The organism is Aquabacterium soli (assembly GCF_003933735.1).
Classification (GTDB): Bacteria; Pseudomonadota; Gammaproteobacteria; order Burkholderiales; family Burkholderiaceae_C; genus Aquabacterium; species Aquabacterium soli.
In genome coordinates this window covers 1-57671 of record NZ_RSED01000014.1, presented here as the reverse complement: position 1 = coordinate 57671, position 57671 = coordinate 1, and the positions used below count along the sequence as shown (strand labels likewise).

Below are 57671 nucleotides of genomic sequence, written 5' to 3'. Positions count from 1 at the left end.
GGGCACGGTGGTCATCATCGCGCTGGCGATATCGGCCGTGGGCATGGGGCTGGAGCGGGTGACGTGGGTGGCCAGCGCCCTGTCGGTGGGCATCGGTTTCGGCCTCCAGGCCATCGTGCAGAACTTCGTGTCGGGCCTGATCCTGCTGGCCGAGCGCCCCGTCAAGGTGGGCGACTGGGTGTCTGTCTCCGGTGTCGAAGGAGACATCCGAAAGATCAACGTTCGGGCCACCGAGATCCAGATGGGCGACCGCTCCACGCTCATCATCCCGAACTCCGAATTCATCACCAAGATCGTCCGCAACGTCACCTACAGCGACAACATCGGTCTGGTGCAGGTCAAGCTGCCCATGCCCTTGAGCACGGACACCAAAGCGGCCCGGGAGGTGCTCATCGAGGCCTTCAGGAGCCACCGCGGGGTGCTGTCCACGCCCGCCCCCACGGTCCAGCTCGAGGGCGTCACCGATGGGCGCCTGGTGTTCGTCGCCACCGGCTTCGTCAACTCGCCCAGGGCCGCAGGCAACGTCAAGAGCGAACTCCTCTTCGACATCTTCGAGAAGCTGAGGGCCGCTCACATCACCCTGGAACAGCCCGCGGCGATCGTCATGAAGCCGAGCCCGTAGACGCGGTCAGTCGTGGCGGAAACCGGCCAGCGGCAGGCGTGTACGGCACAAGGCGAAGAACTCGATCAGGCCCCACAGCACGGCACAGCCCAGTGCGGCGGCCCGCAACATCGGGCGAGAACGTCGAGAGGGCTGGGTCATGGTGGACATGGCGGGTGGACTTGTGCGCAGGCTAGGCAGGCCGCATGACAACACCATGACAGTCCACACGCCATTTGGCCTATGCACCCCTGTCGCGACACTGTCACGCAGCGACACTAAGGTCGGTCGATCAAGACCCTCCCGTGCCGCGTGACCCGCGTATCGCCCTCATCCCTGCCCGACATCGACGAACTGCGCCGCCTGGTCGACGAAGGAGGTGCCCACCTGGACACCCAGGTGGTCTGCGAGGTCGAGGTGCGCGGCCAGCGGATGGAGGTGCATGCCATCACCATGGGCCGCGGCGGGCCGGATGCGCCGGCGGTCGGCTTCTTCGGCGGCGTGCATGGCCTGGAGCGCATCGGTGCCGAGGTGGTCATGGCCTACCTGGGCAACCTGGTGCACCGGCTGGCCTGGGACGGGCTGCTGCACGAACAACTGGCGAACCTGCGCCTGGTCTTCATGCCGCTGGTGAACCCTGGTGGTCTGTGGCTGGGCACGCGCGCCAACCCGCAGGGTGTGGACCTGATGCGCAACGCGCCGGTGGACGCCATCGAGCCCGTGCCCTGGCTGATCGGTGGCCAGCGGCTCAGCGCCACACTGCCCTGGTACCGCGGGCAGCCCTACATGCCGATGCAGCCCGAAAGCGCCGCCCTGTGCGCCGTGGTCGAGCGGGAGCTGTTGCCACGACCGTTCAGCATCGCCGTGGACTGCCATTCCGGCTTTGGCGTGCACGACCGCATCTGGTTCCCGTATGCACACACCAGCCTGCCCATCGAGCACCTGGCGGAGCTGCATGCCCTGCGTGAGATCTTCGACCAGGCCCACTGCTACCACCGCTATGTGTTCGAGCCGCAGAGCCAGCAGTACCTGACCCACGGCGACCTGTGGGATCACCTGTACCTGCGCTCACGCCTGCACCACGAGCAGAACGTGTTCCTGCCGCTGACACTGGAGATGGGCTCGTGGCTGTGGGTCAAGAAGAACCCCCGGCAGCTGTTCAGTCGGCATGGCATCTTCAACCCGCTGATCCGCCACCGCCAGGAGCGCGTACTGCGCCGGCACATGGGCCTGCTCGACTTCATGGCGCGGGCCGCCTGCAGCCACACGCGCTGGAGCCCGGAGGGGGGTGAGCGTGTCCGCCACCGTGAGGCGGGCCTGGCCCACTGGTATCCCGCCGATCATCCCGCGCGCATGAAAGGCTACACGGCATGAGCGGCACCTGGGTGCTGTTGCGTGGCCTGACGCGCGAGCAAGGCCACTGGGGCGGTTTCATCCCCGCCCTGGCACAAGCCTTGCCGCCGGGCTGCACCTTGCTGAGCCCCGACCTGCCCGGCAATGGCACGCTGCATGCGCAGGCCAGCCCCGACAGCGTGCAAGGCATGGTGCTGGCCGTGCGGGGCGCGCTGGCATCGCAGGGCCATGCACCGCCCTACCACCTGCTGGCCATGTCGCTGGGCGCGATGGTGGCCATCGAGTGGGCTCACCTGCACCCCGAGGAGGTCGGGGCGTGCGTGCTGATCAACACCAGCGTGCGGCCTTTCAGCCGTTTTTGGGAACGTCTGCGGCCCGTCAACTACCTGCGCATCCTGAGGCTGGCCTTGGCCCGCCCCGACCCGCTCATCCTGGAACGCGCGGTGATGCGCATGACCACGCGCCACCCGCCCGCACCAGACGCCACGCTGGCGCACTGGGTGGCATTGCGCCAACGGCACCCGGTGACGCTGCCCAATGCCTGGCGCCAGTTGCGCGCAGCCATCCGCTACCGGGCGCCGGACCAGGCGCCTGCCGTACCCCTGCTGGTGCTCTACAGCGGCGCCGATGGCCTGGTCAACCCGCGCTGTTCCGAGGCCCTGATCCGCCGATGGGGCGCGCCATCGCAGCGCCACCCCACGGCCGGCCACGACCTGCCCCTGGACGATGCGGCCTGGGTGACTCAACAGGTGCTGACGTGGTTGATCTGCCAAAAACTGGACGGCCCCTCATGAGGGCCGGGGCACCCCGCTTGGCAAGGGTGCGCCAAAGGCCTATGCTCGACGGACCACCCGCGATCTGCTGCAGACCTCAGGAGACACCACGATGAGCCTGCCCACCCACCCCTGGCACCAGTTGTGGACCCGCAGCCTGGACGCCACCACCGGCGTCGCCGGCTCCGCCGAATCCCTGCCCGGCCTGACGGCGCAGTGGTGGGAGCATTCGATGCAGGCCTCTCAGCAGTGGTGGAGTTGGTGGTTCGCTGCGTTCATGCCCCCGGGCGGCTGGGGCGCGCAGGACAAGGCCGGTGAGGTAGCGGCGCCACCGGCCGCCGAAGCCGTGCGTCGCGAGCCTGCCCGCCGCACCCCAACCCCGACCGCATCGGCGGCGCCAGATGCGCCGACCCGCCGCCCGAAAGCGGCCGCCAAGCACGCGCGCAAAGGCTGACCGCCCGCCGGTTCACGCCAGGCTCAATCCAGCGAGACACCGTCCACGAAAGCCAGCAGCTCGCCAGGCTTGAAAGCCTGCCAGTCCTCGTTGTCTGTCAGTGGCTGGGTGGCCACCAGCGCCACCCGATCCTGAGGACCCGTCACCTGGGCAAAATCCACCGTCACATCGTCATCCTGCAGCCGCGCCTGCGCGAAGGGATGCTGGCGGACCAGGTGGTGCAGCTTGGTGGAGCAATGCGCCCACAGGGCCTGGCCGTTGCTCATGATGAAGTTGAAGGTGCCGAAGCGGGCCACCTGGGGCACCAGCTCGCGCAAGGTGCGTGTCAGCTCTTCAGGGGTGGGCACGCTGGCGTGGCTCTTGGCCATCTCCTGCAGCAGCCAGCAGAAGGCGCGCTCGCTGTCCGTGTCGCCTACCGGGCGGAAGGCGGCGTGCAGCAGCGGGTCATAGCCTTTCAGATCCCCGTTGTGCGCGAACACCCAGTAGCGGCCCCACAGCTCGCGCGTGAAGGGGTGGCAGTTCTCCAGCGCCACGTGGCCCACGGTCGCCTTGCGGATGTGCGCGATCACATGGGTGCTTCGGATGGGGTACTGGCGGATCAGGTCGGCCACCGGCGACTGGTCTGCCGCCTGGGCGTCCACGAAGCAGCGCACGCCCCGGTTCTCGAAGAAGGCGATGCCGAAACCGTCCGCGTGTTCGCTGGCACGCTTGGAGAAGCCAGAGAAACTGAAGACGATGTCGGTCGGGACGTTGCAGTTCATCCCCAGCAACTCACACATGGATCAGGGCTCCGAAGAAAGTTCGACCAGCGCGTCGGCCAGGCCGCTGTGGCGACGCGTGCGCCGCCCGATGGCGGCCATGAAAACGTCGGCACGCGCGGCCACCAGGCTGAAGGCCTGGCGAGCGCGCGTGATGCCGGTATACACCAGCTCACGCGTGATGGTGCCACGGGCATCGTCGGACAGGGCCAGCACGGCGTGGCCGAACTCCGAGCCCTGGGATTTGTGCACGGTCATGGCGAAGGAGGTTTCGACGTCGGCCAGGCGCCCCGCGGGCACAGAGCGCAGCTGATGGCCGTCCTTGAAGAACACCCGCAGCGAGGAGGGCCGTCCGGGCGTGCTGGCGGGCCAGCGCAACACCACGCCCACATCGCCGTTGTAGACCCCCAGGGCCGCGTCGTTGCGCATGATCATGACGGGCCGGCCCTCGTACCACTCACTGCCCTTGCGCAGCAGCCCTGTGCGGACCAGGGCCTCTTCGATGGCCTGGTTGAGGCCCTTGACGCCCCAGGGGCCTTCCCGCACAGCGCACAGCACGCGGAACTGGTCGAAGGCATCGAGCACACCGGCGGCCCACCTGTGCAAGGCATCAAGGTCATCTCCTGGCGGGCGCGTGGCGAGCTGGCGCAGATAGCCACGGTAGCCGTCGGCCGCGCCAGGGCCCCCTGGTGGCGCGGGGCTTGTTGGAACCGCCAGGGCCACGACATCGGCAGGGTCTGCGGGCATGCGGTGCAGCAACGGCACGACGCCATCGTCGCCTGGCCTTGCAGCCTTCAATATGGCCAAGGCCTGGGCGGTGTCGCCGACATTCACCGCCAGCGCCAACTGCCCGATGGGGCCGCCGAAGCGCCGGCTCTGGCGCAGCATCACGGTCTGGCGGGCCAGCGCCAGAGGTGCGGCGGTGAACGGCGGCTGAGGGCCCGTGGGCTGGGGGGCAGACTCCTGCGCTGGATCATCCATGGAGCTATCGAACAGGTCGCCCTGCGCCAGCGATGACCGCGCAGGTGAAGCCTTCTTGCGGGCGGGCGCGGCCGGCGCGGTCGTGGGTGTGCTGGATCCCGCAGGCAGCGGCGCAGCGTCTTGCTCGGCCCCGCGCATGAACGCGGCGGGCAGGCGCTGCCCCGTCAGCCGCTCGACATAGGCGGCCGTGCCCTCGTCATAACCGCCCTGCTCGGCCCCGCGACACAAATCGCCCAGCACAGCCCCGGCTTCCACCGAGGCCAGTTGGTCCTTGTCGCCCAGCAGGACCAGGCGGGTGCCCGCCGGCAAGGCATCAAGCAAGGCAGCCATCATCTCCAGGTGCACCATGGAGGCCTCGTCCACGATCAGCACGTCCACCTCGAGCGGGTACGCCGCGCTGTGCCGCAAGCGCCGTGTGCCCGCCTGCACACCCAGCAGGGCATGCAGGGTGCGGGCCGGGCCGATGTGCTCGGCCAGGTCGGGGCCGAGGGTGGCCAGCGCCTGCTCGATGGACTGGCGCAGCCGTGCAGCGGCCTTGCCCGTGGGGGCTGCCAGCGTGATGTGGAGCGGCTGCCCCGCCGGGGCCAGGCGCAGCAGCAGGGCCAGCAGACGGGCCACGGTGTAGGTCTTGCCGGTGCCAGGCCCCCCGGTGATGATGGACAGCCCTGCACGCAGGGCGATCGCGCAGGCGACGCGCTGCCAATCGGGGCCACCGGCCGCCGCCGCGCCATTCGCTGGACCGAACAGCTCGGCCAGGATCTGGCTCGCAGCGGGCTCGTCCACCGGCATGGTGTTCGCCACGCGGGCCGAGACCTGGGCGGCCACGGCCTGCTCCTGGCGCCAGTAACGCCGCAGGTACAGGCGGTGGCCATGCAGCACCAGGGGCTGGTGGCCCTCGGCCGAGCCCAGGGCGTCCACCACCGGGCTGGCGCGCAAGGCCGCCTGCCAAGCCGCCAGACGCGTGGCGGAGGGCGCACCACTCAGCGCCGTCCAGGCCTGCAGGGCATCGGCCGGCCAGGCCAGAAGCGCAGCGGGGCGCTCGGCCAGTTCGTCCAGCGCCAGGCACGTGTGCCCCCGCCCTTCCAGATGCGACAGCAAGGCGGCCAGCAGGGTCACCGTGGCATCCGCCGCGCCGCTGGCCGAGGTGCTGCCTGCGTGCAGAAGGGCCGCATCGCCCTGCCCTGCATGGCCGCCCGGCGCATCCGCGGCCAGGGTGCCGATGAAGCGTGCGAAGGCCACGTCCAGCGGCCGGACCCAGTCCTGTTCGCGCCAGGCCATCAGTTCACGCACGACATCGTCCCAGGCCAAGGCACTCATCGCGGCACCTCCTGAACTTCGGGCGCATCGCCCTGCAAGGCCTGCTCCAGCCCGGTCAGCAACTCCGGCAAGGCCGGCAGCACGCAGCAGCCGCGCTCGGGGCCCGCCACACCGCGCAGGAACAGGAAGACAGCGCCGCCCAGGTGCCGGGCCGGATCGTAGGCCGCGCCCAGGCGACTGAGCAGCAGGCGGTGCAAGGCCAGCTGGTAGAGCGCACCTTGCACGTCGTAGCGATGGCGCAGCATGGCGGCGCTCAAGGCCTCGGCGTGGTAATCGGCGTCTCGCGTGCCCAGGGTGGTCGATTTGTAGTCCATCACCCAGTAGCGGCCCTCATGCTCGAACACCAGGTCGGCAAAACCCATCAGCATGCCCTGCAGGATGCGCTCAGGCAAAGGCGGCCTGGGCTGGCCTGGCCACAGATGGGCCTGGCACAGGGCATCCACATGGGCCACGGACAGCCTCTGGCTGGGCAGCCAGAACTCCATCTCGGGCACCGTGCCCCGCAGGCCCTGCAAGGCCACGCCCAGGGGCGGCAGCGCCACGGTGGACACGGTCTGCAGCCAGTGCTGCACATCGTCGGCCAGGTGGGCCCACCCCTGGCGTTCGCAGCGGCGCTGGAGGGCCTGGTCCAGCCCGTTGGCCGCGCCCAGGGCGAAGCCCTCGCCCGCCAGCCACTCCATCTGCTCGTGCAGGAAATTGCCCGGCAAGGCGCCGCGCGGGAAGCGGTGCCAGGGCTGATCGGCCAAGGCCGGTGCGCCCTCCTGCGGCAGATCGTCATGCCCGTCGGTGGCGAGCACGGCATCCTGCCGCGCAGACACCACCAGCCAGGCGGGGCCGTGTGCCGCAGCCGGCATGTCGCGCACCATGCTGGAAAAGCTGCCGATGGCCCAGTCGCGCTCGAACACCGCGTTGTAGGCTGGGGCGGGCGGCAGCTCAGCCGCCACAGGCCCGCCGGGCAAGCGTGTGAGGGCTGCGTCACCATCCAGGGTGTCCAGCCGCACGCTGCCATCGTCGGCCAGCCACGATGACAGCAAGGGGGCCAGTGCGTCGGCAGAGAGCTGCTGCGGTGCGCCGAGCAGGTAACCCAGCGCGCTGTGCGGCAGCACCAGGGTCTTGGCGTTGCCCTGCCGCACCGCGCTCACACCCAGCCACAGCGCATGGCGTGGCCGCGTCAGGGCCACGTACATCAGGCGCAGATCCTCACGCAGACGCTCCAGGTCGGCGGCCGCGATGTCGTCGTCCGAGGCGCTCAGGGCGATGCGGCGCTGCCCCGCATCATCCACCAGGTCGAACACCGCGCTCTTGCGGTCCACCGGGCGTGCGCTGCCCGCAAAGGGCATGAGCACCACCGGGTACTCCAGCCCCTTGGACTTGTGCACCGTGACCACCTGCACCAGGTCTGCATCGCTTTCAAGACGCACGATGCGCTCATCGCCTTCGCCGTGGTCACCCACGCGCTGCGCCAGCCAGCGGATCAAGCCCTGCTCGCCTTGCGCCTGCGTGCTGGCGGCCTGTAGCAACTCGGCCAGGTGCAGCACATTGGTGATGCGGCGCTCGCCCTCTGGCTGAGCGAGCCAGCGTGAGGCCAGGCCCAGCAGGTGGATGGTCTGCCGCAGCATGGCCAGCACACCCTGGCGCTGCCAGGTCAGTTGCAGGCGTCGGAGTTCGATCAGCCGTTCGTCCCACAGCTCGTCGTCGTGCGATTGGGCCAGCAACTCGGCCAGGTCCATGCCCAGGGTGCCGCTGGCGTAGGCGCTGCGCGCCAGGCGCAGATCGCGCGGCGCGGCGACCGCGCGCAGCCAGGCCAGCAGGTCGCGTGCTTCGGGGCTGTCGAACACCGAGTCCTTGTCCGACAGGTAGACCGAGGCCACGCCACGGCGGCTCAGCGCACGTCGAACGGTGTCGGCCTCGGTGCCGCTGCGCACCAGCACGGCGATGTCGGCTGGGCGCACACGGCGCAGCAAGGTGCCGGCTTCTTCAGGGCCGTAGAGCCCTGCCTGCGCATCGGACAGCAAGTGCACGATGAACTCAGCCGCATGGCCTGCCATGCGCGTGTGGGCCGCGTCCTTGGACGAGGGCTCTGCATCGAGCACCAGCCTGAGCGCGGGCAGCATGCCCTCGCCGGTTCGAAGCACCTCGGCGCGACCCTGCGCGGCCACGGGCTCGAAAGGCAGCAAGGAATGACCGCCTGGCTGGCCGAAGGCGAAGGCGCCCTGCGGGCGCTGTGCCTGGGCCTGCTCGAACACGCGGTTGACGGCGGCCACCAGCGGCCGGGTCGAGCGGTGGTTGGTACCGAGCACCGCGTGCCGCCCGGCCGTGGCCCGGCGGGCCTGCAGGTAGCTGTAGATGTCGGCGCCGCGGAACCGGTAGATCGACTGCTTGGGGTCGCCGATCAGGAACAGCGCGCGCGATGGGTCGTTGTCGGCCACGCGGTACAGCAGGTCGAACAGGCGGTACTGCAGGGGCGAGGTGTCCTGGAACTCGTCGATCAATGCGGCGGGGTACTGGTCGATGATGCGCTGGCGCAGGCGCTCGCCATGCGGGCCCTGCAGTGCCGCGGTCAGGCGCTGCAGCATGTCGGCAAAGCCGTAGACACCGGCCTGGCGCTTGAGTTCGTGCAGGCGGGCATGCACCCAGCGGGCCGCATGCCAGCGCAGGGGAGTGGCCGGATCGGGCAGGCGGCCCAGGGCGGTGAGCAGTTCGGCAAAGCGCTCGAAATGGTCGGGCCAGGCGTCGATCTCGGCCTTGCCGCTGAGAGCCTCTTCCAGGCCCGCTTGCGTCAGGCGCCAGCGCGCGCTGTCGGGCAGCGACAAGGCCGACGCGGCCTCGTCGTTGGCCCAAGCCGCCAATTGGTCAAGCCATGGCAGGTAGTAGCCCGGACGCAAGCGCGTGCCATTGAACGGGCTGGGCTTGCGGGCGCAGTGCTCGTCCAGCCATTGGCGCATTGCGGTCACGCGTTCACCCCAACCGGTCTTGAGCTCGGCCAGCGCAGCGCGCAGCGCGGCGTGGGTCTGGCCGATGAGCTCGCCCAGGGCGGCCTCATCGTCAGGGGCTGGCACGGCGTCCAGGCGGGGCAGCAAGGCCTTCACATCCTGGTCCAGCGCCGCCACATTGGGCCACACCTGCAAGGCCAGCGACAAGGTGCCCGCGTCCAGCGGGTACAGGGCTTCGCGCCAGTAATCGCGCACGGCCTGCTCGCGCAAGGCCTGCTCGTCGGGCAGCAGCGTCTCATCGAAGAGCTGGCCGCTGTCGAAGGCGTGTTCGCGCAGCATGCGCTGGCACCAGGCATCGATGGTGTGGATGGAGGCCTCGTCCATCGCGTCGGCGGCCTGGGCCAGGCGCCAGGCCGCACGCGACCGCACCGGGCCTTCTTCGTGGCTGTCGAGCAGGCCGGCCAGCAGCGCATCGCCTGCAGGCACCGGTACCTCGCCACGGAAGCAGCGCGCGGCCTGCATCAGGCGCTGGCGGATGCGGTCGGACAGCTCGCGCGTGGCGGCCCGCGTGAAGGTCATCACCAGCACCTCGGCCGGCAGCAAGGGACGCGGGGGCGCGGTGGCCTCATCGCCATGGCCGAGCACCAGCCGCAGGTAGAGGGCGGCGATGGTCCAGGTCTTGCCCGTGCCGGCGCTGGCCTCGATCAGGCGGCTACCGCGCAACGGCAAGCGCAGCGGGTCGAGTGCTTCGCTCATGGCGCGGCCTCCGCGCCGATGCTGACACGATCGGCACCGGCATCCCGGTCCAGAGGCACGGCGGTGACACTGCTTTCCAGCCACAGCTTCAGCGGGCCGTAGAGCCGCTCGGCGAGGTCGGGCATCCGGCCATCGGCCGTCAGGGCTGCGAAATCGGGGTACAGGCGCGCCAGGTAGACGTCTTCACCTTCGCCGTACCCTCGCTCGGAAGGGTTGTAGCGGCCGGGCGCGCTCTCAGGCTTGTCCAGCCAGGCCAGTGCGGTCAGGCAGGCCACGGGCAGCGGGGCTTGCAGGGCCTCATCCCAGGCCTGGAGCAGGTCGGCCAGCACCGCGCGGGCATGCTCCGGATCTACCGCGCGCGCCTGCACGACCAGGTCACGCCCGAGCACCAGGGTGTCGACCGGGTGTCCGCAGGCAGAGGCCAGCAGCGACCACACCCAGGCGTCCAGCAGCTTGTCGGGCCGCAGGGCGGCCTTGGGGCCGCTGGCCAGGCGGGACAGCGGCAGGCTGACACGCCAGGGGCATGTGCTCCCCGTCCGCCGCTCCACGCTGGAGGGTTCGCGCAGCCCGTCCAGCCAATCGTGCACAGCCAGGCCGTTGTGCTCGAAGCGCAGGACATGCCGCTGGTCCAGCGGCGGGTGCGCGTCCTGCCAGGGTTGCCAGTGGTCGAGCACGGGCAGGCTATCGGCCTCCAGGGCCTCGCGGTGCATCTCGCCCAGTGCGCCCAGGGGCAGCAGGCCGGCCCGCTGCAGTCGCTGGGAGGCATGCCGCGCGGCCTGTGCCGCATCGGCGCCCGCCGCCCCGGCATCCATTGCCTCGGCCAGGCAGTCGCTCAAGGCCTGGTGCCAGTCCAGGCCGGACATCGCCATGGGTTCGTCGTCCTCCAGGGCTTCCGGCTGGTCGCGCGGATCGTCCAGCACCACCTGCAGACGGCGCTGGAAGAACACCTTCACCGGGTTGCGCAGCAAGGCCACCAGGTCGCGGGCCCGCAGCACCTTGGCGGCGGCCATGTCCTGCTCGGTGTCGTCAGCCTGGGCAGGTGGCGGCAGGCTGGCGTCCCGGCTCTCGTGGGCGGCCTGCCACTCCCGGGCATAAGTGAAGAGCGCGGGAATGCCTTCGAAGTAGCGACGGCTGAAAGGCTGCAGAGGGTGCTCGGTGGTGCGCTGGCCGAGCACCTGATCGCCCCAGCCCGCCGCCAGGTAATCACGCAGCTGGGACACCAGCACGGAGGGCGGCTGCTCGCTGTTGTCGCGCACGCTGCGGCCGGTCCAGCTGATGTAGAGCACGCGCCGAGCCGACAGCACGGCCTCGAGCATGAGGTAGCGGTCGTCGTCGCGGCGGGCGCGGTCGCCGGGCCGGCGCTGGCCGGGCTGGGCCATGAGGTCGAAATCGTTGCGGGCCGACTGGCGTGGGTAGTCGCCCTCGTTCATGCCGAGCAGGCAGACCACCTCGAAGGGCACGGCACGCATCGGCATCAGGGTGCAGAAGGTCACGCCCCCGGCCATGAAGCGCTTGTTGAGCGCGGTCTCGTCCACGCCCGACAACCAGGCCTCGCGGGCGGCGGCCAGAGGCAGCTCGCCCTCGAAGCCGGCATCGCCGCTGGCCTCCAGCCATTGGCCCAGGGCATCGTCCAACTCGGCCAGGCTCAGGCGGTCATGCTCATCGGCGGCCTCGAACAGGTCGGCGAGCAGCGCGCGGATGTGCGCAGCCCAATCGGCCGTCGTGGCAGGCCGGCCCAGCACGGCGGACCAGTGCGACAGGCGATCCACCAGTTCGGCCAGGCGGCCGGCCAGCGCGGCCTCCAGGCCGGCCACCTCGCCATAGGGCTCGATGCCCGCGAAATCGGCGCCGTCACCACTGGCGTAACCCAGCAACATGCGGCGCAGGCCGAACAGCCAGGTGTTCTGCTCGCCGCAGGTCTCCAGGCCCAGGCCGGCACGCTGGCCGGCGCTCAGGCCCCAACGCACGTTGGCGCCGGCCAGCCACTCGGTCAGGCGCGGCAGATCGTCTTCGGCCAGGCCCAGGCGGCGGCGCACGGCAGGCACGTCCAGCAGGTCACGCACCTCGGCCAGCGTGCAGCGCTGCTGGGGCAGGCGCATCAGCCAGTCCACGGCCACCAGCAGGGGGTTGTGCTCACGCTGGCGCTGGTCGGCGATCTCGAAGGGGATGTGGCGCGCATCGTGGCGCGGGTACTGGCCGAACACGGCCTGGATGGCCGAGGCCATGGTGTCGACCTCGGGCACCATCACGACCACATCACGCGGGCTGAGGGGCGTGCCCCCGGGCGGATGGGCAAACAGGGCCAGCAACTGGTCGTGCAGCACCTCGAGCTCGCGCTGCGCGCTGTGCGCCACCTGGAAGACGATGGATCGGTCATCGGCCCAGGCTTCGGGGCTTGATTCACCCAACGCCCGCGGATGCTCGCCCAGCGGGCTCATGTCACGGATGCGGGCCTGCACCTGGTCCAGCAGCGGCGTCCCCTCGGATTCATCGAACAGGTCGATGCGGGGGATGGCAAAGCGCTCCTGGGCCAGCCGGGCATCGTCGAACATGTCGAGCTGGCGGATGAAATCGCGCCCCTGCCTGCCCCAGGCGGCCAGCAGCGGGTGGGCATGGCCGTGCAGTTCGTCCAGCGGCAGAAGATCGAGCGCACGCCCCTCGCGCAGAGGTTGCCGGCGCCGCTGGGTGAACAGCAGCTCGCGGCCATCCATGATGTCGGCCCAGTGGAAGCGGCAGGGGTTGGGCACGGCCAGGATCACCTGGGCATGGGCGGACAGGGCCACCAGGGCCTCCAGCGTCTGCGATGGCAGGTGCGCCATGCCGAAGACCACCACGCGGCGGGGCACGGTGCCGGCCAGTTGCCCTGGCGCGGCGGATTCCAGGGCCCGCACGAAACGGCGGTGGATGCGGTCGCGGGACAGGTCCTGCTCGTCATCGCGCAACTGGGCGAGCACATAGCGCCACAGCGCGGGCTGCCAGCGCTGGTCGCCGGGCACAGGCGCCGCGGGCGTCGATGTCAATGCGGTGGGGCGGGCCAGTTGATCCTGCCCTTGGGCCCAGGCTTCCAGCCAGTCGGAGCGGTAGACCTGGTACTGGTCGTACAGATCGGCCAGGCGCTGGGCCAGTTGCCACCGACGCGCCACGTCATCGCCGTTCAGGAACTCGGCCAGAGGCTCGAAGCCCGGTTCGTCCAGGCGCTCGGGCAGCTCCCGCATCAGGCGCCAGGCCAGCGTGTCCTTGTCCAGAGGCGAGCGCCGCGGCACCGTGACGCGCCCCAGCACCTGGCGGTACACACGCCACAGAAAGCGTGAGGGCAGCTCCACGCGCGTGACCGCGCACACACCCCGCGTCGAGGCCAGGGCCATCTTCAGCCACTCGGCCACGCCGTTGCTCTGCACCAGCACGATCTCTTCTTCCAGCGGGTGCAGCGGCTGCCGTGCCGCCCAGTCGAACACCGCATCGCGCAGCAGTTCGAGCCGGTTGCCGTGCAGCACCAGCAGCCCGGGGACGATGTCGTGCTCCATGGCGCTCAGTCCCAACGCAGCCACCACAGCAGATCGACCGCGTTGTCGTCACCGGACTGCGCCCGCACGGTGAAGCGCTGCCCCAGCCGGTAGATCAGCTGCCAGGTGCCTTCGGTGGTGGTGATGCTGCGTTCATAGCCCACGTACCACTTGTCGGATATCTGCTTGCCCAGGGTGACGATGGTCTCGCGCACGGCGCCATCGCTCTGCCGCACGGACAGCTCGTCCAGTCCGATGGCCGAGATCACGTTGTCGGTGGGCGAGCCGCCCTCGCCGGCCAGCAGCGCCGCGGCCGCGGTCTGCAGCAGGCCGAGGTCTGCGCCGCCCAGGCCGCTGGGGCCTCGTCCCAGGACCAGCCATGAGAGTTTCTCGGTCTCGGACATGGAGGGTTCGGAGTACAGGCGAACGCGCGGCTCCTGCGCCGTGCCGGTGATCAGCACCCCCACCTTCACATCGCTGGCCGAGGCCGTGGGCGATTGCGGGCGCATGGCCTGGATGTCCAGGCGCGGGTTGTCGACAGGGCCGGTGAACGAGATCGAACCTCGCTCGATCACCAGCTTCTGCCCATAGGCCGCGTACGTGCCATCGGCGGTGGAGATGGTGCCGGTGATGTAGGGACGGCCATTGGGCGTGCTCACCTTGAGGGCACCACGCAGGTGGGTGTCGATGCCACGGCCACGCAGGCGCAGCTTGGAGCCCAGGTCGACGGACAGCGCCACCTGCATCTTGCGTTTGGGCGCGGCGGCGGCCGCCGCAGCCGCGGCCGCATCCTCGGCATCGGACACCCCTGGCCGGTTGATGACGTTGACGTCGTCGCCAATGGTGGGCGCCTCGGATTGGGAGATGTCCACCAGGCCTTCGTCCACGCGGGCCTGCCCCTGGGCAGACAGCGTGTCCTGCGTCAGGCCCAGCTGCAGATCGCCGGACACCACCACGCGCCTGTCGACGCGCTGCAGCAGCGCGAAGCGCTCGATCTGAAGCTGCAGATTGGCCGTGGGCTCTGCGCCCAGCACCGCGTCGCCGCTCAGGCGCAGGCTGCCGCCCTTGGCCTCGCCATCGCGCGCGGTCAGGCTTTCAAGCCGGGCATGGTCTCCCTTGAGGCGCAAATCCAGCGTGCCATCGGCCAGGTTGACACCGAGCAGGCTCTGGGTGGCCCCAAGCTCCTGGCCCTGTACGCGGCCCTCGTACTGCGGCGCCCCCAGGGTGCCGGACAACTGCGCCTGCGCACTGAGCTTGCCCGACAGGCGCCAACCCGGCGGCGCCCACACGCCCATGGCCCGCAGGTTGGCCACCTGGGCCGAGATCTGGCCACTGATGGGATCGTCCGCGCCGGGCAGGGCCGTTGGATCGCGGACCTGGATCACCTGCCGGCCATCGATGCTGCCCGACACGCGCGCTTCCATCTGCTGCGTGAAGGTCCACACGCCGTCGCGTGCCTGGGCCGCCAGCTTCATCTGGCGCACGCCCAGACGCTGCGCCGTCGTGCCTTCGATGTCCTGCTCGGTCAGGCTCAGATCGCCTTGCTGGCGAGCCAGTTCCGCATCCACCAGCCAGGGCTGGCCCGGCTGGTGCGAGGCCTTGACACGCCCTGCCAGCAGCAGGTCACCGCCCCAGCCGGCGTGCGGCTGCAGGCGCGCCAGCACTTCGGCCAGTTTCAGGGGTTCCAGCTCGATCAGCACATCGCTGCGGCCCTGCTCCTCGCCCCGTTGATCCCACACCAGTTCGCGCATGGCCAGCAGCGCCCCGAACAGGTCGATGCGCGTGGGGGTGGCCGTCAGGCGCTGGCCCTTGCGGTCGCGGCGCCAATCGATGTCGAAGGGTTGCGCCTCCACCCATGGGCGGGCACCGTCCGGGGCCAGCGGCTGCACCTTGAAGCCCTGCACGCGGGAATGCCAGGCACGGTCGCTGTCGGCCAGCAGGTTGCCACGCCAGCTCGACTGGCCGCTGGCCTGGGCGAGGGCCGACTCACGGACGGATTCGCCGCCATCGGTCTTGCGTTCGGGCAGGTCGATGCGGCCCTGCCATGACCACCGGTGCTGCGAGGCCATGCCCTCCACCAGCGCCTTGAACTGCTGCGCGCCCCACTGTCCCCAGCGGGCCTGCGCCAAGCGGGCATCCAGGCGCCAGGGCTTGGCCGTGGCAGGCGCCTCGCCCAGACCCAAGGTCCAGTTCGCGTGGGCATCGTCCAGCAAGGCTTGTCCACCCTGGGGAAGATCGGCCTGAATGCCCGTGGCGTTCAGATCGCCCGTGGTGGACCACCGCCCAGGGCCGGGGCTTTCCACCGTGACATCGGCATGGGCCTGCCCTTTCAAGCCGCGCCACCCCATGGGCTGCACCCAGCCTTGCAGGCCAGCCAGCGCCGGCGCCTTGATCGTGGCCTGCACACGGGCCCCCGTGGACTGCGGTGGCTGGCCATCCAGCCCCACGCCGCCGGGCCAGCGCAGCTCGGCCTGGGCCTCGTTGCCGGCGGCCTTGAGCCTGGCCTGAGCCGCGAGCAGTGTTCCTTTGCCGGACGCCGTCTGCTCGGCCTTCACATCCCCGGACACCGGCACGCCCAGCAATTGGCTGTCGGCCAGTTGCAGACGGCCCTGCCCTTGCAGGTCCGCCCATCGTCCGGGCATGTTCAGCGCCAACTGGCCCTGCCCGTTCAGCCGGGTGCGCTGCACCGCATCGCCAGCGGGCCGTGGCCATGGCAGCCAAACAGCAGGGTCAAAATTCTTGATCTGAAGATCGGCCTTGGCCTTCCATGGCTCGGCATCGGCCGGGGGGGCCTGCGGCGTGCCCGAGACGGCGGCAGAAGCGGCACCGGACAAGGCGCCAGATGCCGGTGCAGCGGGCGTGGGCGTGGGCGTGGGCGTGGGCGTGGGCGTGGGCGATCCCATCGCCTGCCATTGGCCGCGCACTTGGGCCCGGGCCTCACCCGCGCTGAGCGACAACTCGGCCAGGTCGAACTGACCAGGCTGCCAGCGCCCATCCAGCACGGCCTGCACCGCTTCACGCAGCACCTGCCCCTGCCGCCCGCCCGCATCGCGGCCGTCCACCTTCGCCTGCACCTGCCAGCTGTTGTCGGCCTGGCCCTGCACCCGTGCTTCGCCCTTGAGCAGCAGGGCCGGCGCCTGGCCGTGCAGCACCTGGGTATCCACACCTTGCAGCGTGAGCAACAGCGCGGTCTGCCGGCGCTGCTCGAGATCCCAGCGCCCCTGCAAGGCCAGCGTCCCCGCGGCCCGACCGGCCTGGGAAGGCAGGCTGACCCGGGCATCGACCTGGCCCTTGAGGCCCAAAGATCCCAGGTGGGCCGTGTCTGCCTGCGCAGGCAGGGTGGCATTAGCCCGGACCGACACCACCGGCACGGCGCCCGCGTCCCACGGCCCGGGCCGCTCGTTGGCCATGTCCACGGTCACCAGCAGATCGGACGCGGTGGCCGCAGCCTGGTCCTTGGCAGCCACACGCGATCCCGGCGATCCGGCCTGCAGATCGCGCGGCACCACATCCAGCCGCCCGCTCAGGCTGGTCATAGGCAGGCTTGACCACAGACGCTGCAGATCGAAGCGTTGGAGCCGGACATCGGCGCGCGGCAAGGGCCACGGCGCGAACGGTGCGACATCGGCTTCGGCCGACAGGGTCTGCGGTGAGCGGTCCACCGGTGCAGTGGGTTTCGGCGATGAGGCAACCGCGGCCTTGGCACCTGCCCCAGCCACGGCCGGCGGTGCCTGCTGCGCCACCGACACCTGTGCAGACACCTTGAGCCTGGCCAGCGGGCCACGCATGGTCAGGCGGGCCTGGCCCGCCGGCGCGCTCTGCGATGTGGCCGTGAGCGAGGCATCCAGGGTCATGTCACGCCGCGTGAGCATGCGGGCCCGGCCATCGAGCGACCAGTTCTGCCACCGCAGGGAATCGACCACCACCTCGTGCGAGGCGCCGGGCTTGCCCGCCTGCTGCAAGGCCAGCCGGCCGGCGATGTCGGTCAGTGGCTGAGGCCCCAGCACATTGCTCTGGAACCGGCCGACGGTCAGCGCGTCGATGCGCACCCCGAAAGGCAGGTCCATCGCCGTGGGAGGCGCGCTGGGCCCCTGCGACGGTGCGGAGAACCATTGCAGGTCGGCGCTCAGCGCCTGCAGCCGGTCGATCTTCAACTGCACGCCCCAGGGCGCCCCAGCAGACCGCTCCCAGCGCAGGCCGCGCCACTGCGGCTCCATCAAGGTCAGGCGAGAGCCACGCGGCAAGCTGAGCTCGACCCGCCGGGCCCTGAAATCGCCCCAGATCGTGCCCTTGGGCTCCACCACCTTCAGGCCCGGCACCCAGGCCAGCGCCCTTGCCGTGCCGGTCTCGCTGCGCAGCGCCAGCCAGGCCCCGCCCACGCCAGCGCCCACCACCACGACGGCGATCAGCACCAGGGCGACCAGGGTCACCTTGATCCATCGGGCCACGCGGGACATCGTCGGGCTTGCCGTCACAGCGTGATCCCCACACTGAAGTGAATGCGGTACTGCTTCACCTCCTGCCCATAGGCCAGGTCCAGCCGCAAGGGGCCCACTGGGCTGCGCCAGCGCACGCCCACGCCATAGCCCAGCTTCGGGTCCAGATCGGCCCAGCGGTCCGCGGCATCGCCCGCATCCACGAACACAGCGCCCCACAGGCTGGGAAAGCGTTGCGATATCGGCCGGGCCAGCTCCGCACTTCCCGTGAACATGGTGCGCGCACCGACCGTGACGCCGTTCTTCTGCACCCCCAGGGAGCGGTAACCATAGCCGCGCACGGACTCATCACCCCCGGCACGGAACAGCAGCGTGTCCGGCACGCTCACGTCATCAGCGGCGAACACATGCCCCCCTTCCCCACGCACCATCGCATACCACTGCGCCGGCAACGGCCGGTACCAGGTCAGGCGCCCATAGGCCCGCCCGAACCACCCGGCCTCGTCCATGGTGGAGAAGGTATGGCCGACGCTGCCCTGCACATTGGCGGTGAAGCCCCTGGTGGGCAGGATCTGGCTGTCCACGTCGCGCCAGACCAGTTGCTGGTTGACCGACAGCGCGGAGGCGTCCGACACATCCACCCCCTCGGAAGAGGTGACCTTGGCCCTCAGGAACTCTGCATAGGTCGTGCGCTCCAGGCGATCGCCTTCGTCCATCTGTCCACCACGCACGCGGTAGCTCAGGGTGCGCGCATCGTCGGTGTCCAGAAGCCGCGAAGCCTGCAGCGCCGCCAGCCAGCGCTTGCGCCCTTCGGTGGGGTGCGAGGTCAGGTCGGTTTGCAGCACGGACTCTTCACGGCCGAGCTGCACCTTGGATTTGGCCTGCCATGGCTGGCCCCACAACAGACGGTGCAGGTGCTCCACCGACACGCGCGGGCCGGTGTCGCTGCTCGCGCCGATGCCGAAGGTGGCCTGCTGCAAAGGCAGTTCACGCACCTGCACGGTGAGGGGCGCGTCCTTGGCCTGCGCGGGATCGTCGGCCAACGTCACGAACACGCTCTCGAACAGGTTGAGCTTCTGCAGGCGCTCCTGGAAGTCGAGCACCTGTGCCTCGCGGTACGGATCACCCTGCCTGAAACCGGCCGAGTTGCGGATCGCCGATTCGGGCTGGCGCTTGAGCCCCTCGATTTTCAGGGGTCCATAGAAAAAGCGCGGGCCGCTGTCGGCGACCACGAACAGCTTGGCGGTGTGCGCCTCGGCATCCACCGTGGCCGCGGTACCGGACCAGACCGCCGCGGCATAGCCCTCTGCGCGCAAGGTGGCCAGCGTGCCGTTCTTGGCCGATGACCACGCCGATTGCAGGAAGGGCTTGCCCGGCGACAGCGCCCATTGCCTGTTGAGCCGCCGCACCAGCGACACCGCGTCGCGGTCGCCCTTCTCGTTCTGCACATCCAGCTCGCCTTCGAAGACCAGCTGAACCTGCTCCACGCGCGCCTTGGGGCCAGGCTGCACCTCGATCTTCACGACGACGGGCGAGCCCGCTGCCTCATCCGACATCGACACCTTGATATCCGAGGCGAAATAGCCTTCGGCCTCCAGCAGGCTGCGCGCCTGCTCCGGCGAGGCGGCCACCAGACGACGCAGTTCGCCGCGGGTGATGCCCACGCCGGTGCTGGCCGGTGGGTTGGGGATGGCAGCCGCCGACGCGGGTGAGTCCGCCTCGGGGCTCTCATCCCGGTCGTCGCCGTTCTGCTCCCCCTTCTGGTCGCCGCCCGCCTTGGCCGCTTTCTTGGCCGCTTCGGCCACCTGCGCCTGGTAGCGAGAGATGTCCAGGTAGCTGCGCAGGAGATCGTCCAGCGGCTTGGGCGCAACGATGCTCAATGTCCAGGCCAGCGGCGCGCGCCGCCGAGCCGTGGCCGGGCGCGTCGTCCCGTCAGCCGGGGGGGCGGTGGCGCTGGGGGCCGCGGATGCGGGCGGAGCCGCAGCAGCGGAAGCAGGCACGGCCGCCGGCGGGTTCTGCGCAGCCGCCGCCAGCGCCAGCAGGCCTGCTCCGCCGGTCCCGGCCATGCGCCAGGCGCGTCCAAACGCCTTCAGCATCCTGCTCCCGTGCCAGCGGCCCCGGGCCGCGCTCCCAAGGTGTCCGTCATCGTGTCACTTGCTCAGCAGGCGCATGGCCGATTCCAGCCCCTGCAGGCTCAGCGGGAACATGCGGTTGCCCACCAGCTGCTGCATGATGCCGACGCTCTGGCGGTACTGCCACACGCCAGCCGGCTCGGGGTTGATCCACGCGTGGTGAGGGAAGGCGTGCGTGAGACGCTGCACCCATTCAGCACCGGCCTCTTCGTTGTTGTACTCCACGCTGCCGCCGGGCTGCAGGATCTCGTAGGGGCTCATGGTCGCATCGCCCACGAAGATCAGCTTGTAGTCCTTGTTGTACTTGCGGATGATGTCCCAGGTGGGGATCTTCTCGGAGAAGCGGCGGTGGTTGTTCTTCCACATGAAGTCGTAGACGCAGTTGTGGAAGTAGTAGAAATCGAGGTGCTTGAACTCGGACTTGGCGGCCGAGAACATCTCCTCCACCCGGTGGATGTGGTCGTCCATGGTGCCGCCCACGTCCATCAGCAGCAGCACCTTCACGTTGTTGTGCCGCTCGGGCACCATCTTGATGTCCAGCATGCCGCCGGCCGCCGCCGTGGCGTGGATGGTGTCGTCCAGCGCGAGTTCTTCGGCCGCGCCCTGGCGCGCGAACTTGCGCAGGCGGCGCAGCGCCACCTTGATGCTGCGGGTGTTGAGCTCGACGCCGTCGTCGTAATCCTTGAACTCGCGCTTGTCCCAGACCTTGACGGCGCTGCGGTTGCGCGACTTGTCCTGCCCGATGCGGATACCCTGGGGGTTGTAGCCGTGCGCACCGAACGGCGAGGTGCCGCCGGTGCCGATCCACTTGTTGCCGCCTTCGTGCCGCTCCTTCTGCTCTTCGAGCAGTTCCTTGATGCGGTCCATCAGCTTGTCCCAGCCCATCGCCTCGATCGCAGCGCGCTCTTCGGCGCTCAATTCGCGCTCGAGTTGCTTGCGCAACCACTCCAAGGGTATCTCCTTGGTCAGGTCGACGGCGGCGATTTTCCCCCCGAAATAGGTGGAAAACGCGCGGTCAAATTTGTCAAAGTGAGTCTCGTTCTTGACCAACGACATGCGGGCAAGGTGGTAGAACTCCTCCATGGACGGGCCGATGAGCCCGGCCTTGATCGCCTCGAGCAGCCCCAGGTACTCTGGAATGGTCACTGGCAGCCGCGCGGAGCGCAAAGCGAAAAAGAAGTCGATGAGCATATGCAGTCCTGCGAACTGATGTCTATTGTGTCGTGTTGTCGCCCCGACCGCACGCACGGGCGCATTCGCGTGGGGTTTTGGGGCATGCGCCGTCTGGGGTGAGAACCATGGATGTCAACACCGTCTTGCTGGCCTGTGTGCTTCTGGTGCACGGTCTCGTGACCCTGATGTGGTGGATGGCCGCCAACTGGCTGGGCCTGTCCCGCCGTGCGGCCTGGCACTGGATGATCGCCGCCCTGGCCAACGGGGCGGCCCTGTCACTGTTGCCCCTGCACCCCATGCTGGGCCTGACCTCGCACATCCTGCTGGCGAACGTGCTGGTGATGTTCGGCCTGATCTCGATGCGCCGGGGCCTGCAGAGCTTCTTGCGCCTGCCGCACACGGACGTCTCGCATGTGATGCTGGCCGTTGCCGTGGTGGTGTTCAACCTGGCCGTGTGCCTGCCGCTGGGGTGGACCACACTGGGCGAAACCGCCAGCTCGCTGTTCATCGCCCTGCTGCTGTGGCGCACTGCATACGACAACCACAAGCCCCTCGCCCACGAGTTCGGGGTGGGCGTGGCCCGCGCGCATTCGGTGCTGCTGAGCGCCGCCGGGCTGACCTTCGCCGGCACGGCGCTAGCGCTGCCGCTGCCCACGCTGCTGGGCGCGTGGCACCTGCTGCCTGCCGATGCCGCGCTGTTCACCTTCGTGTTCGCCCACGTGACGATGTCCATCATGGCCTCCTTCCTGGCCGGCTACATGGTGATCATGAGGCTGGTCAAGCGCCTGGAGCACCTGTCCCACCATGATTCACTGACCGGCCTGCTCAACCGCCGCGCCATCGAATACCTGCTGGCCCGTGAGGCGCAGCGCCTGCAGCGCTTCAATGAGCACTTCTCGCTGCTGATGGTCGACATCGACCACTTCAAGCGCATCAACGACCGCCTGGGGCATGCGGCCGGCGATGCGGTGCTGTGCGCCGTGGCCCAGACCCTGCAGGCCCACGCCCGCGAGGTGGACCGCGTGGCCCGCTTCGGTGGCGAAGAATTCTGCGTGCTGCTGCCCCACACCCTGCACGACGGTGCCCTGCAGGCGGCCGAGCGCCTGCGCGAAGCCATCAACCTGGTCAGCATCCCCTGGAACGACGAGCTGATCTCGGTGACCATCAGCACCGGCCTGGCCACGGCCGACAACCCTGAAGAGACACTGGACGCCATCATCCAGCGCGCCGACCAGGCCCTCTACCAGGCCAAAGCCGACGGCCGCAACCGGGTGGTCGCGGCCAGCTTCCTCAACGTGGCCTGAGCCTCAGGCCCTGCCGGGGCCGCCTTGCAGCCCCTCAGCGGTGGTTGCGCGCCATGAAGATGAGCTTCTCGAACAAGCTCAGGTCCTGCTCGTTCTTGAGCAGCGCGCCCACCAGCGGCGGAATCGCGACCTTGTCGTCCTTGCTCTGCAGCGCCGACAGCGGGATGTCCTCTGCCACCAGCAGCTTGATCCAGTCGATCAGCTCCGATGTGCTGGGCTTCTTCTTGAGGCCCGGCAGATTGCGCACTTCATAGAACTGCTTCATCGCGGCCGACAGCAGCTCCTGCTTGATGCCCGGGAAGTGCACCTCGACGATCTGCTTCATGGTGTCCGCATCCGGGAAGCGGATGTAGTGAAAGAAGCAGCGGCGCAGGAAGGCGTCGGGCAGGTCCTTCTCGTTGTTGGACGTGATGATCACCAGCGGACGGTGCTTGGCCTTGACCAGCTGGCGCGTCTCATAGACATAGAACTCCATCCGGTCGATCTCGCGCAGCAGATCGTTGGGGAATTCGATGTCGGCCTTGTCGATCTCGTCGATCAGCAGCGCAACAGGCTGGTCGGCCTCGAAGGCCTGCCACAGCACGCCCTTGACGATGTAGTTGTGGATGTCCTTGACGCGCTCATCGCCCAACTGGCTGTCGCGCAGGCGGCTGACGGCGTCGTATTCGTAGAGACCCTGCTGTGCCTTGGTGGTGGACTTGATGTGCCATTGCAACAGCGGCAGGCCCAGTGCTTCGGAGACCTCTTCGGCCAGCATCGTCTTGCCCGTGCCAGGCTCGCCCTTGACCAGCAGTGGGCGCTTGAGGGACAGGGCAGCATTGACGGCCAGCTTCAGGTCGTCGGTGGCCACGTATTGGTCGGTGCCTTGGAATTTCATGATCCAGCTCAGTGGGGTAGATACTTGGAACGCAGTATAGGGTGCCTCCCTATAATGCCCCGAGCTTCGTGTATTTCTCTTAACGCAAAATCCCCATTGCCCGAGTCATGAAGAAATCAGCGCGTTCGCCCTACGCCCTTGCAGGCCTGCTTGTCATCACCCTCTTGACCACCGCCGCCCAGGCCCAGGACGCCAAACCTGGCGACCCGGCTGCGGCGCAGAAGAAGGTGGCCATGTGCATCGGCTGCCACGCCATCCCCGGCTACCAGTCGAGTTTTCCGGAAATCCACCGGGTACCGATGATTTCCGGCCAGACGGCGAAGTACATCGTCTCGGCGCTGCAGGCCTACCAGAAGGGTGACCGCAAGCACCCCACGATGAAGGGCATCGCCGCCTCGCTCACCGAGCAGGACATGCTGGACATCGGTTCCTACTACGAGGCCAGCGGCAAGAACCTGCCGCCCACCCCGGCACGCAACAAGGCGGGTACCAGCGCCGAGATCGACGCCCTGCTCAAGCGCGGCAACTGCATCTCCTGCCACGGCGAGAACCTCAACAAGCCCATCGACGCCAGCTATCCCAAGCTGGCCGGCCAGCACAGCGACTACCTGTACGTGGCCATGAAGTCTTACCAGATCGACAAGAACCCTCAGATCGGCCGCAACAACGCCATCATGGCCACGCAGGCCAAGATGTTCACGCATGCCGAACTGAAGCAGCTGTCCGCCTACATCGGCGGCCTGGGTGGTGATCTCAAGACGGTGCCTCAGTCGCGCTTCAAGACGCAGTGACCAGCAGCCCATGGCATCGGGTAGGCATGCTGCTTGCCGATGAGCGCCATGGCTTCATCCACCGCATTGACCGACTCGATCACGCTGGGCGTGTCACTGGCCTGTCCATGGGACAAGGCGCTCGCCTTCCTGTCTGACCCGGCCCACATGCCACAGTGGGCCTCGGGCCTGGGCGGCAGCCTCACACAGGAAGACGGCCAGTGGATCGCTGAAGGCCCGCTGGGCCGCGTGAGCATCCGCTTCGAGCCACCCAACGACCTCGGGGTGCTGGACCACACGGTGACGCTGCCGGATGGACAGCAAAGCTACAACCCTATGCGGCTGATACGCGACGCGGGCGGCAGCGCTTGCATCCTGCTGTTCACGCTGCTGCGCCAGCCGGGTGTGCGCGACGAGCAGTTCCAGGCCGACGCCGACTGGGTACGCAAGGACCTGGCCACGCTCAAGGCATTGCTGGGCCAGGACTGAGCCTGTTTGCCAGCACCAGGAGGCGCGTCAGCCCTTGGCGGCGATCTGCCGCAGGGCCTGCTCGAACAGCTCGACGGGCTGGCCACCCTGGATCAGGTGGCGGTCGTTGATGATGACCGACGGCACCGAGCGGATGCCTTGCTCCGCATAGAAGCGCTCCTGCTCGCGCACTTCTTGCGCGTACTGGTCGCTGCCCAGCACCTCGCGCGCCGCGGCTTCGTCCAGGCCTGCCTGCACGGCCCGCTGCACCAGCACCTCATGGTTGCTGGGGTCTTGCCCGTCGGTGAAATAGGCGGTGAACAGGGCGCGCTTCAACCCATGCTGGCGGCCTTGGAGCCCCGCCCAATGCAGCAGGCGGTGCGCATCGAAGGTGTTGTAGATGCGGCCGCGCTGCTCCATGTTGAAGTCGAAGCCCACCTGCCGCCCCCGCTGGCGGATCGCATCCCGGTTGGTGTCGGACTGTTCGGTGGTGATGCCGTACTTCTCCACCAGGTGCTCGGTAATGTCCTGCCCACCCGGTGGCATGTCGGGGTTGAGTTCGAAGGGCTGGAAGTGCAGCTCCACAGGTTCGGCCGAGCCCACTCGCTTGATCGCCTCTTCCAGCGCGTTCAGCCCGATGGCGCACCATGGGCAGGAGACATCGGAGACGAAGTCGATCTTCATGCTGGTTACCTTGCTTGACAACGGTTCAGTGTAGGCCGATGGCGAAAGCCTTGCCGACCTGATGCGATCACACCTCACGTTGGCAGCGCAACACAGCATTTGACATTACTCGTTGTCAAAAAATAGAATGGGCTCGCTTTCGAGAACAACCCCAACTGGAGACAACGATGACGATCGCAAACACCTGCGTTCTGGTGGCCGCCGTGCTGCCCGTGCTGACCATGGGCCTGGCCAAGTTCAGCACGGCCGGCAAGAAGCTCCGCGAAGGCGGCTATGACAACCGCCAGCCGCGCGAATGGGCCGCCAAGCAGTCTGGCTGGAGGGCCCGCGCTGCCGCAGCGCACAACAACGGTTTCGAGGCCCTGCCCCTGTTCTTGTTCGCCGTGCTGGCCGCCCAGCAGGCTGGCCTCGAGCAGGGCCGCACCGACATGCTGGCCATGACCTTCATCGTCACGCGCCTGGTCTACATTGCCATCTACTTGGCCAACCAGGGTGCCTTGCGTTCGCTGGTGTGGGGCGTGGGCCTGGCCATCACGATCGCCATCTTCGCGCCGACCCTGTCGTTCGCGCTGTGATGCCGGGGCGCTTCTGGCGTGCATGGTAAGGTCAGCGCCCGCTTGATCACCACCGCGCCAGGAGCCCCGTTTTGACCGCCCGTCCGCTTTCTTCCGCCGAGGCCCGCGTGCTGGCCGTGCTCGTTGAAAAACAGCACACCGTGCCGGACAGCTACCCCTTGTCGCTCAACGCGCTCACCCTGGGCTGCAATCAGAAGACTGCGCGCGAGCCGGTGATGCAGCTGAGCGAGGCCGACGTGCTGCAGGCGGTCAATGGCCTGAAGGAGCTGAGCCTGGTCAACGAGGTGAGCGGCAACCGCGTGGTGCGCTTCGACCACAACGCCGCACGTGGGCTGGGTGTGCCCAGCCAGTCGGTGGCCCTGCTGACCATGCTGATGCTGCGCGGCCCCCAGACATCGGCAGAGCTGCGCCTGCACACCGAGCGGCTGCACCGCTTCGCCGATCTCTCGTCGGTCGAGGGCTTCCTGGAAGAGCTGGCAGCCAAGACACCGGTGCGCGTGGTGAAGTTGCCGCGCGGGCCCGGAGAGCGCGAGCCTCGATGGGCCCACCTGCTGTGCGGTGAGCCGGTGATGCCCGCTGCAGCGCCTGGCCACACGTCTGCGGCCATGGCCGATGAAACCGGCGCCTCATGGCGGCAGGAGCTGGCCGCCGTGAAGGCCGAGCAGCAGCGTCTGTCCGACGAGCTGGCAACGCTGCGGACGCTGGTCAAGCGCCTGAGTGCCGAGCTGGGCCTGTCACCGGACGACGACACACCCTGAGCCGGCGCCTCAAGCCTGCGTGAACAGCCGTTTCCACCCGTCGTGGCCCAGGCGCCTCAGGGTGTCCATGTTGGCCTCGTAGATGTCGGCGGCCTCCGGAAAGGCCTCCACCGCGCGCTCGATGCTGCTCTCGCGCAGCAGGTGCAGGGTGGGATACGGCGCCCGGTTGCTGTAGTTCTCGATGTCGTCCGGGTCGCTGTCCGCGAACTGGTAGTCGGGGTGGAAACTGGCCACCTGGATCACGCCTTCCAGGTCCATCTCCAGCACCAGATCGTCCGCCACATCCAGGAAGTCGTTGTAGTCCAGGAAGTCGCCCAGCACGCCGGGGTGGATCAGCAAGGTGGTGTCGATCTGCTCGGGGTCCGCGTCCCGCAGCAGGGCCAGTTCCTCACGCAAGGACTGGGTCAAGGCCTCGGTGGTGTCCGCCTGTGTCACCACGTAGCGGATCTGCTGCTTGACGTGCACAGCCTTGGCGAAGGGGCACAGGTTCAGGCCGATGACGGCGCGGACCAGCCAGTCGCGGGTGCGGTCGATGACAGAGGCGGCCTCGGGGGAGCTGGCGAAATGGCTGTCGGTGTGGGTGTCGGGGCTCATGCGGGCATTGTCGCCGCCAAGGCAGATATATTGCCTTGCACCATGTGCACCAGTAACATCGATCGGTACCTCGCCCATCACCGGCCCTGCCAGCGGCCCCCGCCTCGGGCGCCCCAGCCTCTCACAGGACCACCTTGACGACCAACCTACCTGACGCAAATCCCCAGAACCTGCATCGGCTGGTGCAGCAGTTCCCACGGCCCGGCCGGCTGGACGCCATCCACCTGCGCCCGGTCAGACGCCAGCCTGTCGAATCCGCCGAAAGCACGCATGTGCTGGTGGGCCGGGGCCTGCAAGGTGACCACATCGCTGCACGTGTGCCCGGGCGTGCTGGCGGCAGCAAACGGCAGGTCACGCTGATCCAGGCCGAGCACCTGCCCGTCATCGCCGCTTTCATGGGCCAGGCCTCGGTGGATGCCGCCGTGTTGCGGCGCAACCTGGTCGTGTCGGGACTGAACCTGCTGGCGGCGCGCGCATTGTTCCGCGACGAGCCCATGGTGCTGCGCCTGGGCGACGAGGTGGTGCTGGAGATCACGGGGCCGTGCGATCCGTGCTCACGCATGGAAGAACTGCTCGGCCCCGGTGGCTACAACGCCATGCGCGGCCATGGCGGCCTCAACGCCCGTGTGCTGCAGGGAGGGATCATCCGCGTGGGCGACGCGGTGCGCTGCGAGCCGCCTGCACCGCCAGATGATGGAGCCTCCGCATGAAGCGCCTGGCGTTGGCCGCCTGGCTGCTGCACGCCTTGCTGGCCCAGGCCGTACCGCTGGACCACCCGCCCGATACCCGCCGACCGACTCCTGCCGATGGCCTGGCTGCGGCGCGCCCGGTACTCAGCTGCAAGCTGGCCCGGCACCACAAGATGGACCTGTTGGCAGCACCGGTGGGGCCTGACACGGTCGTTTTGTCGACCCGGCTGCGCGGCAAGTCCCAGCCGGCGTTCAGCGACGCGCCCTCCCGCCCTCCAGTGGCGGGCAAACTGGCCCTGCGCCTGTGCCTGGATGGCGTGCTCGTCTATGCCTTGCAGCATGACGGCGGCATCCGGGGGGCGGTGCTGCGCCGCCACCCCGACACGCACAAAGTGCAGCGGTTGGAGTTCAGTGACACGGCCCTGCCCTATGGCCTGTATGTGAACGGGGACGAGATGCGTCTGGTCGTGCCCACCACGGGCGCCAACCATGCCTCGCACTACATGATCTACAGCAGCCGCACCGGCCAGGGACGCCCGTCGAACATGCTGCCATCGGCCAGCAAGTTCACGTTCTACGCGCTGCAGTGAGCGCCCCGTGAGGCCGCCGGGCCTCAGCTCGAAGACCGGTCGCGGTCACGCTCGCGCTCACGTTGCCGCAGCACGTCAATGAGGACATTGAAGGTGCGGGCCAATTGGCCGATCTCATCGCGCGTGCGCACCTGCAGATTGGCCGCGGCATAGTCGCCGCGCTTCAAGGCATCGGCGGCGCCCGTCAGCGCCCTGATAGGCCGCACGATGCTGCGGGCGAACATCAATGCCAGGCCGGTGAACAGCAGGCCCACCAGCAGCACGCTCCACAGCAGTTGCGCGAACAGGCGGTTCAAGGGCTCTTCGAACGCCGAACGCGGCTCCGCCACGCCGACCACCCAGTCCTGCCCGACCACGGGCGAGAAACCGGCGATCTCTTCGGTGCGGCTGATGGTGGACCGGTAGGTGACGTGCCCCTGCTCCTTGGCCTGCACCACGGCCTGGGCCAGGTCGGGCATGTCCAGGGACTCGATGCTATCGCGCTTGAAGCGCTGGTCGGCACGGATCTTGGCCAGCGTGGCCTCAGGCAGGCGCACCAGGCTGCTGTAGAGCACACGCTGGTTCGGGTGGTAGATCACGACACCATCGCCATCGACCATGAACGGGGTGAGCTGCGAGCCACTGCCCACCTGCTCCAGGATGCCATCGAACGAGGCCGCACGGATGCGCAGCACCACGGCCCCGACGACCTCGTAGTCCTCTCCGAACACGGGGTGGGCGTAGAACATGCCTGCCGCCCCCGTGGCCGCGCCCACCACGATGCCGGTGACATGCGCATGGCCCTGCATGGCCTCGCGGAAGTACTCGCGGAAGGCGAAGTTCCTGCCGGTGACCTTGGGATCGCTGGAAACGATGGCCGTGCCCTTCGTGTCCATCAGCATCATCAGGCCGATGTCGGGGTTGGACTTGACCAGGCGTTCGAGCTTCGAGCGCATGGCCTCTGCGCCGTTGGCATCTGGGTGGGCCAGGAACTGCACGAACGCTTCGTCGGTGCCCAGGGTGCGCGCCAGGTTCTGGCTGTCGCCGATCAGTTGCGACACACGCCCGGCCGTGCTGCGGGCCAGTTGCTGCAGATTGCGCAACTCGCCATCGGACACGGCCGCCAGACTGCCCTGGAGGTTGTAGTAACCCGTGATCAGCATGGGCAGCAGCGCGGCCATCACCATGGCCAGCGACATCTTGATGGCCATGGGCCAGGAGCCGGGCCGCACGACACGGCGGGCCGTGCGCCACAGGCCAAAGGCCAGACGGCGCGGCGCCGATCGCAACGCCAGGCGGTGGTGGGGAAGATGGTCAGCGGGGTCGGCAGGGTCGGCCGCATCACCCGCCCGCAGCGCCTCCTGCAGGCCCAGGCTGGCCGCGTGCGTGGCGAACAGGGCGCCACGCCATTGGGCGATGTCCTGGGGGCGCTCGGCCGCCTGCAGGGCCAGGGCCCAGTCGATGGCCTTGAGGAAGGATTCGCTGTAGCGGCCCTGGGCCGCTACCGTGGCCGGCACCCATGGGTCGGTGCCGCCGGGGCGGCCGGCCGCCATCGCGCGGTCCATGGCGTCAGGCGGTTTCTGGCCGGTCACCGTCCAGTACAGGGTGGCGCCCATGGCGTAGATGTCGGTCCAGGCGCCCTGGTCGCCGTCCTCGTACTGCTCGATGGGGGCATAGCCAGGCGTCACGGCCACGTCGTCCTGCGTGCCATGGCTCACGGCCTGGCGCGCCGAGCCGAAATCCAGCAGCACCAGGCTGCCATCGCGGCGGCGCACCTGGATGTTGTCGGGCTTGATGTCGCGGTGCAGGAAGCCCATGCCGTGCACCACCGACAGGCCGTCCAGCAAGGGCTGGATCAGGGTCAGCAGTTCCTTCTCGCCGATGTGGGCGTGTTCGGGCCACCAGGTCTTGAAAGGGCTGCCGCGCTCGTACTCCAGCACCATGTAGGCCGTCTGGTGCGCCTCGAAGAAGCGCGCCACGCGCACGATGTTGGGGTGGCGGAAGGTGGCCAGGGTGCGCCCTTCCACCAGGAAACTGTCCAGCCCGCTGCGGTAGCGGTCGCGGTAGCGCGACGAATGCGCCGACACCGTCTGCCCCGAAGTGCGAAAGGCGATGTCCTCTGGCAGGTATTCCTTGATCGCCACCTTGGTGTTGAGGTTGACGTCGGTGGCCAGGTAGGTGATGCCGAAGCCGCCCTGCCCCAGCACGCGGTCGATGCGGTACTCATGCAGGCGAAAGCCCGGTGGCAAGGCCAGCGCCGTGCCGGTCTTGGGCTTGAAGGGCCGAAGCGGGGCCGGGGGAGGCACGGGCACGGTGCGCGTGGCTGGCCGGGGAACCGTCGGCGCCTTGACGACGGTCTTCTCGGGGTCATCGTCGGGCATGGCTGGCGCCACGCGCGGTGGTCCGATCACGCGCGTGATGTCATCGTCCGTGTCAGGACCGGGTCCACCGGGCGTGCCCATGTCTCACCCAAGTCCGAGGTGCTTTGCCATGGGGGCAGTATGCGGACCACACTGCCCGCCAAAGCCCGGAAACACCGGGCAAACCGGGCAAAAATCCCGCTCAGGCTGCCTGGGCTTCGGACAGCCCCGGCGCGCTGTCGCATCCCCCGTTGCAGGCCGGAGACGGTACCGACGAGGCCGAGGCGCCTTCACGGCTGAGCATGATCTTCACGCCGGGCAGACCACGGTGCACCTCGCTCTCGCCGTGGCTGGCAAGCATTGCCATCAGCTTCTTGCGGATCAGCATGCCGGGGCGGTCGCTGTCCATCGAGAATTCGACGCCGCGGCGGCGGACGTCCACCAGCGCATCGGGGTCGGTGGATTCGAGGATGTCCTTGTCCTCACGCGTGATCACCTCATCGAAGTCGATCAGCAGTTGGGCCGGGCAGTCTTCCTCGGTGTCGTTGCGGAACAGCCATTGGCACAGCTGGATCGATCCGTCGTCGATGGGCGTGAAGCAGTTGATGATGATGTGGCGCACGCCGCCCGGGTACTCGATGTCCAGCCGGCGCGAGAAGGGCTGGAAGTAGGCGTTGCGCATGTGGCGCGTGGTGATCGGATCACTGACGCCGCTGACGCGCTGGTACTGGGGCGGGTTGGCAGCGTCGATCACCGTCTCGGCGTAGAAGCCGGTGTCACCTTCGACGATCTCGTAGCGGCTGGGCTTGGGCTGGGCGGCCACACCGAAGGTGGCGCGGTGCACGAAGCTGAAATGCGAGTTGTCGAAGGAGTTTTCCAGCGCGCGCAGGGGGCTGGTCTCCCAACGTTCGTAGAACTGGAAGATGGTGCGCCAGCCGGGGGCTTCGAACTCCGGGATTTCCGGGATGTCGGCCACCGGATCCTCCAGCGCCACCCAGGCGTAGCCATAGCGGGCCACGCAGTGGTAGGCCGTGGTCTTGAAATCCGGCAGGATGCGGCGGCCTTCTTCGTACTGCGGGATCTGCACCACCTGGCCGGTCCGGTCGTACACCCAGCCGTGGTAGCCGCACTGCAGGCGTCCGTTGTTGCACCAGCCCTTGGACAGCTTGGCCGTGCGGTGGCAGCAGCGGTCGCGCAGGGCGGCCGGCTGGCCGTGCTCGTCCAGGAACAGGACGATGGATTCGCCGAGCAGGGTGAAGGGTTGGGGGCCATCGGCCAGATGGCTCAAGGGCATGACGGCGTGCCAGAAACGCCGGAACACGGGTTGTTGCGTGGTGAGCATGAAGTGGGCTCCTCGTTGAAGCGCCGGGGGGAAGATGGCGCTGCGGTTGAACACGAGGGAGCAATTTCCTGGCTTCGCCTGTTGACGTGGGACGTCAGGGGGCCGCTTGAACGCTTCTACTCCGCACCAGCATTGTCGCAAGCTTCATGCCGGCTGTCCAGCGCAGCGGCGGCATGGCAAGGCACCGCACTGGGGCATCGGTGCCCCGCGCGGGCCCTTACACTGAAGCCCTTGCAGTCACACCACAAGCGCGCCCCTGCGACGCCCAGGCCCCGATGAGCTGGCACGGCCACCTGACACTGGATTACCGCCGAGACGGCGACCGCACCACCGCCCACGACCGCCATGACGGCCCCTTGCGCGTGCTGCAGCGGCTCTACCCGGAAGGGCCCGGGGTCTGCCACCACGTGCTGGTGCACCCGCCCGGCGGCATCGTCGGCGGTGATGTGCTGGAGGTGCAGGCCACGCTGCAGGCCGGCAGCCACGCCGTGATCACCACGCCCGGCGCGACCCGCTTCTACAAGAGCGCCGGCCCCGAGGCTGTGCAGTCACTCACCGCCCGTGTGGCCGATGGTGCCCGCCTGGAGTGGCTGCCGCTGGAAACCATCGCCTACCGTACCTGCAAGGCCCGCAATGAAATGCGTTTCGAGCTCGCGCCCGGGGCAGAGATGATGGGCTGGGACGTGCTGGCCCTGGGCCTGCCCGCCGCGCATGAAGCCTTCGACAACGATGCCAGCGGTGCGGGCTCCTACACGCAACGCATCGAGTTGCCGGGCGTGTGGCTGGAACATGGCACGGTACGCGCCGACGATCGCCTGCTGCTGGACAGCCCGTTGGGCTGGGCGGGGCACCGCGTGATGGGCACCTTGTGGTTTGCGGCCGGGCAGGCACTGCCACGTGAGCGGCGCGAGGCCCTGCTGGACGCCGCGCGCGAGGTGATCGGCGACATCGATCTGTCACTAGGGGTCGTGCACGCCGGCGCCACCAGCCCTCACGAGCCAGTGGTGGTTGTGCGCGCACTGGCCGATCGCGTGGAGCCCCTGATGCGCGTGCTGTCGGTGATCTGGGCGCGCTGGCGGCCCCTGGCCTGGGATGTGGCGCCCTGCCCGCCCCGGGTCTGGCGCACCTGAGCGCCTCGCACGGCTTGCGAGGGCCGGGATGCGGGCCTCAATGAACCTCGTGCAGCGCCTTCCAGTCCATCGACTGCACCTGGTTGCGGCCTGCCTCCTTGGCCGCGTACAGGCCCTGGTCGGCGCGCTCGATGAGCTGCAGCAGGTTCTTGGCCTCGCCCAAGCCCAACTGGGACACCCCGAAGCTGGAGGTGATGCGCAGGTTGGGCACGGCGTCCACGCTTGGGCCGGCCTCCGTCTCGATGGCATAGCGGATGGACTCGGCCACGTCGGCGGCCTGGTCCAGCGTGAGGCCGGGCAGCAGCACGCAGAATTCTTCTCCGCCGAAACGGCACAGCACATCCTGCGTGCGCATGGCCCGCTTGAGCAGGCGTGACACCTGCTGGATCACCAGGTCGCCCACCGCATGGCCGTAGGTGTCGTTGAAGTTCTTGAACTTGTCGATGTCGGTCATGAAACAGGTCAGCGGCTCACCAGTGTCCTGCGCATGCGCCATCAGGCCTTCTGCCCGTGCAAAGAAGGCGCGCCGGTTGAAGCAACCCGTCATCGGATCGCAGTTGGCCAGCATCTGCAGTTCTTCGTTCTGCTTCTGGATCTGGTCGCGCGAGGTTTCCAGTTCGCCCAGCGCCGCACGCAGCTTGGCGTTGGCACGGTCCAGCTCGGTGATGTCGTCCAGCGTGACCAGGCAACCGCGGGCATTGCCGGTGGCATCCCGGATCGCCGCGCAGTTGAGCAGCGCGCGGCGCGGCTCGCTGCCGGTGTCACGCAGATCGACATGCACCCCCAGGATCGGCTCAGTCATGTGGAGCACGCGCTTCCAGGGCGGGATGTCGGACTCGTCGCGCAGGCCCTGGATCAACCACTCCATCTGGTCGATGGAGCGCCCCAGCAGCACGGCGCTGGCCTGAGGGTGGAAGCTGCGGAAGGCCGAGTTGGCCAGCAGGATCTGGCCATCCAGGTCGAGCACCAGCAGGCCTTCGGTCAGGGTGTCGAAGGCCACGCGCACGCGCTCGGGGATCGCCTTGGACGGATCCAGGTGCTGCAGCACGCGCCGCAGGTACAGGTAGAACGCGATGAAGCTGACGGTGCTGAGGATGGCCACCAACTGCACGGTAGGCTGCATCAGCCAGCCGACCACCGTCTTGGGCCAGGGTGAATCGAAGCCGACTTCCAGCTGACCCCAGCGGCCCGCGTTGGTGTTGAGCGGCACGACCACGCTGGTGATGGTGGACAGCCCCATCGAGGGGGCTTGCCAGTGCTGTTCGTGCTGGGGGCTGGCCACGACCAGCGTGCCGTCCTCGCGGCGGATGGCCACGGTCTGCACGTCGGGCGAATGCTCGACCAGGTCCGTGAACATGGGCTGGATCATGGGCAGCAGTTGCGGCTCGCGCAGCATGCGCTTGACCTGCAGCGCCAGGTGCACGGCGACCTGCTCGCGCACGGTCTGCGTCATGGTGCGCTGGTCAGGCAGCAGCTTGAGCACCAGGTCCAGCACCATCAGCAGGCCCACCAGCAAGGACACCAGCCCCATGCTGATGCGCGCGGTCGGGCTGAGCGACCAGCGCCGGAACCTGTCCTTGAGCTTCATCCAATCCCTTCCGTCTCGCCCTGCAACACATTGACGGAGCTGAACATGTCGGCCGCTTGCGCCTCCATGGCGCTCTGCTCGTCGGTGACGTTGCCGCTCATGCCTTCTTCGCCGCCCTCGGCGTCGGGTGTCACCGATCCACCCATCACCGGCATGGGGTCGATGGTGCGCCAGGCAGGCACCGTGACCATCATGCTGGTCATCAGGCCGGCCGCCCGCGCGGTCCACCAGACCGCCCCCAGGGACAATGCCACACCCGAGCCCTGCATGACCGGAGAATCAAGCACCGCCAAGCGGGATTCCTCCACGGATTGCCCATTGAACGGGATCCGTGTTGGCAAAGTGCCACCGTTCAGGCTCGGCACGGGCTGCAGCGGCAGGGTCAGGCGGCCACCGTCGTTGAGGTCCAGGTTCAGCCGTTCGAGCAGTTGCAGGGCGCCAGAACCGCTGCCCAGCACATCCCCGGGGGGCTTGAGAACGCCGATCTGGAAATCCAGCATCGGCGCACTGGGCAAGCCGGGCATGGCAAGGGCCTGGGCCGGCGGCGGCAAGGCCGCGATGTCCTGGGGCAAGGCCGGCGGCAGCGGCGAGAGCGCATCGCTGGCGAGGGCCGTGCTCACATCTGTGGCGGGCTCCCCCGTGCCATCGGACAAGGCCTGTCCCGATGAGGTCGGCGCAGCCGACAACAGGGCATCGTCCGGGGACGGCACGTCGGACGGGCCGCCCTCCGCCCCGTCCAGAACAGGCGGCGGCACCAGGATCGACGCGCTCCTGGGCGCGAAAGGGGGCAACGGTCCCGGCGGCACGGCCTCTGGCAGCGAAGGCGACACCGGTGTGCCCGGTGGGTTGCCTGGCGGGTTCTCGGGTGGCTCCTGCGGTGCCTGCGAGACGCTGAGGGCCACCGCCTTGGCCTGGCTGTGGGTCAGGCCATCGGTCACGGCATAGGCCCAGGTGTCCTGCCCGGCAAAATCCGGATCTGCCTGGTAGCGCAGCACACCGGCCTGGTCCAGGCTGAGCTGGCCATGCTGAGGTGCCTGCACGATGTGCACAGACAGCGCATCTCCTTCGGCATCCACCGCCTGCGCGCTCAACTCGGCCAGCGTCCACTGCGCTTCGGGCCCCACCTCCAGGCCCAGAACGCCCGCGGTCATGAGGGGGGCGTCATTCACGGGATTGATCTGCAACTGCACGGTGGCAGCCGCGCTGTCCAGCACGCCATCGCTGGCCACATAGGTGAACGAATCGTTGCCATGGAAATCAGCCAGCGGCTGGTAAGTCCAGGAGCCATCGGGCTGGATGCTGAGCGTGCCGTGGGACGGCCCCTGCACCAGCCGCATGGACAACACCGGGCTGTCGCCATCCAGGTCATTGCCCAGCAGGTCCGTCAGCGCGCCAGCCAAGGTTTCATCTTCGTCCAGCACGAACCGGTCTCCCGTGGCCTGCGGGGCCTCGTTGACATTGCCCACCTGCACGGTGATGTCGCGCCAGGTGATGAGCTGTCCGTCGCTGACCTGCACGCGGACCTGGTAGATGTTGTCGGCATCTGCATCCTGGGGCGTCTCGTGGTCGGGCGCACTGATGAAGGACAGCAGGCCGGAAGCCGCGTCGATGCGCAGCCAGACTGCATCAGCCCCGCCCGCCAGGCTGAAGCTGAGCGAGCCGCCCAGCGGCAGGTCGGGATCCGATGCGGCCACCAGCCCGATATCGAAAGAGTTCTCGGGCATGGCCCACGCAGCGGGGCCCGTGAAGCTGGGCGCGTTGTCATTGACATCGTTCACGAGAACGCTGAGCTGTCGCTGTGCGGTGAAGATGCCATCAGACACCTGCACCACCACGTCGTAGCGGTTGTCGGCATCGGCGTCAACGGGCGCCTCATCGTCTGGTGCGATGGCAAAGCTCAAGGCCCCGGTCGACGCATCGAGCACGAAGTGCGCGGCATCGGCGCCACCAGCCAGACTGTAGACCAGGCCGCCCACCGGTGGTGTGGCATCGCCATCGGTGGCGCTCAGCATGGTGACGGCACTGGTGTTCTCGTTCACGGCAAAGCTGCTGCCGCCCACGAACACCGGCTGCTGGTCATTGGCATCGAGCACCCGCACCACCAGGCTCTGCTGGGCACTGAACAGGCCATCGCCCACTTGCACGGTCAACTCGTACACATGGTCCTGGTCGGCATCGAAGGGCTGCTCATGGTCCGGCGCCTGCAGGAAGCGCAGCACCCCGGTGTCTGCATCGATCTCGAACAAGGCCGCATCAGCCCCGCCGGTCAGCGAGAAGTTCAAGTGCTGCACGGGCACATCCAGATCCTGGGCCGTGACCTGCAGCACTGTGCTGGTGTTTTCCAGCACATCCACCGAGGCCGCACTGGTGATGCTGGGGGCATGCACGTTGCTGGGCACCACCACCACCGACAGGAACTGGCTGTCGGACCACTGGCCGTCGGAAGCGCTGACCTGCACCTGGTAGACGTTGTCGCCATCGCTGTCCAGGGGCACGGCCCACACGGGCGGCAGCAGGAAGCGCAAGGCGCCCGTGCCGGCATCGATGGTGAACAGCGCTGCGTCGGCACCGCCGGTGATGCTGTAGTTCAGGGGCGCGGCGGGCAGGTCGGCGTCGGTCGCCACCACCGTGGTCACGGCCTGTCCCAGCTGCACGACATTGATGCTGGCGCTGACCGCGCCCCCTTGGCTGGTGATCACCGGGGGGGATTCGTTGATGCCGGTGAGCGTGATGCTCAGGCTCTGGGTGTCGCTGCCCCCCACGCCATCGAACACACCCACGACCACCTCGTAGACGGCGTCCGCATCGGCATCGCCAGGGTGCTCACGGTCCGGTGGGCTGACGAAGCGCAGCACACCCGTGGCAGCATCGATGGTGAAGCGGGACGCATCCGCCCCGCCCGCGATGGCGAAGGACAAGGTTTGCAAGGGCACATCGGCATCCTGCGACGTCACGGTCGTGACCAGCGTGCTGTTCTCCGCCACCGACAGGCTGGCCGAGGCCGCGCCGCCGTTGGAGGTGATCTGGGGCAAGGCATTGGTCCACGACACCTGCAGGGCGTTGGAGAACTCGCTGGTGCCGGACAACACATCGCCCAGGGTCAGGGTGGCCGTGACCCATTCTCCATCGGCCACGCCGGCCAGATTGCTCACGGTGAAGCTGGCCGAGCCCGCCACCGGCGTGACCAGTGTCGAGCCCAGATAACGCTGCCCCTGGGCACCAGGGCCAGCGCTGGCGAAGAACTCCACCCGGGCCGTGCCCACGGTCAGCACGGGCACCTGCAGGCTGCCACTGACGGCCGACACCGAACCATTGCTCACCGCCGTCGCGAGCGCCGGCGCGTTGTTCAGGAAGTTGGGCCCCAGGTCCAGGTCCCCGGCGTCATTGGCCGTGGGGCCGTCCAGGCCCAGGTCGATGCCGGGCGCGCCATGGTGGTGGATGCTGTTGCCCAGGTAGATGCCGCCGCTGCCCGCATCCATGCCGATGCCCGCCCCGCCGTTGCCGGCAATGACGTTGCCTTCGCCCGCCGCCGTGCCGCCCACCTGCACGTTCGAGGCAGACACCAGCACGCCCTGCGCACCGTTGCCGCGCAGCAGTGCCGCGCTGCGGTCCGTGCCGATCAGGTTGCCCTGGGCCACATGGGGCGACAGCGCGGTGGCCGACACATAGAAGGCCAGGCCCGCACCTGCATTGCCAGACAGCACATTGCCCGCACCTGGTGCGCTGCCTCCGATCAGCGAGCCCAGCACCGTGCGGATCTCCACCCCATGGCCGCCGTTGCCGAGCACGGCCAGCCCGGTGGCATCGAGCCCCACCGTGTTGCCCTGCACCACCACGCGCAGATTGGTGGCCAGCAGCCCGCCCGAGGTATTGCCCGAGATCACATTGCCCTCGCCTGCGGCCGTGCCGCCGATGGTGAGAGAGCTCAGCCCGGCCAGGGACACGCCCCAGCCATTGCCCACCGCCACCGATCCGGTCGCATCGGTGCCGATGTGGTTGCCCAGCACGCGTGTGCCCGTGCTGACGCCATCCAGGTAGATGCCGCGCTCGGCATTGCCGCCGATCACGTTGCGCTCCGCCGCCGTGGCACCACCGATGCGCACGTTGCTGCCCCAGGATTCGACCCCGTCCGACAGGTTGCGCCTGGCCAGGCCCGCATCGCTCCCATCGGCGTTGAACGAGCCCAGGTAGTTGCCGATGATCACGTGGTTGTCCGAACCCGCGTCGATGTGGATGGCATCGCCACCGAAGCCGCGGATCACCAGCGCACGCACCGTGCTGCCATCGGCCGTGGCTCCGAGCGTGATCCCGTGGCCGCTCACGCCGTTGCCATCGAGCACGATCAATGGGTGTGCGCTGCTGCCCGGCTGGCTGGCGCCGTCGATCACGACCGCATCGGTGATCGTGGGCAAGGCGCTGACCATCAAGAGCGTGTATTCGCCCAGTCCTCCCGCCGGCCCGGTGATCGCAAAGCGGATGGTGTCCAGCCCCGGCGTGTTGTTCGCGGCGATCAAGGCCTCGCGCAGCGACACGGCGCCATCCGTGCCCATGCGTGCATTGAGCTGCTCGATGGTGAAGCTGCCGCCCAGGCCCGTGTCGTTGGTGTCGGCCACGGTGCCCACCACCAGCTGCGATGACACGTCCATCACACGCACGGTGATGGCCTGCTCGTCGAGCCAGGTTCCATCGCTGGACCGCACGATCACGTCGTAAAGGTTGTTGCCATCCGCATCCGCCGGGGCTTCGAAGTCCGGGGCGCTGACGAAGCGCAGCAACCCCGTGCCGGCATCGATCGCGAAGCGGGCCGCATCAGCCCCCCCGACGATGGTGTAGACCAGGGGCTGGGCAGGCAGGTCGGCATCGGCCGCCGTGACCGTGACGACCGTGGTGAGCGTTTCGGCCACGTTGACCGTGGCCACCGCGCCACCGCCCAGGCTGGTGATGCGCGGCACTTCATCGTTGACCCCGGTGACCGTGACCGCCACGGCCTGCGTGTCGGTGGCCGACCCATCGCTGACCTGCACCATCACATCGTAGATGCTGTTGCCATCCGCATCCTGCGGGGCATCGCGGTCGGGGGTGGCCAGGAAGCGCAGCACGCCCGTGCCGGCATCGATCGAAAACAGGGCCGCATCCGCGCCCCCCGCCAGGCTGTAGACCAATTGACCTGCGCCCAGGTCGGCGTCCGTGGCGGTGACGGTGACGACCTGGGCGTTGTTCTCTGCAACCGACACGCTGGCACTGGCACCACCGCCCAGGCTGGTGATGACAGGCACCTGGTTGCCCGCCAGGACCTGCCGCTGGAAGAACACCCCCGTCGAGCTGCCGGCATCGAGGCCTGTCCAGACCACCACCGCCTGCCCACCATTGCCCGCCACGCTGGGCCGCACCTGGTCACCGGCCGTGGTGGTGTTGACGCGCACCTCCGGATCGCCCAAGGTGCCATCGGCCAGGATCTCTCGCCAGTAGATGCCGGCGCCCGAGCCATCCTGTCCCTGGCTCTGCCAGGCCACGACCGCCCGGCCGCTGGCGTCGACCGACAGGCTCGATGCCGTCTGCGCATCGGCGGTGACGGTGTTGAGCTTGAACTCTGCCCCCAAGGGCGTACCGGCCGCCGAGAACCAGCGGCCGAAGATGTCTGCGCTGCCATCCTGTGTGCTGCTCCAGGTGATCAGCGTGCGGCCATTGCCGTCCATGGCCAGCGTGGATTCGGACTGCACGCCGGTGGCCGTGCCAGGCACTGTCACCGCATCACCCTGCGCCACGCGTGCGGTGTCGTAGACCTGCGCGAACACGCCGTCACCACCGCGCGTCCAGCTGAGCACGGTGCCCGAAGGGCCCATGGCCAGGGCCACCTGGCTGGCTGCGACACCCGCATCGATCACCTGCGCTCCCAAGGCCGTGCCCGCACTGTCGTACCAGGACACCGCCATGAAGTTGCCCACGTTCCAGGCCACGGCGATGTTGCCACTGGCGTCCATGGCCACCGTCGGCGTGATCTGCGGCGTGCCGGTGAGCACATTGCCCAGCAGGCCTTCGAGCAGGTTGGTGCCGGCCACGGTCACGCTGGCGGTGCGCGTGCCACTGGCATCGAACACATCGAGCTTGATGTGGGCGTCGGCCAGCACCAGGCCCAGCACGCCGGGGAAGTACTCGAAATACGCCACCGCGAAACGCCCGTCGCCATTGCCCGCTGCGGCGGCCCCATAGACGGCATAGACGTTGTTGACCGTGCCGGCCGCCGCGTCCGCCGTGCCATCGGCCAGGAAGCGCTGGTAGGCCACATCGGTGCCGGTGCTCCAGATGGTCGTGAAGCGACCCTGTCCGTCCATCACGACGCTGCGCGGGCCGGTGGTGGCCTCGGGTGTGCCCACTGTGGCGGTGTGGGCGGCGGTCTGCCCGCCGCCGGGAAGCACCAGCAAACTGCCGTTCCAGGTCGCTGCCAGCGGATCGTTGACAACGCTCTCCGATTCGATGGTGCCGGTGCGGACCTCCAGCACCCAGTCGCCACCATGCGCCGCGTTGGCCGTGAGGTCGTTGCTGGCGGCCACATCGGCGCCGGTCAGCAAGGCCATGTCCTGCACCAGCGCTAGACCCTCGGTGGTGGCGCCCAGATCGCAACCGTAAAACATCAGGTCGGCCTGGGCCTGCAACGCCGTACCCCAAGCGGCCAGGGCCTGAGCATGGCTGGAGAGGGTGCTGCCATCCAGCCGCGTGGTGCCCAACTGCAGACCGTGGCCATCGGCATGGCCCAGGATGTGCACCGCGTCGAGGCCCGTGCGTCCGGCCAGGGTGTCGGTGATGACTGCGAACCCGTCGCTGCCCGCCGGGATGGCCACGATGTCCACTTGCCGACCGGGTGTGGCCGCTGCCTGCAAACCCTGCAGCAGTTCTGCCGCCCCGTCCACCGCCATGTCGACGAAGACGATCTCATGGCGCAGTGGATCAGCGGCGGTGGCGGGGGTCACCAGCGTGCTGGCCTCGGTATCCTGGGCCCCTTGCGGGAGCAGGCATTCGAAGGCCAGGGCGGCCGGGTGATTCAGCTGGCGCGCATCGAGCAGCGCCCCCGGCTTTTCAGCCGGGTGGGTGCCTCCTGAGGGCGAGGCAGGCAAAGGCATGCCCGCAGCCTGTGCCAGGTCCGCAGAGTACAGCAGCCTCGTCTCGAGCTCCTCGAACACGAAGCGGGTACCTCGACATCCTGTCGTTGCCGACATGTCGATGACTCCCAGAACATAGGAATCTCATCGCAGGGACAGCAAAGGGCGATCAGTATCCAGTGACGACAAACGTGGCACGGATATCTGGGACGACATGGAAAGCCGCGGCTCTCGTGACGTCAGGTACTGCTTGACCAGCATCCGCTCGGGGGCCCGTGGGGCCGTGGCCAGGCGTGTGGACAGCTGAGAGACGGGCCGCGCCTGGTGAGGCACCGTCTGAGGGGAAACTGGTTGCGCCTGGGGCTGGGCCGAGGCGGTGGTGCCCTTGGCGGGCGTGGCAGGCTTAGGAGCCGGCGCCTTGGTGGGCGTGACAGCGCCCGGTTGCGCAGGAGCCGAGGGCGAGCCCGACGGCTGCGATGTGGCGAAATCCACCCGGCACCGCAGACCCGACGGGATGCGATTCTCGGGGTTGGGCAGGGTCAGCCGCACGCGGAAGCTGTTGGAGGCCGGGTCGATCACGCGGTCGACCAGCACCACCTTGGCCGACAAGGTGCTGAAGTTCGGCAGATCCGTGCGGATCGTGGCCACCTGGCCGGTGGCGATGCTGCCGAATTGCGAGGCCGGCACGATGGCCTCGACACGAAGGGGGTCGATGCGGGCCACGCGCACCACGGGTTCACGCTCGATGCGCTCGCCTTCCGTGCGGTAGCGCTCGATCACGATGCCATCGAAGGGGCTGCGCACATCACGCTGCCCCAGTTGAGCGGCCGACAGACGGTATTCGCGCTGGGACACCTTCTGTGATTCCCGCGCCTGCGAGACCCGCTGCTCGGCCACACGGTACTCGGCATCGGCCTGCTCCACCGCCTGGTCGGAGACGAACTCCTGCTTGAGCAGATCCCTGGCACGCTGAAGCTTGCGCTGCGCCAGTTCGGCCGCGGCAATCGCCTGGCGCACTTCGGCATCGGCCTCGGAGCGGGCTTCTGCCACCGACACGGAGGCGCGTTCGACCTGGGCCGACAACCGGGCCAGCACCTGGCCGGACACCACGTGGTCACCCCGCTCGACCAGCAGGCGCTCAAGCACACCGATGGACTGGCTGCCGACATCGGCGACCCGGTCGGGCTCGACCAGGCACCCCATCACCTCGGCACGCGCCGACACCAGCATCGAAATGCCGGCGAGCAACGTCAACAGAGGTCTGATGGGAATCATCTTCAAGCTTGGCTCCCGCCTGTGGGGCCCACCTGGAAGGGGGTCTCGGTTTTTCATCACACGGTACTCATCGGCCAGGCAGCGCGGAACTTGAGGCCTCTGACAAACCGGTCAGAAAACGCTGCTGCGGCCACACTTTTGCATGTTGTACCTTTATCGCGCCCCGTATGGCGCGATAAACGACGGAAAAACCCTGCTTGGCGCATGAAGGCAGCCAGAAATCAGCGCCCGTCGTCGCGTCCAGCCCACGCGAGCTGCCGATGCATGGCCATCTGAAGCTGGAGCAGGTGCCAGCGTCTCCAGAAGGCCTTGCGCCCCTCCTGACGCTGGATCAAGCCGCACAGCGCACGCACCAGGGCCTGGCGCACGCCAGACTGACCGCCCAGGTTGGTCCGGAGCAATGCGCCGGCGAAGGCACCTTCCGCCCAAGGGCGAATGGCTTCGTCCGTACAGGACAACACGCACTCGAATGACCCAGGCTGCCCCTGGCGCGCCGCGCGTCCATAAAGCTGCCGATCGATGCGCCGGGACGCATTGAGGTGGGTGTTCAGAACGTGCAGCCCCCCCTGCGCCAGAACCTGGGCCCCCAGATGGATGTCCGTGCCGCGCCCCGCCATGTGGGTGGCCACGGTGATCGCCCCGGGCTGGCCTGCTGCGTCGATCACCTCGCGCTCGGCCGAACCTTCATGTTCATCGTGCCGGGCATTGAGCACGCGGTGCATCACCCCCTGCGCTGACAACACGGCCGACAGGCGCTCGGAATCGGCCACGGTGTTCGTGCCCACGAGCACCGCCCTTCCCTGCCCCGCCTGGACGGCCACCTGCCGCGCCACGGTCGACCACTTGGCCTCGGCGTCCGGTGTCAGCACCGTGCCCAGATCCAGCCGACGCCCCGGTTGGCGCAACGGCACCTGCAGCACAGGCAGGCCGTAAACGGCCAGCAGTTCCTGCCGCTCTTCCCACAAGGTGCCGCTCAATCCGCACACCAGGTGGTAGCAGGGAAAGAACTCCTGGTAGGTGGTCTGCGACACGGTTTCCGTTTCCGGCGTGGCCGCCAGGCCTTCCTTGATGCAGACCATCTGGTGCAAGCCCCGCGACCATGCCCGCCCGATGGCCAGGCGGCCCGTGGTGCCGTCGATGATGTGGACCTCGCCGTCACGCAGCAGGTAGTGCGCATCGCGCTCCAGCACGTGCAGGGCCGTGAGGGCCAGGCCGACCTGGTCCTCGCGGTAGCGCTTGAGTTTCCAGGGGCCCTGCAGATTGGCTGCCAGAGAGGCGAGGCGCTCCACCCCCACCTCGTGCCAGTTCAGCGCCTGCTGCGGCCCCCAGTCGAAGTCTCGCCCGACCTGCATCTGGCGCGCCAGGAACAGCGACAGCCGATGCTGCTGCTCGGCCTGGCGCGACGGCAAGGCCTGCGACAGCACCAGGGGCGTGCACGCCTCGTCGATCAGGATGCTGTCGGCCTCGTCGATCACCGCCATGCACAGGCCCCGCAGCACCACGGCATCGTCCTGCCCCTGGTGGCGCGCAGCGCGGTCACGCAGGTAGTCGAACGCCACTTCCTTGGCCGTCACGTAGACCACGTCATGCTGATAGGCATCGCGGCGCTCGGCAGCGGTGCTCGCCGCCGTCACCCAGGCCACGCTCAAGCCCAGCGAGGCGTACAAGGGCGTCCACTGCTCCGCATCGCGACGGGCCAGGTAGTCATTGGCCGTCATCACATGCACGGGGATGCCCGCCAGCGCGGCGGTGCCCGCCGCCAGCACCACCGTGAGCGACTTGCCTTCCCCGGTGGCCATCTCGATCAGGCGCTGACCCAGCATCCACCACGCGCCTCTCAACTGCACGTCGTGCACCTGCCAGCCCAGTTGCTGCTGCACGCGCAGGCACACGGCGCCCATGGCCCGGGCGGCCAGCGCATCGGTGAAACCGTTCACGGACAAGGCGGCGCGCAACCGGTCCAGGTGTTCGGCCATCTGTGGTGTCGACAGCGCCTGCCACTGGGCCTGGGCCTGGCGAACACGCGCCACGAAGCGCCTGCCCCGGTAGGTCGAGGGGCGCCCCGGCATGCGCCACCAGGCCTGGACCAGCGCCCACGTCGGGCTGTTGGACAGCTCTGGCGCATCGCGCACCGGGTAGTGGCCCATCACGGAGCCGGGTACCGGCAGCCGCGAACCCAGCGCGATGCGATCGGACCAGATGGCTCGCGGCGCCGCCCCCGGTGGGCCACCTGCAGGCAACGGGGTCATGCCCTGATGTCCGAGAAGTGGCGCAGCAACAGCTGCCTCAGGCGCTGCAGCACGGTGTCCAGCAGGCTTTGCGGTGCCAGATCCAGCCGCACGCGTGCCAGCCCGCCAGCGCGCGCCAGGCCGTGGTTGAGCTGCACATCGAGCACGTACGTTGGCTCCATCGGCCGCAATCCCTCCTCATCGGCCGGATCCGTGGGCACGCGCCCACCCTTGCGGTCTCCCATGGCGGCCTGGGGCAGGCGGTCGGCCGCGGCAGGTACCTCGCGCAGCAGATGGGCCGGCATGGCATGGCCGGGGGCTTCGTCCAGCATCACCTGCACCTTGCGCAGCCGATGGCGCACGCTGTCGATGTCACGCTGGGGCACCACGGCCCGGATCACGGCGGGCCGGTCGTTGAGCACATAGGCCAGCACCTGCCCTCGGTTGACCTGCAGCCCTTCCAGATCCTCCTGCCGCGACAGCACGAACTTGCCCGAATCGCCAGCCCGCAGCACATTGGCGGACAGGTCACGGTCCACCTGTGCCAGCGCGGCCCGGTCACGTGTGAGGGCATCCTGCGCATTGCGCATCTTCAGGGGCTCTGCACCGAACGCGGAGTTGAACTCAGCCTCGGAGCGTTCAATCTGGGCCAGCAACACTTCGCGCTGGGCACTGAGCGTGGGCGATTTCAGCGAGATCAGCTTGGCGCCCTGCTCCACGGAGGTCTCGCTGCGTACCCACACCGTCTCGATTTCACCATCGGCCGCCGCGCGCACCAGGGCGTCGTCCGGCAGCCAGACCATGCCTTCGACCACCAGTGAGGATGGCAGCGGCACCAGCATGGCCCCCACGCCGCCGAGCACCACGGCGCTGCCCACCGCCATCACCAGGCGCCCACGGATCGCCGTGACACGGGGCTGCGAAGCCAGCGCCTGCGTCCACAGCCACACGGGCTGCGCAAACAAGGTCCAGACGGACCAGGCGGCCACCCCCACCCCGAGCCAGGTCACCTTGTCGGCCGCCCAGCTCACGATCAGCGCGCTGACGCCCACGCGATAGGCCCAAGACGCCGGGGCGTAGATGTACAAGGCCCAGCGCTCGAAGGCATCGGCGGCCGTGACGCTGTTGTCGAAGGCATCGCGAGGCACGCCCAGCACCCCCATGAACAAGGTGCGCCACAGCTGGCCCAGCATGCGTCCGCTGCGTCCCGCCAGATTGGGCAGGTCCAGCGCATCGCACATCACGTAATAGCCATCAAGCTTCATCAGCGGGTTGCCGTTGAACAGCAAGGTGGACAGGCCTCCCAGGCTCATGACGACAAAGCTGGCCTGGCGGATCCAACCGTCCTCCACGTTCAGCCACACGATCGCTGCCAGGGCCGCCAGGGCCAGTTCCACCCCGATGCCGGCCACGCTGATGCGCGCGCGCTGCCATCGGTTGACCAGCCGATTCGAGGAGCTGGCATCCACATAGGGCATGGGCACGAACATGAAGAAGTTCACCCCCACCTCGGGCACCTCGCAGCCGTAGCGGCGCAAGGCCAGCGCATGGCCCAGCTCGTGCAGCGCCTTCATCAGCGGGTAGATCACCCAGGCCGCGGCCAGGTAGCCAGGCGACATGAAGTAATGGCGCCCATACACCAGCACCTCGGGCAGGTTCACCAGCACGGCCCAGGCGGCCCCGATCACCAACAGGAACCAGAACGCGGTGGCCCAGCCATTCCAGAACAAGCGGCCGAAAGGCACCAGCCGCTCCAGCAGCGCCGAAGGGTTGAACAACCCCAGGCGGAAAGACAAGGGGTTGAGCCTCGCCCGCTTCTCCTTGCGATGACGCTCATGTCCATCGCGCACCAGTTGGCGCACATCGGGCGCCACCTCGGCCTGGATCAGCCCGGCATCGGTCATCTGGCCCAGGATGCGGATCACATCGTGCTGTGAAGGTGCCTCGTCACCCAGCTGCTCCAGCAGCACGGCCCACACTTCTTCCACACTGTGCCGGCCATCGAGCCGGCCGACCAGCTCATACGCCTGGGCATTGACACGGTGGTAGCGCCCGGTGGCCTGGTTGAACAGCACGTACCAAGCCTGACCACGGGTGGTCTGCATGCGCACCGAGACGTGCGGCTTGAGCCGCGGATGCAGCGCCGAGATCCGGTACCAGTAAGGTGACAGCAGGGTGTCTTGCATGGCCGGCCTCCCGGCTCAAAACCAGGACCAGGTGAGCATGCCCAACCAGTTCCAGGCCCGCACGACCCAGCGTATGAGCAGCGGCCTGGAGGGCAGATCCACCTTGGCCACGCCTTCAAGGCCCGGCCTCAAGCCGGCCAGTCCGGCCCCTTTGCCAGCCGGCCAGGCTTCCACTTCGTAGCGCACGCCATCGGCCGTCGTGCGCGCGACGGGTGTCACACGGGCCAGCACCAGGGCTATGGGTTGCCCCGGCATGGCGGCCAGGCGCAAGGTGGCGGTCTGGCCTCGCTCCAACTGCGCCACATCAGATTCGCCCACCTCGAGGATCACGCGCCAGTCCAGCCCGGGTGCCAGGGTCAGCAAGGCTTCGCCACGCTTGACCGGCCCGCCCAGTTGCTGCCGCAGATCACCCTGGATCACGACGCCGTCGAACGGCGCGGTCAGTCGCACACGGCTGAGCTGCTGCTCCACCAGGCCGAGCTGGGCCTTCGCCTCGGCGAGCTTGGCCTGGGCCTGGGCCGCCTGGGCACGGTCGCCCCTTGCGAAGGCCTCGGCGAAGGCATTTTCCTGCTGCGCCACATCTGCCTGCCGCGCCCGGCGCGATGACTGGAGTTCATCGTCTGACAGTTCGGCCAGCAACTGCCCTGCCTTGACCACATCACCCGGCCGCACATGGACCTCTCTGAGGTAGCCATCCTGTGCGGCACTGAGCACCCGCTGCACCGAGCCCTCCAGGCGCGCGGTCGCGCTCACGCTGTAAGGCACGGGCCACAGCAGGCCGACCGTCAGCAGCCAGACCACCGCCAGCACGGACCAGCGCAGGCGCCGCTCGGCCGGGTCTTTCAGGCGATAGCCCAGCACGATCGCACCTGCGCGCAGGCGCTCCACCCACGGTCGATCGAGCTTATAGCGCAGGTACAGCAGAGGCGCGAGGCCTTCGGCCAATTGTTCCAGCCAGCGGACCTCCTGCGGCTCGAACGCCACCCGGACCACCTCTTCGAGCACACGCACGGCCAAGGGGTCGGACATGACGGAGCGCTCGCAGGTGATCACCCCGATCACCCGGCCACGATGGGCCAGCGGCACACTCACCACGCCGCCCAGGCCCTGCACCTTGAACAGGTTCTGGTGGGCGAGCGTGATGCGCACGGCATTGCGGGTGGCCTGTGGCCATGCCAGCGTGGTGTGCTGGTGCACGGCCTCGAGCATGGCCTGGTTCAGCTCCGGGATGGCTTGCCCTTCGGCCAGCACCACCCCATCGGACAGCGCGACGATGCGCAATTGCCCGGCCACCACCCAGCCAATGGACACCCGCAGGCATTTGAGGCGCTGGCCGATCTCCGAGACAACCTCCGCCGCACTGCCCTGCCAGTCGCGCGCGGCCAGGGCCGTGCGAAGGCAGCCCAGCACCGCCGCCACGGAATCCGCGTTGAGCGGAGCATTGACGGCAGCATCGGACACCGTGGCCTGGACCACGGGGGTGCCACGACTCACGGGACGGGGGCTGGGAGAGGACATTTCGTCAGACAAAAGAGGCTTGCTCGTCGGTCATCGGGCGCGAAGCAGTGCGCATGCATGGGGACTGCCCCTATCATCGCCACTGTACGGGTGCCCGAATGCCAAATAAGCACGGAAAACCCCCTGGTAAAGACAATCTAGGAGCTGCGATGAAGGTTTTGCTGATCGACGACCACCCCCTCATCCTGGCGGCGCTGCGATCCGTCATCCAAGGCCTGGGCGATCATGTCGAGGTGGCCTCGGCCTCCAGCGGTGCCGAGGCACGCGCCATGCTCCAGGCAGACAGTTCCTTTGAACTGGTCTTGCTGGATCTGCATCTGGGCGATGCCGATGGGTTTGACCTGCTGACCGAATTCCGCGGAGCCTACCCCGGTCTGCCGGTGGTGGTGGTGTCGGCCTCCGACCGCACGTCGGATGTGATCCGCGCCATCGACCTGGGCGCCATGGGCTTCGTGCCCAAGCGTGCCAGCAACGAAACGCTGGTGGACGCCCTGCGGCAGGTGATTTCTGGTGGCGTGTATGTCCCGCCGATGAGCATGGGCACCAGCCTCGCTGGCGCACCGGCCGGCTCGGTGCAACATGAGGCCATCGGGTCGAATTTCCAGACCGCCTCGCTCGCCCAGTTGGGCCTCACACAGCGGCAGACCCAGGTGCTCGCGCTGCTGCTGCAAGGACAGCCCAACAAACTGATTGCGCGCGAACTGGACTTGTCGGTCGAGACCATCAAGGACCACGTGGCTTCGGTGCTGCGCATCCTGCGTGTGAGTTCGCGCACCCAGGCCGTGATCGCCGTCAGCCAGATGCTACAGGCGCAGGACCAACGTGCTGTCGATCGGTTCTCGGCGTGGCGCGCCTCCGGGCGGCGCTGAGGCGCTGACCACCCGGAAGCACCGGGATCACAGACTGGCGCGGGCCTCGGCGTACTCGGCCTTCAAGCGGGCCACCAGCTCGGCGGTGGGCACGATCTTCTTGATCGCGCCAATGCCCTGACCACTGCCCCAGATGTCCTTCCAGGCCTTGGCGCTGCTTTCGCCGCTGCCGAAGCTCATCTGGCTCGGGTCACCGTTGCCCAGGGCTTCCGGGTCCAGGCCGGCGGCCACGATCGAGCCGCGCAGGTAGTTGCCCGGCACGCCGGTGAACTTGCTGCTGTAGACGATGTCGGCACTGTTGCTGTCGACGATCATCTGCTTGTAGGCATCGGCCGCACGTGCCTCTTCGGTGGCAATGAAGGCCGAGCCGATGTAGGCGAAATCAGCGCCCATGGCACGCGCAGCCAGGATGGCACGGCCCGTGGCGATCGAGCCAGACAGGGCCAGCGGGCCCGTGAACCACTCGCGGATCTCCTGGATCAGCGCAAACGGGCTGGTGGTGCCGGCATGCCCGCCCGCACCGGCCGCCACGGCGATCAGGCCGTCAGCGCCCTTCTCCACCGCCTTCTGGGCGAACTTGTTGTTGATCACGTCGTGCAGCACCACGCCGCCGTAGCTGTGCACCGCCTCGTTCACATCGGTGCGCGCCCCCAGCGAGGTGATGATCACCGGCACCTTGTACTTCACGCACAGGGCCAGGTCGTGCTCCAGGCGGTCGTTGCTCTTGTGCACGATCTGGTTGATCGCGAAAGGCGCGGCCGGCTTGTCAGGGTTGGCGGCGTTGTAGGCGGCCAGCGTCTCGGTGATCTCGGCCAGCCAGTCTTCGAACAAGGCGGCTGGGCGGGCGTTCAGCGCGGGCATGGAGCCGACCACGCCGGCCTTGCACTGCTCGATCACCAGCTTGGGGTTGCTGAGGATGAACATCGGAGAGGCGATCACCGGGAAGGGAACGTTCTGCAAAACGGGAGGCAACATGACTTCGAATACCTTTGCTTTTGAAAACAGCCGGTGAAGGTGCGTCAACCGGCATGACGTGTTGAAGGTCTTGTGGGCCTGATGGACGATCGGCCGCTGGGTAGCGGCCGATCTCAGCGTGTCGTCTCAGGCAATGAGCACGGGGATCAGAACAGATCCGCCGGCAGGGTCGTCACGCTGTCGGCGCCTTCGAGGATGGCTGCGCGCAGGCTCGCGGTGCGCGTGAGGATGTGGTCACCGAAGAAGCGGGCCGTGGCCACCTTGGCGGTGAAGAACTCGGTGTCTTCACCAGCCTTGAGCTTGTCCTCGGCCACGATCAGGGCTCGGGCCATCTGCCAACCGGCCACCAGGTGGCTGGCCAGGAAGAGGTAAGGCACCGAGCCTGCGAACACATCGTTTGGCTTGGCCTTGACGTTGGCGACCACGAAGTCCACCACGGCCAGGAAGTCCTCGCGGGCGGCCTTCAGGCGCTTGGCCAGGGTCTTGCCAGCGGCGCTCTCGCGGCCGGCCAGCACGCCTTCCAGATCGGCGATCTGCGCGGCGATGGTCTTGGCCACGGCACCGCCGTCACGGGCGGTCTTGCGGCCGACCAAGTCGTTGGCCTGGATGGCGGTCGTGCCTTCGTAGATCGGCAGGATGCGGGCGTCGCGGTAGTACTGCGCCGCACCGGTCTCTTCGATGAAGCCCATGCCGCCATGCACCTGCACGCCCAGCGAGGCCACTTCCACGCTGTTCTCGGTGCCATAGCCCTTGATCAGGGGCACCAGGTACTCGTAGAAGGCCTTGTTCTGCTTGGCCACCTCGGCATCGGGGCTGTGGTGCGCGAAGTCGTACGCTGCGGCGCCCACGAGCGCCATCGCGCGGCCGCCTTCGGTCAGCGCGCGCATGGTCAGCAGCATGCGCTTGACATCGGGGTGGTGGATGATCGCGGCCGAGCCCGGCTGCGAACCGTCCACAGGACGCGACTGCACGCGGTCACGCGCGTATTCCACGGCCTTCTGGTAGGCGCGATCAGACAGGCCGATGCCCTGCATGCCCACGTCGTAGCGGGCCGCGTTCATCATCACGAACATGTACTCGAGGCCGCGGTTCTCTTCGCCGACGATGTAGCCGATGGCGCCTTCGCCCACGTCGCCCTTGTTGTCGCCGAAGACCAGCACGGCCGTGGGCGAACCATGGATGCCCAGCTTGTGCTCGAGCGAGGCGCAGAACACGTCGTTGCGCTTGCCGACGGAGCCGTCTTCGTTGACCAGGAACTTGGGCACCACGAACAGGCTGATGCCCTTGACGCCTTCGGGCGCATCGGGTGTCCGGGCCAGCACCAGGTGCACGATGTTCTCGGACATGTCGTGCTCACCGTAGGTGATGAAGATCTTCTGGCCACTGATGCGGTAGCTGCCATCGCCTTGCTTGACAGCCTTGGAACGCACCAGGGCCAGGTCCGAACCGGCTTGCGGTTCGGTCAGGTTCATCGTGCCCGTCCAGGTGCCGTCGATCATCTTGGGCAGGTAGCGCTGCTGCAGCTCCTCGCTGCCAGCCGTGATCAGCGCTTCGGCTGCGCCGCCGGTCAGCATGGCGCACAGCGAAAAGCTCAGGTTCGAGCCCACCAGGATCTCGATGCAGGCTGCACCGATGGTCTTGGGCAGGCCCTGACCGCCGAAATCGGTGGGCTGGTGCACACCCAGCCAGCCGCCTTCGGCCAGCGACTTGTAGGCCTCCTTGAAGCCGGGCGAGGTCGTGACCACGCCGTTGTTCCACTTGGCCGGGTTCTGGTCGCCGGACCAGTTCAGCGGCGCCACCACGCCATCACAGAACTTGCCGGATTCTTCGATCACGGCCTGGGCGGTTTCGAAGCCGGCGTCGTCGAAGCCAGGCAGTTGGGCAACGTGATCGATGCCAGCCAGCTCTTTGACGCAGAACAGCAGGTCTTTGACGGGGGCGCGGTAAGTCATGAAATATTCTCCGGGAAACGACAAGGGGGCGTCTCGAAAGACGCCCCCGGCAGCGATTTCAGTCAGACATCAGAGGTCTGCATGAAAGCTTTTCTTGTGCAAATTCAGATCACAGAGCCTTGACCAGTTCCGGCACGGCCGTGAACAGGTCGGCTTCCAGGCCGTAGTCAGCCACTTGGAAGATCGGTGCTTCGGGATCCTTGTTGATGGCCACGATGACCTTCGAATCCTTCATGCCGGCCAAGTGCTGGATCGCGCCGGAGATGCCGGCGGCGATGTACAGCTGAGGCGCCACGATCTTGCCGGTCTGACCGACCTGCAGGTCGTTCGGGGCGTAGCCAGCGTCCACGGCGGCGCGCGAGGCGCCCAGAGCGGCACCCAGCTTGTCGGCCAGGGGCGACATGACTTCGTTGAACTTGTCGGCGGAGCCCAGGGCGCGGCCACCGGACACCACGATCTTGGCGGCGGTCAGCTCAGGACGCTCGGACTTGGTCACTTCACGGCCCACGAACGACGAGGAGCCCGAATCGGCCACGGCGGCGATGGTTTCGACAGCAGCCGAACCACCGGTGGTGGCGGCGGGATCGAAAGCGGTACCGCGCACGGTCAGCACCTTCACCGCATCAGCCGATTGCACGGTGGCGATGGCGTTGCCGGCGTAGATGGGGCGCTCGAACGTGTCGGGCGAGACCACCTTGGTGATTTCGGAAACCTGGGCCACGTCCAGCTTGGCCGCGACGCGAGGCGCCACGTTCTTGCCGGCGGCGGTGGCGGGGAACACGAGGTGGCTGTAGCTCGAAGCAATGGCCAGCACCTGGGCGGCCACGTTCTCTGCCAGGCCTTCGGCCAGCTGGGCGCCATCGGCGTGCAGCACCTTGGCCACGCCAGCGATCTGGGCGGCGGCGGCGGCAGCGGCGCCAGCGTTGGCACCAGCGACCAGCACGTGCACATCGCCACCGAGGGCCTGGGCGGCCGTCACGGCGTTCAGGGTGGCAGCCTTGATGCTGTTGTTGTCGTGTTCAGCAATGACGAGAGCGGTCATGATTCGTTATCTCCTCAGATCACTTTGGCTTCGTTCTTGAGCTTGGCGACCAGGGTGGCCACATCGGGCACCTTGACACCTGCGGAACGCTTGGGCGGCTCAGAGACCTTCAGGGTCTTGATGCGCGGGGCCACGTCCACACCCAGGTCGGCCGGCTTGACCACTTCCAGGGGCTTCTTCTTGGCCTTCATGATGTTGGGCAGCGTCACGTAGCGCGGCTCGTTCAGGCGCAGGTCGGTCGTGATCACGGCCGGCAGGCTCAGCGACACGGTTTCCAGACCACCGTCGACTTCACGCGTGACGTTGACCTTGCCACCAGCGACTTCCACCTTCGAGGCGAACGTGCCCTGGGGCAGGTTGGCCAGGGCGGCGACCATCTGGCCCGTCTGGTTGCTGTCGTCATCGATGGCTTGCTTGCCCAGGATGATCAGATCAGGCTTTTCCTTGTCGATCAGGGCCTTGAGCACCTTGGCCACGGCCAGGGGCTGCACCTCATCGGTGGTTTCAACCAGGATGCCACGGTCGGCGCCGATGGCCATGGCCGTGCGCAGGGTTTCCTGGGCTTGGGTGGGGCCGACGGACACGGCGATGATCTCGGTGACCACGCCCTTTTCCTTCAGACGGGTGGCCTCTTCGACGGCGATTTCGTCGAAGGGGTTCATGCTCATCTTGACGTTGGCAATGTCGACACCAGAGCCGTCGGACTTCACGCGAACCTTCACGTTGTAGTCCACAACCCGCTTGACCGGAACCAGAACCTTCATGCGATGTTCTCCTGCGTCATGAGGAAGTTGAGTAAAAATTGGCGCGCTCAAAAAAGCACGATCGTTCGATTCTAGCGCGACTTAATGCGCCAACGTACATCAAACAGGCGCGGGAGGGGAGAAAATATTGTTTTCCCTGGTCACGACATGCCTGTTCACGCCGATTCTCCTCCTTCCACACTCGCCGAGATGCCGCACGCCGATGCCAGCGCGCCCCGGGCCACGGGGCGCGGCGCCTGCATCGGGGTGTTCGACTCGGGGCTCGGAGGGCTGTCGGTGCTGCGCGCGATCCGTGCCCACCTGCCCCAAGCCGACCTGCTGTACGTGGCCGATTCGGGCCACGCACCCTACGGCGAAAAATCCGACGAGTTCATCGGCGCGCGTTCCGAGCACATCTCCCGCTTCCTGATGTCGCAAGGGGCCGAGTTGATCGTGGTGGCCTGCAACACCGCCACAGCGGCGGCGGTGCACCATCTGCGCCAGCGTTGGCCGGACATGCCGGTGGTGGGCGTGGAGCCCGGCGTCAAGCCTGCCGTGGCGCAATCCCGCACCCAGCGCATCGGTGTGCTGGCCACACCGTTCACCTTGCAGAGCCAGAAGTTCCAGACGCTGTTGACACGGCATGGCGGCGCCGCCCACATCGTGCTGCAACCCTGCCCTGGCCTGGCAAGGGAGATCGAGCAAGGTCAGCTGGACTCGCCAGGTCTGCGCGCACTGGTCGCCAGCTTCAGCCAGCCGCTGATCGACGCCGACGTGGACACGGCGGTGCTGGGCTGCACGCACTACCCCTTCGTGGCGCCGCTCTTCAAGCAGGCCCTGGGTGATGGCGTGCACATCATCGACACGGCCGAAGCGGTGGCCCGGCAGACTGCGCGACTTGTGCAGGACCTGCCCTCCAGCCACCCCGTGCACGAAGGCGCCAGCGATGGCGCGACACGCCTGTGGTCCAGCGGCAATCCCGCGCTCCTGACCCAGGTGGCCCACGCCTGGCTGAGCCTGAAAACACAGGCGGGCGCTCTCCCGAAGGAGTAGCGCCCGCACTGTCGGCCCCCTGCCCTCCTGGATCGGAAGGCGTGGGGCCGGCCGGTGACCGGCCCGGGATCAGATCAACAGGTTGTTGTTCTTGTCATCCAGCAGCCCCTTGGTGATGTCGACCGCGACGCTGGCGTCCGTCGAGATTGCCGTGGCTGCAGCGGCCGCGGCGTGGGTGTCAGCGGCGGAAGCCGTACCCGCATCACTGCCAGCCTTGTCAGCTGCGGTGTTCGACGCGGACGCCGACAGCGCTTCCAGGGCGGCAGAGGTGCCATGGTCGGCCAGCAGATCGGACGTGGTCACCGCCTGCGCCCCATTGACATCGCGCTGGAACCAGACGTCGGCCATCGCATGGCTGCTGCCGTCGCTGCTCGTGTAGCTCGACACCAGCCCCAGCAGGTTGCCGTTGTCGGTCGCCGTGCCCGTGGTGGCATGCAGGTCCAGCGAGATGATGCCCAGCTCGGACAGGCCCTTGAGCTCGCCCTCGTCGGTCACACCATTCTGGTTGGCATCCACCCACACCTGCAGCTTGTTCCAGTTGGCGTCAGCCGAGGTGATGTGGCCATCGCTGTTGCTGTCTTCCAGTCCCAGTGCCGCGTAGCCGTTGCCGGCGCGTTGGCCGGAGGCATTGAGCGTGGAGCCACCGAACAGTTCCGTGCCGTTGTTGATCAGGCCGTCACCGTTGCGGTCCATCACCAGCAGGCCATCGCTCGCCGATGCCCAGCCCACCTTGGTGGTGGTGTTGCCGGTGGCGTTCAGGTCGAAGGCCACGCCATGGGCGCTGGACACCGTGCTGATGCCGTTGCCGTCCAGGTCCAGCACGATCGGGGTGGCGCCCACCATCGCATCGAGCTGGCTGCCAGACATCACGGCCACGTCGGCGGTTTCGAAGGCGCTGACCTGCGTCATCGACATCGCACGGATGTCGGCCGTCTCCAGCGCCACGATCTGTTCGGTCGTGAAGGCAACGATCTGGTCCGTGGTCAAGGCCGCGGCATGCGCCGTGGTCAGGGCCACGATGTCCGCGGTCTCCAGCGAGGCGATCTGCGTGGTCGTCAGGGCCTGGATCTGCGTGGTCGTGAAGGCAGCGATCTGCGTGGTCGTCAGCGCATGGATGGCATCCGTGCTGAAGCCGTGGATCGCGTCAGCCGTCAGGCCGCGCAGGGCCGTGGTGCTGATGGCTGCGACATCGACCGTGTCCAGCGCCGCGATCTGGGCAGAGGTGAAGGCCGACATTTCGCTGCTGGTCATTGCAAAGACCTGGGCGGTCGTGAAGGCCGCCACATCCGCCGTCTCGAAGGCCGCGATCTGAGCCGTGGTGAAAGAGGCCGCCTGCAGTGTGGTCAGCGCAGCCACCTGCTCTGTCGTGAAGGCCACGATGGCCGCGGTGCTCAGGCCACGGATGGCCGCGGTGCTCAGCGCGTGGATGTCGGCCGACTCGATCGCAGCGAACTGCGTCGTGCTCAGGGCCGCCACCTGGTTGCTGCTCAGGACAGCCACCTGGCTGCTGCTCAGGGCAGCGACGTCCGCTGTCTCGATTGCAGCGACCTGGGCGGTGCTCAGCGCAGCGACCTGGGCCGTCGTCAGGTTGTTCACCTGATCCGTGGTCAGGGCCACGATGGCCTCGGTGCTCAGGCCACGCAGGGCGTTGGTGCTCAGTGCCTTGAGGTCGGTGGTCTCGATTGCAGCGACCTGGTTCGTCGTCAGGGCGGCGGCCTGGCTGCTGCTCAGGGCACCGACCTGGGCGCTGCCCAGGGCCACGATGTCGGCCGTCTCGATGGCAGCCACCTGCGTGGTGCTCAGCGCAGCGACCTGGGCCGTGCTCAGGGTAGCAGCCTGTTCGGTCGTCAGGGCC

The 57671-nt window shown here is 68.0% G+C and carries 38 protein-coding genes (1 of these 38 running past the window's edge); 14 read left to right on the top strand and 24 right to left on the bottom strand.

All coding sequences use genetic code 11. The features are described 5' to 3' along the window. Positions 1-622 carry the 3' portion of a DUF3772 domain-containing protein gene (locus EIP75_RS16840; RefSeq protein ID WP_125244448.1) on the top strand. The gene continues 1778 nt to the left of window position 1, outside the view, so only the last 622 of its 2400 coding nucleotides appear in the window; its start codon lies off the left edge, out of view; its stop codon occupies positions 620-622. 6 nt (positions 623-628) lie between these two features. Here the strand turns inward: EIP75_RS16840 and EIP75_RS24350 are convergent, their stop codons facing one another. Continuing rightward, positions 629-772 carry a hypothetical protein gene (locus EIP75_RS24350; protein WP_199758623.1) on the bottom strand — a complete coding sequence of 48 codons (144 nt, stop codon included), beginning with the start codon at positions 770-772 and terminating at the stop codon, positions 629-631. Between the two features lie 141 nt (positions 773-913). Here EIP75_RS24350 and EIP75_RS16835 point away from each other — a divergent pair, with 141 nt between their 5' ends. The 3 genes from EIP75_RS16835 (at position 914) to EIP75_RS16825 (ending at position 3181) form a co-directional block, all read left to right on the top strand. After that, on the top strand, positions 914-1975 hold the full coding sequence (locus EIP75_RS16835; RefSeq protein WP_125244447.1) for a M14 family zinc carboxypeptidase: 1062 nt from the start codon (positions 914-916) through the stop codon (positions 1973-1975). Further along, positions 1972-2748: an alpha/beta fold hydrolase gene (locus EIP75_RS16830; RefSeq protein WP_125244446.1), complete on the top strand. Its 777-nt coding sequence runs from the start codon at positions 1972-1974 to the stop codon at positions 2746-2748. Before EIP75_RS16835 ends, EIP75_RS16830 begins: the two co-directional genes overlap by 4 nt. 91 nt (positions 2749-2839) lie before the next feature. Beyond that, positions 2840-3181 (top strand): hypothetical protein, encoded by a 342-nt coding sequence (locus EIP75_RS16825; RefSeq protein ID WP_125244445.1) that lies wholly within the window; start codon positions 2840-2842, stop codon positions 3179-3181. Positions 3182-3204: 23 nt separating this feature from the next. On the opposite strand, the gene EIP75_RS16820 is transcribed toward EIP75_RS16825, so the two are convergent. Genes EIP75_RS16820 through EIP75_RS16790 form a run of 7 tightly spaced genes read right to left on the bottom strand, consistent with a single transcriptional unit; the run spans position 3205 to position 21188 of the window. After that, positions 3205-3960, bottom strand: a complete 756-nt coding sequence (locus tag EIP75_RS16820; RefSeq protein WP_125244444.1) for a class II glutamine amidotransferase — start codon at positions 3958-3960, stop codon at positions 3205-3207. Between the two features lie 3 nt (positions 3961-3963). Beyond that, positions 3964-6237: an AAA family ATPase gene (locus tag EIP75_RS24165; protein WP_158622886.1), complete on the bottom strand. Its 2274-nt coding sequence runs from the start codon at positions 6235-6237 to the stop codon at positions 3964-3966. Then, positions 6234-9926 (bottom strand): exodeoxyribonuclease V subunit beta, encoded by a 3693-nt coding sequence (gene recB, locus EIP75_RS16810; RefSeq protein WP_125244443.1) that lies wholly within the window; start codon positions 9924-9926, stop codon positions 6234-6236. Before recB ends, EIP75_RS24165 begins: the two co-directional genes overlap by 4 nt. Then, complete coding sequence (gene recC, locus EIP75_RS16805) at positions 9923-13474, bottom strand: exodeoxyribonuclease V subunit gamma (protein ID WP_338014936.1); 3552 nt, start codon at positions 13472-13474, stop codon at positions 9923-9925. Before recC ends, recB begins: the two co-directional genes overlap by 4 nt. Then, positions 13456-17886, bottom strand: a complete 4431-nt coding sequence (locus EIP75_RS16800) for a translocation/assembly module TamB domain-containing protein (RefSeq protein ID WP_125244442.1) — start codon at positions 17884-17886, stop codon at positions 13456-13458. The genes recC and EIP75_RS16800 overlap by 19 nt, the downstream gene beginning before the upstream one ends. A 14-nt stretch (positions 17887-17900) precedes the next feature. Then, positions 17901-19961: an autotransporter assembly complex protein TamA gene (locus EIP75_RS16795; protein WP_125244441.1), complete on the bottom strand. Its 2061-nt coding sequence runs from the start codon at positions 19959-19961 to the stop codon at positions 17901-17903. Positions 19962-20015: 54 nt separating this feature from the next. Then, positions 20016-21188 carry a vWA domain-containing protein gene (locus tag EIP75_RS16790; RefSeq protein ID WP_125244440.1) on the bottom strand — a complete coding sequence of 391 codons (1173 nt, stop codon included), beginning with the start codon at positions 21186-21188 and terminating at the stop codon, positions 20016-20018. A gap of 107 nt (positions 21189-21295) precedes the next feature. On the opposite strand from EIP75_RS16790, the gene EIP75_RS16785 reads away from it, so the two are divergent. After that, positions 21296-22474 (top strand): GGDEF domain-containing protein, encoded by a 1179-nt coding sequence (locus tag EIP75_RS16785; RefSeq protein ID WP_125244439.1) that lies wholly within the window; start codon positions 21296-21298, stop codon positions 22472-22474. Positions 22475-22508: 34 nt separating this feature from the next. Here EIP75_RS16785 and EIP75_RS16780 read toward each other — a convergent pair whose 3' ends face one another. Then, the gene (locus EIP75_RS16780; protein WP_125244438.1) at positions 22509-23351 is read right to left on the bottom strand and encodes an AAA family ATPase; all 843 of its coding nucleotides are present in this window, start codon (positions 23349-23351) and stop codon (positions 22509-22511) included. A gap of 107 nt (positions 23352-23458) precedes the next feature. On the opposite strand from EIP75_RS16780, the gene EIP75_RS16775 reads away from it, so the two are divergent. Together EIP75_RS16775 and EIP75_RS16770 are read left to right on the top strand one after the other, a co-directional pair. After that, on the top strand, positions 23459-24142 hold the full coding sequence (locus tag EIP75_RS16775; RefSeq protein WP_125244437.1) for a c-type cytochrome: 684 nt from the start codon (positions 23459-23461) through the stop codon (positions 24140-24142). Between the two features lie 48 nt (positions 24143-24190). Next, the gene (locus tag EIP75_RS16770; RefSeq protein WP_199758622.1) at positions 24191-24610 is read left to right on the top strand and encodes an SRPBCC family protein; all 420 of its coding nucleotides are present in this window, start codon (positions 24191-24193) and stop codon (positions 24608-24610) included. 27 nt (positions 24611-24637) lie between these two features. Here the strand turns inward: EIP75_RS16770 and EIP75_RS16765 are convergent, their stop codons facing one another. Next, on the bottom strand, positions 24638-25273 hold the full coding sequence (locus EIP75_RS16765) for a DsbA family oxidoreductase (protein WP_125244436.1): 636 nt from the start codon (positions 25271-25273) through the stop codon (positions 24638-24640). Between the two features lie 167 nt (positions 25274-25440). Between EIP75_RS16765 and EIP75_RS16760 the strand changes: the two genes are divergently transcribed. Both EIP75_RS16760 and EIP75_RS16755 read left to right on the top strand, forming a co-directional pair. Next, positions 25441-25848, top strand: coding sequence for an MAPEG family protein (locus EIP75_RS16760; protein WP_125244435.1), 408 nt, complete (start codon positions 25441-25443; stop codon positions 25846-25848). Between the two features lie 71 nt (positions 25849-25919). Beyond that, positions 25920-26606, top strand: a complete 687-nt coding sequence (locus EIP75_RS16755; RefSeq protein ID WP_125244434.1) for a YceH family protein — start codon at positions 25920-25922, stop codon at positions 26604-26606. Between the two features lie 9 nt (positions 26607-26615). On the opposite strand, the gene EIP75_RS16750 is transcribed toward EIP75_RS16755, so the two are convergent. Continuing rightward, a complete protein-coding gene (locus tag EIP75_RS16750) occupies positions 26616-27200 on the bottom strand; it encodes a DUF1415 domain-containing protein (RefSeq protein ID WP_125244433.1) in 585 nt (194 codons plus the stop codon). Positions 27201-27334: 134 nt separating this feature from the next. Between EIP75_RS16750 and EIP75_RS16745 the strand changes: the two genes are divergently transcribed. Beyond that, the gene (locus EIP75_RS16745) at positions 27335-27910 is read left to right on the top strand and encodes an MOSC domain-containing protein (protein WP_125244432.1); all 576 of its coding nucleotides are present in this window, start codon (positions 27335-27337) and stop codon (positions 27908-27910) included. Continuing rightward, positions 27907-28479 carry a hypothetical protein gene (locus EIP75_RS16740; protein WP_125244431.1) on the top strand — a complete coding sequence of 191 codons (573 nt, stop codon included), beginning with the start codon at positions 27907-27909 and terminating at the stop codon, positions 28477-28479. Before EIP75_RS16745 ends, EIP75_RS16740 begins: the two co-directional genes overlap by 4 nt. 23 nt (positions 28480-28502) lie before the next feature. On the opposite strand, the gene EIP75_RS16735 is transcribed toward EIP75_RS16740, so the two are convergent. Beyond that, complete coding sequence (locus tag EIP75_RS16735) at positions 28503-30839, bottom strand: protein kinase domain-containing protein (protein ID WP_158622885.1); 2337 nt, start codon at positions 30837-30839, stop codon at positions 28503-28505. Positions 30840-31020: 181 nt separating this feature from the next. Then, a complete protein-coding gene (locus tag EIP75_RS16730) occupies positions 31021-32160 on the bottom strand; it encodes an aromatic ring-hydroxylating dioxygenase subunit alpha (RefSeq protein WP_125244429.1) in 1140 nt (379 codons plus the stop codon). Positions 32161-32435: 275 nt separating this feature from the next. Between EIP75_RS16730 and EIP75_RS16725 the strand changes: the two genes are divergently transcribed. Beyond that, complete coding sequence (locus tag EIP75_RS16725) at positions 32436-33290, top strand: urease accessory protein UreD (RefSeq protein ID WP_125244428.1); 855 nt, start codon at positions 32436-32438, stop codon at positions 33288-33290. 37 nt (positions 33291-33327) lie between these two features. On the opposite strand, the gene EIP75_RS16720 is transcribed toward EIP75_RS16725, so the two are convergent. The 6 genes from EIP75_RS16720 to EIP75_RS16695 all read right to left on the bottom strand — a co-directional run bounded on the left by EIP75_RS16720 (position 33328) and on the right by EIP75_RS16695 (position 49158). Further along, a complete protein-coding gene (locus EIP75_RS16720) occupies positions 33328-34878 on the bottom strand; it encodes a sensor domain-containing diguanylate cyclase (protein WP_125244427.1) in 1551 nt (516 codons plus the stop codon). Continuing rightward, a complete protein-coding gene (locus tag EIP75_RS16715) occupies positions 34875-42092 on the bottom strand; it encodes a cadherin domain-containing protein (protein ID WP_125244426.1) in 7218 nt (2405 codons plus the stop codon). Before EIP75_RS16715 ends, EIP75_RS16720 begins: the two co-directional genes overlap by 4 nt. A 27-nt stretch (positions 42093-42119) precedes the next feature. Beyond that, positions 42120-43229 (bottom strand): efflux RND transporter periplasmic adaptor subunit, encoded by a 1110-nt coding sequence (locus tag EIP75_RS16710; RefSeq protein ID WP_158622884.1) that lies wholly within the window; start codon positions 43227-43229, stop codon positions 42120-42122. Positions 43230-43471: 242 nt separating this feature from the next. Further along, positions 43472-45499, bottom strand: a complete 2028-nt coding sequence (locus EIP75_RS16705) for a preprotein translocase subunit SecA (RefSeq protein WP_125244424.1) — start codon at positions 45497-45499, stop codon at positions 43472-43474. Further along, the gene (locus EIP75_RS16700) at positions 45496-47664 is read right to left on the bottom strand and encodes a PqqD family peptide modification chaperone (RefSeq protein WP_125244423.1); all 2169 of its coding nucleotides are present in this window, start codon (positions 47662-47664) and stop codon (positions 45496-45498) included. Before EIP75_RS16700 ends, EIP75_RS16705 begins: the two co-directional genes overlap by 4 nt. Before the next feature lie 15 nt (positions 47665-47679). Beyond that, positions 47680-49158, bottom strand: a complete 1479-nt coding sequence (locus tag EIP75_RS16695; RefSeq protein ID WP_158622883.1) for an efflux RND transporter periplasmic adaptor subunit — start codon at positions 49156-49158, stop codon at positions 47680-47682. A gap of 173 nt (positions 49159-49331) precedes the next feature. Between EIP75_RS16695 and EIP75_RS16690 the strand changes: the two genes are divergently transcribed. Next, entirely contained in the window at positions 49332-50051 is a 720-nt protein-coding gene (locus tag EIP75_RS16690) for a response regulator (protein WP_125244421.1), read from the top strand. A gap of 27 nt (positions 50052-50078) precedes the next feature. On the opposite strand, the gene EIP75_RS16685 is transcribed toward EIP75_RS16690, so the two are convergent. The 4 genes from EIP75_RS16685 to EIP75_RS16670 form a co-directional block, all read right to left on the bottom strand. Next, a complete protein-coding gene (locus EIP75_RS16685; protein ID WP_125244420.1) occupies positions 50079-51026 on the bottom strand; it encodes an NAD(P)H-dependent flavin oxidoreductase in 948 nt (315 codons plus the stop codon). Positions 51027-51172: 146 nt separating this feature from the next. Further along, entirely contained in the window at positions 51173-52978 is a 1806-nt protein-coding gene (locus tag EIP75_RS16680; protein ID WP_125244419.1) for an acyl-CoA dehydrogenase, read from the bottom strand. A 109-nt stretch (positions 52979-53087) separates the two neighbouring features. Then, the gene (locus EIP75_RS16675; RefSeq protein ID WP_125244418.1) at positions 53088-54020 is read right to left on the bottom strand and encodes an electron transfer flavoprotein subunit alpha/FixB family protein; all 933 of its coding nucleotides are present in this window, start codon (positions 54018-54020) and stop codon (positions 53088-53090) included. 14 nt (positions 54021-54034) lie between these two features. Continuing rightward, positions 54035-54784: an electron transfer flavoprotein subunit beta/FixA family protein gene (locus EIP75_RS16670; protein WP_125244417.1), complete on the bottom strand. Its 750-nt coding sequence runs from the start codon at positions 54782-54784 to the stop codon at positions 54035-54037. A gap of 147 nt (positions 54785-54931) precedes the next feature. Here EIP75_RS16670 and murI point away from each other — a divergent pair, with 147 nt between their 5' ends. Then, positions 54932-55816, top strand: a complete 885-nt coding sequence (murI, locus tag EIP75_RS16665; protein WP_233584918.1) for a glutamate racemase — start codon at positions 54932-54934, stop codon at positions 55814-55816. A 69-nt stretch (positions 55817-55885) separates the two neighbouring features. Here murI and EIP75_RS24160 read toward each other — a convergent pair. After that, a partial coding sequence (locus EIP75_RS24160; protein WP_508608331.1) for an SPM autocatalytic domain-containing protein occupies positions 55886-57671 on the bottom strand: 1786 nt, incomplete at its 5' end.

Bases quoted from the DNA above. Each gene is read 5' to 3' on its own strand.
- EIP75_RS24350 (WP_199758623.1), bottom strand. From the start codon at position 772: ATGTCCACCATGACCCAGCCCTCTCGACGTTCTCGCCCGATGTTGCGG.
- EIP75_RS16830 (WP_125244446.1), top strand. From the start codon at position 1,972: ATGAGCGGCACCTGGGTGCTGTTGCGTGGCCTGACGCGCGAGCAAGGC.
- EIP75_RS16825 (WP_125244445.1), top strand. From the start codon at position 2,840: ATGAGCCTGCCCACCCACCCCTGGCACCAGTTGTGGACCCGCAGCCTG.
- EIP75_RS16820 (WP_125244444.1), bottom strand. From the start codon at position 3,960: ATGTGTGAGTTGCTGGGGATGAACTGCAACGTCCCGACCGACATCGTC.
- EIP75_RS24165 (WP_158622886.1), bottom strand. From the start codon at position 6,237: ATGAGTGCCTTGGCCTGGGACGATGTCGTGCGTGAACTGATGGCCTGG.
- recB (WP_125244443.1), bottom strand. From the start codon at position 9,926: ATGAGCGAAGCACTCGACCCGCTGCGCTTGCCGTTGCGCGGTAGCCGC.
- EIP75_RS16800 (WP_125244442.1), bottom strand. From the start codon at position 17,886: ATGTCCCGCGTGGCCCGATGGATCAAGGTGACCCTGGTCGCCCTGGTG.
- EIP75_RS16795 (WP_125244441.1), bottom strand. From the start codon at position 19,961: ATGCTGAAGGCGTTTGGACGCGCCTGGCGCATGGCCGGGACCGGCGGA.
- EIP75_RS16790 (WP_125244440.1), bottom strand. From the start codon at position 21,188: ATGCTCATCGACTTCTTTTTCGCTTTGCGCTCCGCGCGGCTGCCAGTG.
- EIP75_RS16785 (WP_125244439.1), top strand. From the start codon at position 21,296: ATGGATGTCAACACCGTCTTGCTGGCCTGTGTGCTTCTGGTGCACGGT.
- EIP75_RS16780 (WP_125244438.1), bottom strand. From the start codon at position 23,351: ATGAAATTCCAAGGCACCGACCAATACGTGGCCACCGACGACCTGAAG.
- EIP75_RS16775 (WP_125244437.1), top strand. From the start codon at position 23,459: ATGAAGAAATCAGCGCGTTCGCCCTACGCCCTTGCAGGCCTGCTTGTC.
- EIP75_RS16770 (WP_199758622.1), top strand. From the start codon at position 24,191: ATGGCTTCATCCACCGCATTGACCGACTCGATCACGCTGGGCGTGTCA.
- EIP75_RS16765 (WP_125244436.1), bottom strand. From the start codon at position 25,273: ATGAAGATCGACTTCGTCTCCGATGTCTCCTGCCCATGGTGCGCCATC.
- EIP75_RS16760 (WP_125244435.1), top strand. From the start codon at position 25,441: ATGACGATCGCAAACACCTGCGTTCTGGTGGCCGCCGTGCTGCCCGTG.
- EIP75_RS16750 (WP_125244433.1), bottom strand. From the start codon at position 27,200: ATGAGCCCCGACACCCACACCGACAGCCATTTCGCCAGCTCCCCCGAG.
- EIP75_RS16740 (WP_125244431.1), top strand. From the start codon at position 27,907: ATGAAGCGCCTGGCGTTGGCCGCCTGGCTGCTGCACGCCTTGCTGGCC.
- EIP75_RS16735 (WP_158622885.1), bottom strand. From the start codon at position 30,839: ATGCCCGACGATGACCCCGAGAAGACCGTCGTCAAGGCGCCGACGGTT.
- EIP75_RS16730 (WP_125244429.1), bottom strand. From the start codon at position 32,160: ATGCTCACCACGCAACAACCCGTGTTCCGGCGTTTCTGGCACGCCGTC.
- EIP75_RS16725 (WP_125244428.1), top strand. From the start codon at position 32,436: ATGAGCTGGCACGGCCACCTGACACTGGATTACCGCCGAGACGGCGAC.
- EIP75_RS16720 (WP_125244427.1), bottom strand. From the start codon at position 34,878: ATGAAGCTCAAGGACAGGTTCCGGCGCTGGTCGCTCAGCCCGACCGCG.
- EIP75_RS16715 (WP_125244426.1), bottom strand. From the start codon at position 42,092: ATGTCGGCAACGACAGGATGTCGAGGTACCCGCTTCGTGTTCGAGGAG.
- EIP75_RS16705 (WP_125244424.1), bottom strand. From the start codon at position 45,499: ATGACCCCGTTGCCTGCAGGTGGCCCACCGGGGGCGGCGCCGCGAGCC.
- EIP75_RS16700 (WP_125244423.1), bottom strand. From the start codon at position 47,664: ATGCAAGACACCCTGCTGTCACCTTACTGGTACCGGATCTCGGCGCTG.
- EIP75_RS16690 (WP_125244421.1), top strand. From the start codon at position 49,332: ATGAAGGTTTTGCTGATCGACGACCACCCCCTCATCCTGGCGGCGCTG.
- EIP75_RS16685 (WP_125244420.1), bottom strand. From the start codon at position 51,026: ATGTTGCCTCCCGTTTTGCAGAACGTTCCCTTCCCGGTGATCGCCTCT.
- EIP75_RS16680 (WP_125244419.1), bottom strand. From the start codon at position 52,978: ATGACTTACCGCGCCCCCGTCAAAGACCTGCTGTTCTGCGTCAAAGAG.
- EIP75_RS16675 (WP_125244418.1), bottom strand. From the start codon at position 54,020: ATGACCGCTCTCGTCATTGCTGAACACGACAACAACAGCATCAAGGCT.
- EIP75_RS16670 (WP_125244417.1), bottom strand. From the start codon at position 54,784: ATGAAGGTTCTGGTTCCGGTCAAGCGGGTTGTGGACTACAACGTGAAG.
- murI (WP_233584918.1), top strand. From the start codon at position 54,932: ATGCCTGTTCACGCCGATTCTCCTCCTTCCACACTCGCCGAGATGCCG.